Raw genomic sequence first — 57298 nt, 5'->3', positions numbered from 1 at the left:
ACCAGGTGGTCGGCCGCCACCTGGGCGGCGTCGAAGAACGGTCCCGGCATCAGACCGATGACCACCGTGATGGCGGCCAGCGCCAACGCCGGCGTCAGCAGCGCCGCGGTCGCCGCGGCACCGAGCGCGGGCACGGTCCCGGTCGCCGCCGGCGTTCCCGCCGGGGCCTCCTTCCAGAACGCCTCCAGCCAGATCTTGGACATGGAGAAGATGGTCAGCAACCCGACCACCAGCGCGACGGCAGCCACGATGTAGAGTTCGGCCTCCAGGCTGGCCTGGACGATCAGAAGCTTGGCCCAGAACCCGGACAGCGGCGGGATGCCGGCCAGCGACAGCGCCGGGATGAGGAACAGCACCCCCAGCCACGGCCGCGCCGCCCACAGCCCGCCGATTCGGTCCAGGTCCTCGGAGCCGGTGCGGCGCGCGATCAGGCCGCCGATCAGGAACAGGTTCGCCTTCACGACGATATGGTGGAACAGGTAGAAAATACCGCCCACGATCGCCAGAGGCGTGTAGATCGCCAAGCCCACCACCATGTAGCCGATCTGGCTGATGATATGGAATGACAGGATGCGCCGGATGCCGTTCTGCGCCGCCGCCCCCAGCACCCCCACGGCCATGGTCAGGCAGGCCCCGACCAGAAGCACCGCCTGGATCGAGGGGTGGCCGGCATCGAACACCAGCGTGAACACCCGCAGCAGGGCGTAGACGCCGACCTTGGTCAGCAGCGCCGCGAACAGCGCCGAGGTGGTCACCGACGGCGTGTGATAGGCCGCCGGCAGCCAGAAGAACACCGGGAACATGGCCGCCTTGGCCCCGAAGGCGAACAGCAGCAGCGCGGCCGCGCCCAGAATCGCCACCTCGTCCTGGCGGCCGGGCACGATGCCGTGGAGATCGGCCATGTTCAGCGTTCCGGTGGCGCCGTACAGCAGGCCGACGCCGGTCAGGAAGGCCAGGGTGGCGATCAGGTTCAGGCCCACATACTTGACCGCGCCGTCGATCTGCGCCTTGCCGCCGCCGATCACCAGCAGGCCGAAGGAGGCGATCAGCATCACCTCGAACCAGACGTAGAGATTGAACATGTCGCCGGTCAGGAAGGCGCCGCAGACACCGGCCAGCAGGGCCTGGGTCAGGGTGTGGTGACCGCGCCGCTCCTCGTTGCGGGTCACGTCGGCCAGCCCGTAGACCGCCACCGCGACGGCGACGATGCCGGTGATGAGCACCATGGCGGCGGACAGCAGGTCGGCCACCAGGGTGATGCCGAAGGGGGCGGGCCAACCGCCCATCTGGGCGGCGACCGGCCCGCCCTGCAGCACGGTGACCAGCAGCAGCACGCTGGCGATCAGCAGGGCCACCGCGCCGGCGAGCGACACCAGACGGGCCACGGCGGCCCGACGCCGCAGCATCAGGCACAGCACCGCCGTGGCCATCGGGATCAGGATCGCGGCGGCGAGCATCATGCCGGGCGCTCCGTTTCGGCGGCGGCGGTGGGCGTGGGGGCCGGGACCGGCTCGGCATGGCGCATGGCGTTCATCTCGGCGGTTCCCAGGGCGTTATAGGCGCGGAAGGACAGCGCCAGGGCGAAGGCGAACAGCCCGAACCCGATGACGATGGCGGTCAGGATCAGGGCCTGCGGCAGGGCGTTGCCGACCGGCCCGCCCGGGGCCAGGGCGCCCTCGGGGATCAGCGGCGGCGCGGCATAGGTCAGGCGACCGGCGGCGAAGATCGCCAGGTTGGCCGCGTTCGACAGCAGCACCAACCCGAACAGGAACCGGACCAGGTAGCCGGACATCATCAGGTACGCGCCGGCGGCGACCAGAAGCCCCACCAGCGCGGCGAGGATCAGTTCCATGTCAGCGGTCTCCTCCGTCCACGGTCCGGTCGATCGTCCGGTCCATCGTCTGGTCGATCGTCTTCGGGGCACCGCCCCCGCGGCCCGCGCCGCCCTCGTCGGGCTCGCACTCGAGCGCGGTGGCGGCTTCCTCCAGCGCGAACAGCACGCCGCACACGGCGCCCACCACCACCAGATAGACCCCGACGTCGAACAGCAGCACCGAACCGACCGGCAGGCCCGACTTGCCGCCGTCGGCGGTCTTTTCGATCAGCGGCCACACCCCGGCCAGGACGTGCCCCTTTGCCACCGCTCCCCACAGGCCCGCGAGCAGGGCTGCGCCCAGGCCCAGCGCCGCCACCGTCAGCGGGCGCAGCCGCAGCAGGCGGCGGGCGCGCGCGACACCCTCGGCCTTCTCCAGCAGCGCGAAGGCGGTGGCGGCGACCAGACCGCCGATGAAGCCGCCGCCCGGCTCGTTGTGGCCGCGCAGCAGGATGTAGACCGAAAACACCAGCAGCAGCGGCGCCAACGCCCGCGTCGCCGTGGTCAGGATCAGCGAGTTCACGGGCGCCTCCCCTTGGTGCGGCGGGCCGTCAGGGCGGCGATGGCGGCAACCGCGGCGATCACCACCACCGCGATTTCGCCCAGCGTGTCCAGCGCCCGGAAGTCCACCAGGATGACGTTGACGATGTTGCGGCCCAGGGCCTCGGGCGCGCTGTTGGCCTCGAAGTAGGCGGTCAGCTCGCGGCCGAGGTCGCCACCCAGCACCGCCACCAGGGCCACCGCGACGCCCAGCCCCAGGGCTGCGGCGAGGGCAGCGTCGCCCCAGCGTCGCGGCAGGCCGGCCGGGATCCGCGGCAGACGCAGCAGGGCGATGGCGATGAACACCACCACCAGGATCTCGATCAGCAACTGGGTCATGGCCACGTCGATGGCCCCGTACAGCACGAACAGGATCGCCACCCCGGCGCCCACCGCCCCCAGGGCGCAGATCGCCGCCAGTCGCGAGCGGGTGAGCACGATGGCCACGGCCGACACCGCGATCAGGCCGACAATCGCCCAGTGCAGCAGCGGCACGTCGATGTCGAACGCGGGCCACGGCCCGGTCCCGGTCAGCACCGCGCCCCAGATCAGCAGCGCCAACAGCGCGAAGGTCACCCGCAGGTAGACCGTGATGCGCCCACCCTGAATCACCCGGGTCTGCCAGGCCGCGACGCCCTTGGTGGCCGACAGGGCGGCGTCATAGCCGCCCTCCGCCGCCGGCAAGCCACCGGCTTCGGCGCCGGCCAGGGCCCGTCGAACACGGGGCGCCAACAGGTACAGCGTGAGACCCAGGGCGAAGGTCAGCAGGCTCAGCAGCAGCGGCAGGTTGATACCATGCCAGAGCTTGAGGGTGAGCGCGAACGGCTCGCCCAGGATGGCGGTGGCGATCGGCTCGATCAGGGTGCGCCCCAGCAGCAGGTCCGGGAACACGCCGAAGGCCAGCCCCAGCACCGCCAGCACGGCCGGCGGCAGCCACATCCCCACCGGCGGGTCGGCGGGGCGATCCTTTGGGGCGCGGCGCGTGCGGCCGACGAAGGGGCGCACCGCCACCAGGCCGGCGCAGGCGACCATCAGGGCGTTGGCGAGCACGGCGGCGCCGGCCACGAACACCGGTTCCGAGGCCACGGCAAGGGCCCCCTCGTACTTCAACTCCTTGCCGATAAAACCCAGGAACGGCGGGAAACCGGCCATCGACAGGGCCGCCAGGGCGGTCAGCGTGGCGGTCAGCGGCATGGCGCCGGCGAGTCCGCGCAGCGCGTCCACCTCGCGCGAGCCGGCCTTCTTGTCCAGCACCCCGACCAGCAGGAACAGGCTGGCCTTGTACAGGGCATGGACGATCAGGAACGTGGCCGCCGCCTTCACGGCCGCCGGATGGCCGCCGCCCAGGAACATGACCAGGGCACCCAGGGCCATGACGGTGGTGTAGGCCAGCATCAGCTTGAGGTCGGTCTGGCGCAGCGCCCAGACCGAAGCCAGCAGCATGGTCACGGCGCCGACCAGGGTCAGGGTCCAGATCCACACCTCGGTCCCGCCCAGGGCTGGCGACAGCCGCGCCAGCAGGTAGACGCCGGCCTTCACCATAGTGGCCGAGTGCAGGTAGGCGCTGACCGGCGTCGGCGCCGCCATCGCGTTGGGCAGCCAGAAGTGGAACGGGAACTGGGCCGACTTGGTGAAGGCGCCCAGCAGGACCAGAACCAGAATGCCGAGGTAGAGGTCGCTGGCGCGCAGCACATCGCCCATCAGGGCCATCTCGGACAGGCGGAAGGTGCCGGTCTCCAGCCCCAGCAGCAACAGTCCGGCCAGCAGCGCCAATCCTCCCAGGCCGGTCACCAGCAGCGCCTGCAACGCCTTGTCCCGGGCCTCCTTCTTGGCATGGTCGAAGCCGATCAACAGGAACGAGGTGACCGTCGTGCCTTCCCAGAACACGAACAGCGTGATCGCGTCATCGGCCAGGACCAGCCCCAGCATGGAGACCGCGAACAGCATGAGCAGCGCCTGAAGCCGTGTCAGCCGCGGATCGCCCTTGAAGTAGCTGGCGGTGTACAGGAACACGCCCGCGCCGATCCCGGTGATCATGAGCGCGAAGGCCAGCGCCAGACCGTCGATCAGGACCGCCAGTTCGATGCCCAGACCGGGCACCCACGGCACCGCCCAGGTCAGCACCTCGCCGCGTGCCACCGCCGGCACGAACCCCAGGAACCACGCCGCGGCCAGCGCCGCCACCAGGGCCGGGAGGAAACGCAGGCCGGGAATGCCCGGCGGGGCGGAGCGCGCCTGGTGTGCGGCGGGAGAGGGGTCGGTCATGGGTCCTCCGGACGCGTGGGTCCAGGCGTTGAGGGTCGACAACACAAGCCCGTGTCCCGGGTGAGGGGCACGGGGCGAACGCCGCGAAATCGGATGAGGGACGCGAGCGGCCCACGGATCGACCGGACCGCGCCCGGGGGGACGCGTGCCCACGCCGACGCGGGGCCTGCCCTGACCGCAGGCGGGACGCCGGTCGTCTCACGCGCCTACTGAGATAAGGGAAACGGCGGCTGTCTCAAGACCGATGGCGCCGAAAAAAACGCAACTGAACCGGCCTTTTTGCAGCGCACAGGCGGCGGGACACGCGATCCGGATCCGTCCGCTGACCCGGAGAACGAGTGACCTCGGTCCACATGGTGCGCTCGCCGGCCGCGTCAGTCCCCGGCATGAGTCCCCGGCATGAGTCCCTGGCATGGACTCAGACGGCCCGTCTGAGTGAACCGCTCGGCCCCCATACCCCCATGATCCACAGCAACAGCCCGGTCGAAGGCCGCCATCCTGGGACCTTCAGGACGGCCGCGATGGCGGCGTCGGAGTCGCACCGGGCAGCCTCCGGAAAAAACCAGGGCGGTTCAGGCGATCTCCCGCCCACGCTCTCACGGCCGGCGCTCAGGCGGGGTGCGGATCAGACCGCCAGGTACTCGTGCCGCAGCTCGGCGTTGTCCAGCACCTCGCGGGCGCTGCCGTCGAACACCACTTCGCCCATGTCCAGGATCACCGCCCGATCGGCCATGTTGAGCGCGGCGATGGCGTTCTGCTCCACGATCACCGTGGTCATGCCCAGGTCGCGGACGCGTTCGAGGGTCTTCTCGATCTCGCGCACGATCACCGGCGCCAGCCCCTCGTAGGGCTCGTCGAGCAGCAACAGCTTGACGTCGCGCGACAGCGCGCGCGCGATCGCCAGCATCTGCTGTTCGCCCCCGGACAGGGTGGTGCCCTCCTGGTTCTTGCGCTCGCCCAGGCGCGGGAACAGCTCGTAGACCTGCTCCAGGGTCCAGCCGCGCGGGGGGGCGATCTGGGCCAATTGCAGGTTCTGCTGCACCGTCAGGCCGGAGATGATGCGCCGGTCCTCGGGCACCAGGCCGACACCCAGGCGGGACGCCTGATGTGCCTTCATGGTGTGCAGCGGATGGCCGTCCAGCCACACCTCGCCGGCTGCCAGATGCGGCGCGTCGAGGCGGGCGATGGTCCGCAGCGTCGACGTCTTGCCGGCGCCGTTGCGGCCCAGAAGCGCCAGGATCTCGCCCTCGCGCATCTCGAACCCGACCCCCTGCACGACGTAGCTCTCGCCGTAGTAGGCTTGCAGCCCCTTGGTCGAGACGTAGGCGGGGGCCCGGTCGGAACTCTGGTTGGAGGCGACGGCGTGGGCCTGCGCGCCCCCGGGGTGGGCTTTCGTCAGGGTCTGGTTCATACGTGCGCTCCTCCCAGATAGGCCTCCTGGACCCGCGAATCCCCGCGGATCTCCTCGGGCGTGCCTTCCACGATGGGGGTGCCCTGGGCCATCACCGTGACCCGCCGGGCCAGCGAGAACACGACGTGCATGTCGTGTTCAATGATGATCTTCGTGACCCCGTGTTCCTCGGTCATGCGGGCCAACAGGTCGATGGTGGCGTTGGTGTCGGCGCGCGACATGCCGGCCGTCGGCTCGTCGAGCAGCACCAGTTTGGGGTCCTGGACCAGGCACATCGCCAGCTCCAGTCGCCGCTTGTCGCCGCGCGACAGGTTGCCCGCGTGCTGGTTGCGCTTGTCGGCGAGGCCGACACTCTCAAGCATCGCCTCGGCCTGCGCGCGGGCGTCGGCCTGGGCGTCGACCCGACTCCAGGCGTTGATGCGGAAGGCGCCGTCGCGCACCGCCAGGGCGGGGATGGTCACGTTCTCCAGCAGCGACAGATCGGTAAAGATCTCGGGTGTCTGGAACACCCGGGCAACCCCGGCCTGGTTGATCTGATGCGGGCTGAGGCCGAGCAGCGAGCGGCCCTGGAACTTGACGGTCCCGGTGTCGGGGCGCAGGCGGCCGACGAAGCAGTTCAGCAGGGTCGACTTGCCGGCGCCGTTGGGCCCGATGATGGCGTGGACGGCGCCTTCCTCGATGTCGAGGTTGACGTTGTTGAGCGCCTTCAGGCCGCCGAAGCTCTTGTTGACGTTCTGGACTTGCAGGATGCCCATTGCGGCTGTCCTCCCCCTTACTCGGCTGCCTGGGGCGCGGCATCGCCGGCGCGGCCGCCGCCGCCCCCGCGCGGGCCGCGCCCGGTCATGTCGACCAGCCGCTTGCCGCCTTCGATCAGGCCGCCCGGCAGGAAGATCACGATGATCATGAACAGCAGGCCGAGGGTGAGGTGCCAGCCCTCGCCGACGAACAGGCCGGCCACGGACACCACGGCGCCCTCGATGCCGTCCGGGAGGAAGGCGAAGATGCCGTGCAGGGTCTGCTCGTTGAAGGCCGAGAAGATGTTCTCCGAGTACTTGATGAGGCCCGCCCCGATGATCGGGCCGACCAGGGTGCCGGCGCCGCCCAGGATCGTCATCAGCACCACCTCACCGGAGGCGGTCCACTGCATGCGCTCGGCGCCCGCCAGCGGGTCGGTGACGCACAGGAGACCGCCGGCGAGCCCGGCGTACATGCCGGAGATGACGAAGGCCGTCAGCGCATAGGGCCGGGTGCTGACACCGGTGTAATTGAGGCGGTTCTGGTTGGTCTTGATGGCCCGCAGCATCAGGCCGAAGGGTGAGCGGAAGATGCGGATCGAGATGTACATGCCGATGATCAGGAAGGCGGCACAGAAGTAGAATCCGGGCATGCCGTTCATCTCGACGCCGAACAGCGTCGCCACCAGGGAGCCGTCGGCCTCCCCGCGGCCGACCATGTGGTCGAGGATGCGCGGATCGTCGTTCAGAACGCGCAGGCCGGTCTCACCGTTGGTGATCGGCGTCAGCACCGAGTAGGCGAGGTTGTAGGACATCTGCGCGAACGCCAGGGTCAGGATGGAGAAGTAGATCCCGGTGCGGCGCAGGCTGATGTAGCCGATGACCCAGGCGAACACGCCGGTCGTCACCACGGCGAGGGCGATGGCCGGGAGCGGGTTCATGCCCAGCAGCTTGAACGACCACACCGCGGTGTAGGAGCCCACGCCGAGGAACGCGGCGTGGCCGAAGGACAGGTAGCCGGTCAGCCCGAACAGGATGTTGAAGCCCATCGCGAACAGGCCGTAGATGGCGAACTTCTGCATCAGGTCCGGGTAGCCGGCGCCCAGCGGCGCCAGCCAGATCGGCATGGCGAGCACGACCACGGCGAAGACGACGAACAGCAGGTGGTCGTTGCGGGCGGTGGCTTTGACGGGTTTCATCGCGGTTAGCCCTCCATCACACCCTTGCGGCCCATCAGGCCGCGGGGCCGGACCAGCAGGATCACGACCGCGACCAGATAGATGATGATCTGGTCGATGCCGGGGAAAATGCTCTTGACCTCGGTCATGGACGCGAACGACTGCAGGATGCCGAGCAGGAAGCCTGCGGCCACCGCGCCCGGCAGGCTGCCCATGCCCCCCACGACGACGACGACGAAGGACAGCACCAGGAAGTCCATGCCCATGTGGTAGTCCGGCGGCAGGATGGGCGTGTACATGACACCCGCGAGGCCGGCCACCACGGCCGCCAGGCCGAAGACGACGGTGAAGCGCTTCTGAATGTCGATGCCGAACAGGCCCACGGTCTCGCGGTCGGCCATGCCGGCACGCACGACCATGCCGAAGGTGGTCAACTGCAGGAAGGCGAAGACACTACCGATGACCAGCGCGGCGAACAGGAAGTAGACCAGGCGCCACCAGGGATAGACGATCTGGCCGGGCTCGAAACCGAACATCACGCCCACGTCGGCGGCGGTGCGCAGGGCATCCGGCGGGGTCTGCGGCAGCGGGTTGGCGCCGAACAGCGTTTTGATGATCTCCTGCAGCACGATGGCGAGGCCGAAGGTGACCAGGATCTGCTCGGCGTGCGGCCGCTTGTAGAAGAACTGGATCAGGCCCCGCTCCATGACCAGCCCGATGACGATCATCACGGGAATGGCCGCCAGAATGGAGACCGGGACCGAATACTCCAGGATGAGCAGCCCGGTGTCGCCCAGCCAAGAAACGATATAGGGCTCGCGGATCTCGACCGGCGTGCCCCACGGGGTCAGCTGGGTGGGATCCTGGGTGACCTGCTCCAGTCCGATCAACTGGTTGACCGTCACGGCACAGAACGCCCCCAGCATGAACAGGGCGCCATGGGCGAAGTTGACGACGCCCAGGGTGCCGAACACCAGCGTCAATCCGAGCGCGATCAGGGCGTAGGCGCCGCCCTTGTCGAGCCCGTTCAGGATCTGGAGAAGGATCGCGTCCATCCCGTCAGACTCCTTCTAGCGTCAGGAAATTCTTGCATCCGGAGCCGGCCGGCCGCGCGCGCGGCGATGCCCCGGATAGAACGGGGGCGGCCGCCCCGGCCCGACCGGGGCGACCGCCATCCTTTCGGGTCACAGGAGAGGGCGGCTTACGCCCCGTTGTTGCACTCGCCGAGGTCGCCGCCGAAGATCGCCGGATCGTAGGTGACCTGCTCGACCGGCACTTCCTGCACCACTTCGAGGATGTCGAACTGCGAGGTCGGGTTCTCGTTGCCCTTCACCACCAGGACCTTCTTGAAGCACTGGTGGTCCGCAGCGCGGTACAGGGTCGGGCCGTTGCCCATGCCGTCGAACTCGTGGCCCTCCAGGGCGCCGACCACGGCGCAGGGCATGAAGGTGCCGGCGCGCTCGCAGGCGTCGGCGTACAGCAGCGCCTGGACGTAGCAGGTGTGGGCGGCCTGGGACGGCGGGAAGCCGTACTCTTCGCCGAAGGACTTCACGAACGCCTTCGAGCCCTCGTCCTGAAGCGACCAGTGCCAGTTGGTGGAGCCGAAGATGCCCTTCACGTTCTCACCCGCACCCTGCGCCATCAGGCGCGAGTACAGGGGCACCACAATGGTGAAGTCCTTGCCGTTGACCTGCTTGTCGCGCAGGCCGAACTGCACCGCCTGGGTCAGGCTGTTCACCATGTCCTTGCCGTAGTGGTTCAGGATCAGCACGTCGGCGCCGGAGTTCAGCACCGGCGTGATGTACTGCGAGAAGTCGCCGGCGCCCAGCGGGGTGCGCACCGCCTCGAGGGTCTCCCAGCCCAGCGCCTCGGTGGCGTTCTTGATCGACTCCTCCTGGCTCCAGCCCCAGGTGTAGTCGGCGGTCAGGTGGTAGGCCTTGCGGTCCGTGCCGTAGGCGTTCTTCAGCACCGGCGCCAGCGCCGCACCCGACATGTAGGCGTTGAAGAAGTGACGGAAGCCGTTGCGGCGCTTGTCCTTGCCGGTGGTGTCGTTGGAGTGCGTCAGGCCGGACATGAAGATGACGCCCGCCTCCTGGCACAGCGACTGCACGGCGATGGCCACACCGGAGGACGAGCCGCCGGTGATCATGATGGCGCCGTCCTTCTCGATCATGCGCTTGGCGCTGGCGCGAGCGGCGTCGGACTTGGTCTGGGTGTCACCGGTGACGAAGGCCACCTTCTTGCCCAGCACGCCGTTGCCGGTGAGCGCCAGCGGCTTCATGGTGTTCAGCATGCCGCCGTCGCCCTCACCGTTGAGGTGCTTCACGGCGAGCTCGTAGGCGCGCAACTCGTCGGCGCCCTCGTCGGCGTAGGCGCCGGTCTGCGGCACGTTGAAGCCGAAGGTGACGGTGTCGCCCATCGGCTTGTTCAGATAGTCGGCCGCCCACACGCGGGAGCTGAAGATGGTGGGCGCGGCCAGGCCGGCCCCCAGGGCGGCCCCGCCCTTCAGGACGCCGCGACGGCTCGGCGTGAAAAACTCAACCATAACGTTTCTCCCTGTCGATCGTTCGAAGTGGCGCGGCCAGAGGAACGTCCGGCCCTGGCTACCGTGTTGCCGGCGGCCACGCGATCGAAGCCCGATCGGCGCACTGGGAGCGCGAGACCGGCGAGCTTCTGCCTTCAGCGATACGGGGAGGTTGTCAAAAGGACAATAATATATTGATTTGAAAAGGGCTTTTTGTAATAATTTGATTTGAATGGGCTGTCGAGTTGTCAATTATTCCACCTTGCGCCGCAAAAAGCCCTGTCATTCCGGGAGGCTGGCATGGAAACGGGGTTCGGCCTCAAGATACGCGAAAAGCGCAAAGCCCTGGGCCTGACACAAGCAGAGCTGGCGAAGCAGGTCGGAATCTCCACGTCCTATTTCAATCTCATCGAACGCGGGAAGCGGAGCATCGGCGGCGCGCTTCTGATTCGCATCGCCCGCGCCCTCGATCTGGACCCCGCGACGCTCGACGACGCCGCCGACCGGCGCCTCATGAACGAGGTGACCGAACTGGCGGGCGAGCCGCTGCTGGCCGCCCTGGGGTTGCAGGCGGCGACCGTGCCGGCCCTGGTGGGCCGTCATCCGGGCTGGGCGCAGGCCCTGGCGCTGCTGCACCGGGAGTGCCGCGACCGCGGCGAGGTGATCGCCGCCCTGTCGGACCGCCTGCGCCAGGATCCGTTCCTGTCCGACATCGTGCACCGCATGCTGACCACCATCGCTGGCATCCGCTCCACCGCCGAGATCCTGGAAAGCGTGGACGACCTCGACGCCGGCCACTCGCGGCGCTTCCGCTCCACGCTGGTCTCGGAGAGCACGCGCCTGTCCGACGCCGCCCAGGCGCTGGCGGACTTCCTGGACCGGGCCGAGGCGCCCAAGCAGGCGATCACGCCGGCCGAGGAGGTGGACGACTTCATCCTGGCCAGCAACGCGCACTTCCCGACCCTGGAGGAGGGCGCGGATCGCCTGCGCCGCCGCATCGGGGCCGATCAGGCTGGCGGGGCGGTCAAGCTGACCACCGTGCTGGAGAGCGGCGACGTGGCGGCGGCGCCCCGGCAACGGCGCGGGCGCGGTGCACCGCAGCCGGCGCCGGAGGATGTGACCGATCCCGCCCTGGAGGAGGGCGCGCCGGCCCCCAGCCGGCGCTTCGCCCTGGCCTGCCGGGTGGTTGCGCGCGAGCTGGCGGAGCCGATCCGGGCGCTCATTGACGCCGCCCCGAGCCTGGCCTCGCCGGCCGCGCGGACCCGGGCCGAGGGGGTGCTCGCGTCCTATGCCGCCGCCGCGCTGCTGTTTCCGTACGAGCCGTTCCGGGAGGACGCGGAGCGGCTGCGTTACGACATCGGCCTGATGCGGCGCAAGTACCTGGCTAGCGTGGAACAGATCTGCCAGCGCTACGTGAGCCTGCGCCGGCCCGGTGCCGAGGGGGTGCCGTTCGGCATGCTGCGCGCCGACCCGGCCGGCAACCTCAGCAAGCCGTTCCCGTTGCCGCGACTGCCCATGCCGCGCCACGGCTCGGCCTGTTCGCTGTGGGCGGTCTACCGCGCGTTCCAGACCCCCGGGGCGATCGTGCGCCAGCTCGCCGAGACCCCGTCAGGCGACCGGGTGCTGTTCGTCGCCCAGACCGTGGGCAAGGGCGTGGACAGCTTCGCGGTCCCCCCGCGCCACCTGTCGATCGCCCTGGTCTGCGACGTCCAGTTCGCCGACCGGGTGGTTTACGGCGACGGTCTCGACCTGTCGCCCCGGGCGCGCGCCGATGCCGTCGGCGTGTCGTGTCGCGTGTGCCCGCGCGAGCGGTGCCCGCATCGGGTCGCGGACCCGATCGTGCCGGCGTGACACCGGGGCGGGCGGGGAGCGCCGCACCTGCGGCTTTGTCATCGACACCCGGCACGAGTACGATGGTGGACCAAACGCCATAATAAGGCCGACAGGGACAGGGAGGACGCGCGTGGCCACGCGCCTATTGATCGCCGAGGACGAGCCGAGCATCCTGGAATCGCTGGTCTTCATCCTGGGCCGCGAGGGCTACGACATCGCCACCGCGCGGGACGGCGACGATGCCCTGTCGCAGTTGCGGACGGCGCCGGCGACCGATCTCCTGATCCTCGACATCATGCTGCCGCGCCGCAACGGCTTCGAGGTGCTCAAGGCCGTACGGGCGGAGCCGGCCCTGTCCGGGCTGCCGGTCCTGATGCTGACCGCCAAGGGGCAGGCGCGCGACCGCCAGATGGCCGAGCAGATGGGGGCCGACGCCTTCATCGCCAAGCCGTTCTCGAACCAGGACGTGGTGCGGGCGGTGCGCGGCCTGGCGGCGCCGTGAGGGACGCGGACGACGCCGGTGTGCCGGCGGCGGCGGAGGATGCGCCGCGCCGGCGCTGGCGCGATCTGGCCATCCTGGTCCCGGTGTTCGGCACCTTTGCCCTCATGCCGCCGCTGATCGCCATCCCGCTGGGGTGGGGCGCGCTCGGCGGGGTGCCGGCGATCGTGCTCTACGTGTTCGGGGTCTGGGCCGCGCTGATCCTGGTGGCGGCGCGTCTGGCCGGCGCCCTCACGCCGCGCAGCGGTGCCGAACGATGACGCCGGCGGTCGAGTTCGCCCTGGTGGCGGCCCTCGGCTACGTGGCCTTGCTGTTCGCGGTCGCGTACTGGGGCGATCGCCGGGCGCGGATCGGGCGGACGGGATGGCTGCGCTCGCCGCTGGTCTACACGCTGTCGATCTCGATCTACTGCACCTCCTGGACATTCTACGGCGCGGTCGGCTCGGCGGCGCGCAGCGGCCTGGAGTTCGCCACCATCTACCTCGGCCCGACGCTGGTGTTCGTGGGCTGGTGGGTGCTGCTGCGCAAGCTGGTGCGCATCGGCCGCACCCAGCGCATCACCTCGATCGCCGACCTGATCTCGTCGCGGTTCGGCAAGAGCGAGGCCCTGGGCGCGCTGGTGACCCTGATCGCGGTGGCGGCGGCGACCCCCTACATCGCGCTGCAGCTCAAGGCCGTGACCATCAGCTACCAGGTCATCGCCGGCGTGCCGCTGGATCACGCCGATTTCCGGGCCGGGTTCTGGGTGGCGGTGGCGATGGCCGCGTTCACCATCCTGTTCGGCACCCGCAACGTGGACGCCAACGAGCGCCACCACGGCGTCGTGGCGGCCATCGCCCTGGAAGCCCTGGTCAAACTGTTCGCGTTGCTGGCGGTGGGGGCGTTCGTCGTCTTCGGCCTGTTCGACGGGCCGGGGGCGCTGTTCGCCACCGCGCCACCGGGGTTCCTGCAGGCGGAGGAGGTGTTCGGGCCGCGCTGGGTTACCCTGGTCGGGCTGTCGGCGGCCGCCATCCTGTGCCTGCCGCGGCAGTTCCAGGTCATCGTGGTGGAGAACGAGGACGAGCGCCACGTCGCCACGGCGTCCTGGTTGTTCCCGGCCTACCTGTTCCTCAGCTCGCTGTTCACGCTGCCGATCGCGGTCGCCGGCATGACGCTATTGCCGTCGGGTGCCGATCCGGACATGTACGTGCTGACCCTGCCGCTGATGGCGGATGCCGAGGCGCTGGCGCTGTTCGTGTTCCTGGGCGGGTTCTCGTCCGCGACCTCGATGATCATCGTCTCGTCGATCGCGCTGTCGACGATGGTGTCGAACCACATCGTGGCGCCGCTGGCGTTGCGACTGGCGCGCGAGCGCGCCCGCACCAGCGGCGATGTGCGCCGGCTGCTGCTGACCAGCCGCCGTATCGCCATCGCCACCCTGATCCTGCTCGGGTTCCTGTACTTCCGCGTCAGCGGGGCGTCGGACGCCCTGGCGGCCATCGGCCTGATCGCCTTCGTCGGCGTGGCGCAGTTCCTGCCCAGCCTGCTTGGCGGCCTGTACTGGCCCCAGGCCAACCGGCGCGGCGCCCTGTGGGGCCTGACCGCCGGCTTTCTGATGTGGATGTACACCCTCGGCCTGCCCAGCCTGGAGGACGGCGGTCCGCTGGGGGCGGATACGCTGCTGCATGGCCCGTTCGGGATCGCCCTGCTGCGGCCGCAGGCGCTGTTCGGGCTGGACGGCCTGGATCCGCTGGTGCATGCCACCTTCTGGAGCCTGGCGGCGAACGCGCTGCTGTTCATCGCCGGCTCGCTGAGCCGCGAGCCGCATCCGCTGGAGTGGCTGCAGGCGCGCCAGTTCGTCGACGTCTTCCGCGGCGGGGCCGATGTCGGGGCGCGCGAGCGGACCCGGGTGCAGCGCATCGCCACCAGCGAGGAACTGTTCATCCTGGCCCAGCGCATCCTGGGCGCCGAGCCGGCGCAGGACCTGTTCGATGCCTTCGCCCGCCGCCAGGGCATCAGCGCCGGCCTGCCCATGCCCACCGAGGACCTGATCGGGGACCTGGAGCGCCGGCTGGCGGGCAGCGTCGGCGCCGCCTCGGCCCGGGCGATGATGGCCCAGGTGGCCGGTGGTGAGGAGGTCAGCTTTGACGAACTGGTCAGCATCGCCGACGAGACCGCCCGCATCATGCGTTACAGCCAGGCGCTCGAACGCAAGTCCGACGAACTGGAGACCGCGGCCCGCCAGTTGCGCGAGGCCAACGCGCAGCTCCGCGAGATCGACCGCCAGAAGGATGATTTCCTCAGCCAGGTCAGCCACGAGGTGCGCACGCCCATGACCGCGATCCGGTCGTTCTCGGAGATCCTGCGCACCTCTCCGGACCTCGACAGCACGCAGGCGCGCCGCTTCGTCAACATCATCCACGACGAGAGCATCCGCCTGACCCGGCTCCTGGACGTGATTCTGGACCTGCGGGTGGTGGAACGCGGCGAGATTCCGATCACCCTGGAGCCGGTGGACCCGGACGCGGTGCTGGACGTGGCCCTGGAGACCTGCGAGGGGCTGCGCGGCGAGGCGCCGGTGCGGGTGGTGTGCGGGACGCGCGCCGGAGGGGCACGGGTGGAGGCGGATCCGGACCGGCTCAGGCAGGTGTTCATCAACCTGCTGTCCAACGCCGTGCGCCACAACGACAAGGACGCCGTCGAGATCACGGTGAAAAGCCGGGTGCGCGACGGTCGCTACGAAGCCGTGATCGGCGATAACGGCCCGGGTGTGCCCGCCGAGCACCGGGACCGCGTGTTCTCCATCTTCTCGGCCACCTGGACCAAGGGCGGCCACAAGGGCGCCGGTTTGGGGCTCGCCATCAGCCGGGGGATCATGCGCCGCATGGGCGGCGACCTGACGCTGGACGCGGGCCGGCCTGGGCAGGGGGCGCGCTTCCGCGTCACTTTGCCGACGACAACCGAGGAGCCGCCGCCGTAGCGGGCCGGCCCGTGCGGGCGCCCACGCGGGCGCGTAGGCGCGAGAAACCCTCTCTCGGTCCCACGCTCCGGCGTGGGACCGCGTGCCTGTGGGGCGCCCACGCGGGAGCGTGGGCGCGAGAAACCCTTTCTCGGTCCCACGCTCCCGCGTGGGACCGCGTACCTGTGGGGCGCCCACGCGGGAGCGTGGGCGCGAGAAACCCTTCTCGGTCCCACGCTCCCGCGTGGGACCGCGTACCTGTGGGGCGCCCAAGCGGGCGCGTGGGCGCGAGAAACCTTCTCTCGGTCCCACGCTCCGGCGTGGGACCGCGTGCCTGTGGGGCGCCCAAGCGGGCGCGTAGGCGGAAGATCAGGGGTTCTCGGTCCCGCGCTCCGGCGTGGGACCGCGTGCCTGTGGGGCGCCCAAGCGGGCGCGTAGGCGCGAGAAACCCTCTCTCGGTCCCACGCTCCGGCGTGGGACCGGATGCGAAGCGCAGGCCCGCCCACGCGGGAGCGTGGGCGGAAGATCAGGGGTTCCCTTCTCGGTCCCACGCTCCCGCGTGGGACCGCGTGCCTGTGGGGCGCCCACGCGGGAGCGTGGGTGGAAGATCAGGGGTTCTCGGTCCCACGCTCCGGCGTGGGACCGCCTGCCTGTGGGGCGCCCGTGTCCCCCTATCCCACCGGCGCGAACAACGCCGCGTTCTGTTCGCGCAACTGCGCCTTTTGCACCTTGCCCATGGTGTTGCGCGGCAACGCGGGCACGAAGAACACCCGCTTGGGCGTTTTGTAGTTCGCCAGGTGGGCCTTGCAGTGCGCGATGACGGCCGCCTCATCGGGCGCGCCCTCGGCGGCGGGCACCACCACGGCCACGACGGCCTCGCCGAAATCCGGATGCGGCACGCCGATAACCGCGCTCTCCACCACGCCAGGCAGCTCGTCGATGACGCTTTCGACCTCCTTCGGATAGACGTTGTAGCCGCCCGAGATCACGAGATCCTTGGCCCGCCCGACGATGAACAGGTAGCCGCGGTCGTCGATGCGGCCGACGTCGCCGGTGCGGAACCAGCCGTCGGCGGTGAACTCCTCGGCCGTCTTCTCGGGCAGGCGCCAATAGCCTTTCATGACGTTGGGGCCACGCACCTGGATGCCGCCGATCTCGGTCCGGCCCAGCGGCCGGTCCTGATCGTCGGCGATACGCACCTCGACCCGCGGGAAGGGAACGCCGACAGAGCCGGGCCGGCGGTCCCCGTCGTAGGGGTTGCCGGTCAGCATGCCGGTTTCGGTCATGCCGTAGCGTTCCAGGATGGCGTGACCGGTGCGGGCCTCGAACGCCTCGTGCGTCTCGGCCAGCAGCGGCGCCGAGCCGGCGGTGAACAGCCGCATGCCGGCACAGACGTCTCGGTCGAAGTCGTCCCCGTCCAGCAGCCGGGTATAGAACGTGGGCACACCCATGAACGTGGTGGCGCGGGGCAGCAGGCGGATCACGCTGGCGCGGTCGAACCCGGGCAGCCACAGCATCGACGCGCCGGCCAACAGCACGCAGTGGCAGGCCACGAACAGGCCGTGCGCGTGGAAGATCGGCAGCGCGTGCAGCAGCACGTCGTCCGCCGTGAAGCGCCAGCTCTCCACCAGATCCAGGCCGTTGGCGGCCAGGTTGCGCTGGGTCAGCATGGCCCCCTTGGGCTTGCCGGTGGTCCCGCTGGTGTAGAGCATGGCGGCGAGGTCGTCGGCCGCGCACGCCGCCACCGGGAAATCGGCCGGGGCCTCGGCGGCGGCGTCGGCGAGGCTGCCCGCGCCGTCCGCGTCCAGGGTCAGCACCAGCGGGGTGCCGTGCCGATCCGCGATGCCGCGCACGATCTCCTCATCGGCCGGGCGGCAGATCACGGCGGCCGGCTCGGCGTTGCCAACCAGATAGTCCACCTCGTCCGGGCGATAGGCCGTGTTCATGGGCAGGAACACGAAGCCGGCGCGCAGGCAGGCCAGGTACAGGAACAGGGCCGCCGGCGACTTGTCGACCTGCACCGCCACCCGGTCGCCCGCCTTCACCCCGCGATCCGCGAGCGCCCGCGCCATGCGGGTTGCGGCCGCCTCGGCCTCGCCATACGTGAAGCGGGTCCCCGCGTCGGTCTCCAACAGGACCTTGGTGCGGTCGGCGGGAAAGCGAGACTCCAATAGGGTGTAAAGGGACTCGGTCATGGGCGGGCCTTTCGCGGCGGCATCGGGCGGGAGGGACTGCGGACCGGGTTATACACAGCCTCTTTCCCTGAGGCAAAAGGGGGCATACGGTGCCGCCGACACCGTCCCACGTCACAGAGCGGAATCCGTCGATGCATCTCAGTCAGCCCTACCTTCTGTTCCTCGGCGACGCCGCCGATGACCTCGCCGCCAAGACCGCGCGCGGCATCCACCACTGGCGCCCGGACATCTGCCTGGGGCAGCTCCGCCTTGAAGGCTGCAAGACGACCCTGGGCCTGCGCGACATGACGGTCGCCGAGGCCGCCGCGCGCGGCGCGGCCACGCTGGTGGTGGGGGTCGCCAACCGCGGCGGCATCATCGGGGAGAGTTGGCGCGCGGTGTTCCTGGAGGCGATGGCCGCCGGCCTGGACATCGCCGCCGGTCTGCACCAGCGGCTCAACGATATCCCGGAGCTGGTCGCGGCGGCGCAGGAGCATGGGCGCAAGCTCTACGATGTGCGCCATCCGACCGAGACCTTCCCGGTTGCCCATGGCGTGCCGCGTGCGGGCAAGCGCGTGCTGGCGGTGGGCACCGACTGCTCGGTCGGCAAGATGTACGCCATGCTGGCCATGGAACGGGCCCTCAAGGCGCGCGGCTGCAAGGCCGACTTCCGCGCCACCGGACAGACTGGAATCCTGATCGCGGGTGAGGGGGTGAGTGTCGACGCCGTGGTGGCAGATTTCATCTCCGGTGCCACCGAGACGCTATGCCCGGCCCACGACGAGGACCACTACGATCTGGTCGAGGGACAGGGCAGCCTGTTCCATGCCTCCTACGCCGGCGTCTCGCTGGGCCTGCTGCACGGCGCCCAGCCCCACGCCCTTGTCCTGTGCCACGAGCCCGGCCGGCCGCACATGCGCGGCCTGCCCGGCTTTCCTCTGCCGTCGCTGGAGGACTGCGTGGACCTGAACCTGCGCTGTGCCCGCCTGGTGAACCCGAAGGCCCGCTTCATCGGCGCCTGCTTCAACACCTCGTCCCTGGACGACGATGCGGCGCGGCGTGTCATGCACGAGGCGGCCGAGCAACTCGGCATGCCGGTCGTCGACCCGGTGCGCGGCGGCGTGGAGCCCCTGGTGGACCGGCTGCTGTCCGATGCCTGAGTTGACCGTCGCCATTGAACGCTGGCCGATCGCAGGCGGCTTCACCATCGCGCGCGGCACCCGCACCGAGGCGGTGGTGGTCGTGGCCACGCTGACGGATGGGGCCATCGTGGGGCGGGGCGAGGCGGTGCCCTATGCCCGCTACGGCGAGACCGTCGACGGCGTGGTCGCCGACATCGAGGGTCTGCGTGCCCACCTGGCGGCGGGTCTGGACCGACGGGCGGTGCATGACCGCATGCCCGCCGGGGCCGCCCGCAACGCCCTGGACGCCGCGCTGTGGGACCTGGAGGCCAAGCGCACCGGCCGTCGGGTCTGGGACCTCGCCGGGGTGGCACCGCCGCCGGCCGCCCTGGTGACGGCCGAGACGCTCAGCATCGCCGCCCCGGAGGCCATGGCCGAGAAGGCGAGGGCGCTGGCCGACCGGCCCCTGCTCAAGGTCAAGGTGGGAGCCGAGGACCCCCTGGCCCGCATCGCCGCCGTGCGGGCCGGGGCGCCGGAGTCCGCCCTGATCGTGGATGCCAACGAGGCCTGGACCCCGGACCAGCTCCGCGCTCTGCTGCCGGAGCTGGCGCGCCTGCGGGTGGACCTGCTGGAGCAGCCGCTGCCGGCGGACCGGGACGGGGCCCTCGCGGGCCTGGAGTCACCGGTGACCCTGTGCGCCGACGAGAGCGCACACGTCAGCGCGGATGTGCCGCGGCTGGCGGCGCTCTATGGGGCGGTCAACGTCAAGCTGGACAAGACCGGCGGCCTGACCGAGGCGCTGGACATGGTGGCGGCGGCGCGAGCCCATGGCCTGCGCGTGATGGTCGGCTGCATGGTCGGGACCTCGCTGGCGATGGCGCCGGCGACCGTGGTCGCCGGGGCGGCGGATTTCGTCGACCTGGACGGGCCGGTGCTGCTGGCGCGCGATCGTGACCCGGGCATCGCCTACCATCGCGGCCGCATGGAGCCGCCGCCGGCGGCGTTGTGGGGGTAACGCGTGGGGGCACCGGAGTCGTGACCAAGGCCGAGCCGACAACCGTGATCGCCTGCGTCAAGGACCGGCCGCCGGGCTCGCCCTCCTGCGGTGGCCGCGACTCGCGGGCGGTGATCGCGGCCCTTGAGGCCGAGGCGGCGCGTCGCGGCCTGCCCCTGCGGGTGCAGGAGATCCGGTGTCTGGGGCGCTGCACGCTCGGCCCGAACCTGCGCATCAAGGCGGGCGCGTTTTTTGTCGGCATGACGGCGGCACGGGTGGCGGAGGTCTGCGACGCGGTGGCGGCCCACCGGGCCGGCGCGGGCGCACCCGCCGATCCCGCCGCCGTGCCGCCGGCGGCGCGGGGCTGAGGCGCTGGCGCCGCCCGGGCCGCTCGCATCGGTGTCACACCGCGTGCGGTCGTCCTGCGGTATCCTGTCTCTTCCAAGACGGGAGGACAGGCCATGCGAGGTTCAGCGTTTCTTGCCCTGGTCCTGGCGATCACGGCGCCCCTATCGGTGGCCCGGGCGATGGAGGACGCGCCCGGCACCGCCGACCATCCGATGGTGCCGCGCTTCGAGGGGGCGGCCATCATCGGTCACGAGGCGGTGTCGTTCGACGCCTTCGACCTGCCGCTCGGCCCGGCCGTGCGCGGCCCCGGCGATGCGTGGGTGCCGGAGACCGTGCGCCCCGTCGAAGGCCGGCGCACGCGGCTGATCTACGTCGCGCCCCCGGATGCGTCGCCGCTTGAGATCGTGCGCAACTACCAGCAGGCCCTGGGTGCCGAAGGGTTCGAGACCCTGTGGCAGTGCGGCGGTTCGGCCTGTGGGCCGGGCGGCGGCAGCTTTCTGGTCTCCTACGTCCTGTACCCGCTGGACCGTAAGCTCAGCACCCTGGGGCGACTGACCGAGCACGCCTTTTCGCTGCCGCGCGATCCGCGCTACGCGGCGCTGGCCCGCGAGACCGCCGAGGGGACGGTGGTCGTCTCCGTGTTCGCCGCGGTCGAGGGCTTCGACCACCATCCGGAGACCCGCGAGCATCCCCTGGTGCTGGTGGACGTGGTCGAGTCGGCGCCGATGGACGACCGCATGGTGTTCGTCGACGCCGAGGCGATGGCGGGTGACCTGGACGAGGAGGGGCGGGTCGCCCTCTATGGCATCCATTTCGCGTTTGATCGCGATGAGGTGCAGCCGGAGAGCGATCCGACGCTGGCGGAGATCGCCGCCTTGCTGGCCGGCGATCCGGCGCTGACCCTGTACGTGGTCGGCCACACCGACATGACCGGCGGCCACGCCTACAACATGGACCTGTCGCGCCGGCGCGCCGCCGCGGTGGTGGCGGCCCTGACCGGTCGGTTCGGCGTTGCGCCGGATCGGCTGGTGCCCGCCGGCGTGGGGCCGCTGGCCCCGGTGGCGCGCAACGACACCGAAGCGGGCCGGGCCCTGAACCGCCGGGTGGAGCTGGTGCGGCGGTGATCGCCGGCCGCGTGCTTGAAGGGTGTGGTGACGGGTCCTATTCTAGTCTTGTCGAAGTGTTTGAGTCGGGCGTGTCGCCATGCTCTCGCCTGTCAGCGTGTTCCAGATGCCGGCCAGCGTGTCGCGGCCATCGGGCCCGCCCGCCGTCGAGGGGGCATCGGGCAGCGCGGCCCGGGACGGGGCGCCCCGCCAGGGCGCGGCCGCGGCCCGGCGTGCCCCTTCCGGCGCCGTGGCGGGCCGGTCCGGCGTCCCCGTCCAGATCGCCGGTCGGACCCCATCGCTGTCCACCGATGTGCTCGGGACGCTGGGCCGCCTCGACGGCGCGGTGCAGACCCGCCTGGATCCCCTGACCGGCGAGCCTGTCGAGATTGACCCCCTGACCGGGGAGCCGATGACGGCGGTCGCCGCCTCGCTTGGCAGCGGTGGCGGAGGCGCGGCCGGGGGCACGTCAGGGGTCAACGGGGACGTCGGCCCGGACGGCCTGACCCCGGAGGAGCGGGCCGAGGTCCGTCGCCTGCAGGCCATCGACCGCCGGGTGCGTCAGCACGAGGCGGCGCACAAGGCCGCCGGCGTCGGGGTGACCGGCCCGGCCACCTTCACCTATGTGACCGGTCCCGACGGCCGCCAGTATGCGGTGGGCGGTGAGGTCAGCATCACGCTCAATGCCTCCGGCAGCACCGACCCCGAGCAGGCGATCCGCCAACTCGAACAGGTCAAGCGCGCCGCGCTGGCGCCGGCCGATCCGTCGCCGGCCGACCGTGCCGCCGCCGCGGCGGCGGAGGCGGCGCTTGCCCAGGCCGAGGCGGCCCAGCGCGAGCAGGAGCGCGAGGAGGAACGGGAGGATGCGGCCGAGACGGAGGAGGGTGTGGCGGCGGGGAGCCCGGACCGGCGGGCCGCCTTCTTCGGAGCCGCCGCCGCGGCCTATGGCAGCGCCGGCGCCCTGGCCCCCGGCCCGGCCGCTCCCGGATCGGCGGACGCGGCGCCCGCCCTGACACCGCCGCGGACCGTGTTCAGCCTGATCGCCTAGCGCGGATCGCGATCAATCGGAACCACGATGTGGTTCGGATTGATTGCGTGACTCCGCGCGACCTATATGAGTCTCAGCCGATTTGTGCGGCAAACCGAAATCGCGCCGCGAGTCCGGTTTGTCGCGGTCGGCTGTAACAGGCGCGCCCCCCTGTCTGAGCCTGACAGGGGCACGCGTCGGCGCCTTGGGCGGGGCTCCTTGGAAAGAGTCCGGACTTGCGCGTACAGTCTCGGGCGAGCCGAGTCATGCGTGCCTGGATCCCGACGTGAACCGGTTCAAGAGACGGCCATTCGGAGCGGACCCACGCCCCGGATCGCGACCATGCGGTGGTCGCGACCGGGGCGCTCTGCTCCGGGCGGGATGCCGCACCGAGGCTTGGTAGCATGCTGGATGGGTTCACACTTTTCCTGGTCGCGACGGTGGTCAGCGGGGTCGCGACCGGGGTGGTCGGCTTCATCTGGCGGCTTCAGCCGTCGGTGCCCGGCGTGCGCGACTGGGCCTTCGGTCTGGGCGCCCTGACCGTCGCCATGCTGGCGACGTGGCTGCGCCATCTCGGGATGCCGCTGGCGCCGTCGGTGGTCCTCACAAATCTCGCCGTCCTGTTGGGCTACGCCCTGATCTATCGTGGCAGTCGTTTGTTCATGGCCCGGCGGGTGCCGCGTCACCAGAGCCCCTTCATTCTGTTCTGTGTCGTCGTCCTGATCCTGCTGTACTACTTCTCCGCTGTGGACCGCGTCGACCTGATCCGGTTCGTGATCATGGCCCTGGTGATCGCCGCTTTCGACGGCCTGATCGTGGCCACCTTCTGGCCGCGCAAGCGGGCCGGCCATCTGGCCTCCGGCTATATCCTGGTGGTGGGTGTGGGCCTGCACGGGCTGGTCTTCCTCGGCCGCGGGCTGTGGGGGATGGTGGTCCTGGCCGGAGGACCGGTGGGCGGGACCGACCTGGTGGTGGGGCTTGGCGACCTGACGTCGGTGGTGGCGTTCATGACGCTGGCGATGGGCTTTCTGGCGCTGACGGCCGAGCACCTGCTACGCCAGCTCGAAGCCCTGGCCGCGCAGGATCCCCTGACCGGCGTCTTTAACCGGCGCGCGTTCTTCGCGGTCGCGGAACACGTCATCGTCCATCGGTCACGCACGGGCCAGGCGGTTTCGGTGCTTGTCTTCGACCTCGACAACTTCAAGGCGGTCAATGACACGCACGGCCACGCGGCGGGGGACGACGCGCTGCGGCATGTGGTGACGACCGCGCGGGGTGCGCTGCGGGGCGAGGACCTGCTGGCGCGCCTGGGGGGCGAGGAGTTCGTCGTCCTGCTGCCGGAGACCAACGCCGGGGCCGCGCTGCGGGTGGCCGAACGGCTGCGCGCCGCCATCGCGACGGCGCCGGCGGTGCTGACGGACGGTACACGGCTGACCCTGACCGCCAGCGTTGGCGTGTCGACCGCCGGGCCCCAGGATCGCGGCGAGACCGTCGCCAGCCTGATCGCCCGCGCCGACCGCGCCCTCTATGCGGCCAAGGCGGCCGGCCGCGACCGGGTGCGGGCCGAAGGGGCCGCCCCCCCCCGTGACGTGACGCCGTGACGTGACGCCGTGGCCTGACGCCGTGGCCGGACCCGGGCGGCGCGGCACGGTTTGCTACAGCCGATTGCGACAAACCGGAATCGCGGCACGACTTCGGTTTGTCGCGATAATCGGCTGTAAACTCAATAATGTAGAGCCGATTCATGTTCGAAATCGGACCGCATCTGCGGTTCCGATTTCGAGCGATCGGCGCTAAGCGTAGCTCGGGTCCAGGTCCGCCCCGTGCTCGCCCAGCCAGGCCATCGCCGCCTGGATGTCCGCTTCCGCCGGATCGTACAGGTCGAGCATCATGGCGATACGATCATGGCGGAACACCCAGGTACCGTGAGCCGCGAAGGTCAGGTCGGGGGCACCGGCCCGCGTGTAGCGGCCGAGGGCGCGCGCGGTGACGGTGCCCGGCTCCCACAGCCGGACGCCGACGCCGGTCCAGGTGCGGCGCTCGAAGTGCTGGTCGAAACCGCGGACGGAGCGCTGGAACCCGGCGATCACGGCCTTACGCCCGCGCAGCTCGCAGGCGAACGGCACGCCCGCGACGATGTACACCACATCGTCGGTGAGGAACGGGTCCAGCGCGCTCCAGGCGTCGGCCTCGCAGGCTTGGTTGAACGCGGCGATCCAGCGGTGCCAGGTGTCCAGCATCGGGGTGCTCCTCTGTGGTCGGGTGTCGACAGGGTGAGCGCCCGCCGTTATCGTTTCAATTACCTGCCGATCATATTCGCGCTAGGGTGGAGACTGCGGCATGCGGTTCGGAAGTATGCTCGCGACGCTGCGGCGCCGGCGCCGGTTGTCCCAGATGGCGCTGGCGGATATCGCCGGGGTCTCGCAACGCCACATCAGTTTCCTGGAGAGCGGCCGTGCCCAGCCGGGACGGACCGCGCTGACCAAGCTCGGGGCCGTGCTGGCGCCGGACTACGCCGCGCGCAACGCGCTGTTCGCGGCCGCCGGGTTCGGGCCGCCGTGCCCCGCCTTCGACTGGGATGGCCCTGCGTTCGCCTCGGCGCGGGCGGTGATCGCGCGGGCGCTGGCGCGGCACGCGCCGTATCCCGGGCTGGTGATGGACCGGGCGGGAGTCGTGCTGAGCACCAATCCGGGCGTCGACCGGGCGCTGACCTGGGCGTTCGAGGGCGGGCCGGGCGCAGCGGACCCGTGGGCCGCCGTCGCCGGGCCGGACGGGCGGCCGAACCTCTACGACCTGACGCTGCACGATGGCGGGCTGTGGCGGTGCCTGGTCAACCCGGAGGCCGTCATACCCCATTGCCTGCGGCGGCTGCGCACGGCCGCCGACCTGGACCCGGCCGCCGCGGCCGTGCTGCGCCGGCTGCGGGGGACGGAGGCGGCGCGCCGCTTCGGCGACGCGCCGGAACCGCCGACCTCGGCGCTGGCGAGCGTCGTGCCCGAAGTCTACCGCGTGCGCGGCGAGACCCTGCGCCTGGTCTCGATGGTGGCCGGCTTCGGCAGCCCGGAGGACGTCACGGCCCAGACCCTCCAGATCGAGCTGTTCTATCCCGAGGACGCCGCCTCCCGGGCGCTGCTGGAGCGGCTGGCGGCGGAGACCGCCGGCACCCCGGACCACGACCATCCTGCGGGGTGACCGCCTGGGGTGGGGTGGACTCGGCCCGCATTGCGTCCCGTCAAGTCGTGGCACCGGCCTGGCCGCTACACTGCGACCATCCTGGTTCATCCGACGGAGCGCGCCGCCGGGCGCTTGGGTGTGCCCATGCGGGCGGGCCCCGGCCCTCGGCGCGTGCGCCGTCTTGAACATTAGACAGTGTTAATTTAGACCCCGAAGGGACGGGGGTGGCGAGAGGATGGTTCATCATGAGTGAGACCGGTGCGACCGTGCCCAACGGTCAGACGCAGCCGGAGCATGCCCAGAAAGTCGGCTCCAACTGGCTGATGCATGTTCCGATTCCCCTGTTCGCCCTGGTGATGGGGACGGCGGGCCTGGGCATCACCTGGCGCAAGGCCCACCTCGTCCTGGGTGTACCGCCGGTCATCGGCGAGGCGATTCTCGCCCTGGCGGCCGCCTGCTTCGTGGCGATCGCGATCCTGTACGCGGTGAAGTGGGCGGTCCATCCCGCCGAGGTGGCGGCCGAGTTCAATCACCCGGTGCGCTCCAGCTTTTTTCCCGCCTTCTCGATCAGCCTGCTGTTGCTGTCGATCGGCACCGGGCCGTACTCCGAAGCCTGGACGTTGGGCCTGTGGGCGACCGGCACCGTGCTGCATCTGCTGTTCACGCTGCGACTGCTTGGGCGATGGATCGTGCATAACCACCAGATCAACCACTCGAACCCGGCCTGGTTCATTCCGGTGGTCGGCAACGTCCTGGTGCCGTTGAGCGGTGTGCGCCTGGGCTATGACGAAGTCTCCTGGTTCTTCTTCTCGATCGGCATGGTGTTCTGGGTGGTGCTGTTCACGATCGTGTTCTATCGCATCGTGTTCCACGATCAGTTGCCGGCCAAGTTCATGCCAACGCTGTTTATCCTGATTGCGCCGCCGGCCATCGGATTCCTGTCGTATGTCCTGCTCAACGGCGGGGTGGTCGACGGGTTCGCACGTGTGCTGCTGTATGTCGCGCTGTTCATTACGCTGCTGAACTTCACCCTGGCGGGGCAGTACCTGCGGGTGCCGTTCTTCGTCTCCTGGTGGGCCTACACCTTCCCGATGGCGGCGGTGTCCATCGCGGCCATGGAGTTCCACCACCTCAACGGCTATGACGAGATGTGGATGATCTGCGCCACGCTGGTGACGGTGACCACGCTCGTTATCGTGACGGTGTTCCTGCGCACCCTGGTGGCGCTGGTGCAGGGCAAGCTGTTCGTGCCGGACTGACGCCGCCCCCAGCCCGAGCCGGATGCACCCCGCGACACCGGGCCGCGAGGGTCCGATGGTTTCTCGGGCGCGCGGCCAGTTCGCCTTGAAGCCGCCTGCAAAAGGCGTACCCTCGACAGCGGTCACAGCTTAGCGCGGATCGCGATCAATCGGACCCACGACGTGGTTCGGATTGATCGCGTGAATCCGCGCTAAATTTAAGAATCGCAGCCGATTATCGCGACAAACTGAAATCGCGCCGCGATTCCGGTTTGTCGCAATCGGCTGTATGTAACCAGTGGTCGGGGGAAGTCATGAGTACACGTAATTTGGATCGCCTCTTCGCGCCGACCTCGGTCGCCGTCGTCGGGGCGTCCAACCGGCCGCACACCGTCGGGGCGCTCGTGATGCGGAACCTGCTGCAGGGCGGGTTCGAGGGGCCCATCATGCCCGTGCATCCGCGCAACCAGGCGGTCGCCGGCGTGCTGGCCTACCCGACCGTGGAGGCGCTGCCGCTGACCCCCGACTTGGCGGTGGTGTGCGTGCCGCCAAGCGCCGTGCCCGGTGTCATCGAGAGCCTGGGCGCGCGCGGCGGCCGCGCCGCCGTCGTCATCACCGCCGGCCTGGGCCAGGTTCGCGACGACGACGGACGCACCGCGCAGGAGCTTATGCTGGAGGCGGCGGGGCGCTACGGGGTGCGGCTGCTCGGGCCGAACTGCGTCGGGCTGCTGGTGCCGGGCCTGAATCTGAACGCCAGCTTCCTGCACGAGCCGGCCAAGCCCGGCAAGGTGGCCTTCGTCAGCCAGTCGGGCGCCCTGTGCACGGCGGTGCTGGACTGGGCGTCGCCGCGCGGCATCGGCTTTTCCCATTTCGTCTCGCTCGGCGACAACCTCGACGTCGACTTCGGCGATACCATCGACTATCTGGGCACGCACCCCGACGTGCGCGCCATCCTGCTGTACATCGAGGCCATCCGCGACGCCCGCAAGTTCATCTCGGCGGCCCGTGCGGCCTCGCGCAACAAGCCCGTGCTGGCCATCAAGGCCGGCCGGGTGGCCGAGGGGGCGAAGGCCGCCGCCTCCCACACCGGCGCCCTGGCCGGGGCAGACCACATCTACGATGCCGCCTTCCGCCGCGCTGGTATCCTGCGGGTGTACAACCTCGAAGAGCTGTTCGAGGCGGTGGAGACGGTCGCCCACCAGCGCCGCCTGAACGGCGAGCGCCTGGCGATCCTGACCAACGGCGGCGGCATCGGGGTCATGGCCGTCGACGACCTGATCGACATGGGCGGCACGCTGGCGCCGCTGTCGGAGGAGACCATCGGCAAGCTGGACGCGGTGCTGCCGCCGACCTGGTCGCACGCCAACCCGATCGACATCATCGGCGACGCCCCCGGCAAGCGCTACACCGACGCGATGGAAATCCTGTTCCGGGCCCCCGAGGTCGACTCGGTTCTGGTGATGCATGCCCCCACGGCCATCAGCAGCCCGGACGAGATCGCCGAAAAGGTCATCGCTGCCGCCAACAAGAACAAGCGCGCCCATGTCACCACCTGCTTCGTGGGCGAGGGCGCGGTGGCCAACGCGCGGCGCATGTTCACCCAGGCATCGATACCGACCTACGAGACCCCGGACCAGGCGGTGCGCGCCTTCATGCACACCGTCACCTTCGCCCGCAACCGCAAGATCCTGATGGAGACGCCGCCGTCCCTCCCGGTCGAGTTCACGCCGGCCTCGACCACGGCGCGGCTGATCATCGAGGCGTCGATGGCGGGTGACCGGCTCATCATGAGCGAGCCCGACGCCAAGGCCGTGTTCGCCGCCTACGGCATCCCCACCGTTGAAACCCACATCGCCCGCGGTCCCGACGAGGCGCGCGAGGTCGCGGACCGCATGGGCTGCCCGGTGGTGGTCAAGATCCTGTCGCCCGACATTACCCACAAGTCGGACGTCGGCGGCGTGGTGCTGGACCTGAACACGCCCGAGGAAACGGAACTCGCGGCCCAGAACATCCTGGAGCGCGTGGGCCGCACCTATCCCGAAGCCCGCATCGAGGGCTTCACGGTGCAGAAGATGATGCGCCGTCCCGGCGCCCACGAACTCATCATCGGGGTGACCACCGATCCGGTGTTCGGCGTGGTCATCCTGTTCGGCGAGGGTGGCACCGCGGTCGAGGTGATCGCCGACCGCGCGGTGACGCTGCCGCCCCTGAACATGAACCTGGCCCGCAACCTGATCGAGAGCACGCGGATCTACAAGCGCCTTCAGGGCTATCGCGACCGCCCGCCGGCGGACCTGGACGCCATCTGCCTGACCCTGATCAAGGTGTCGCAGCTGGTCAGCGACGTGCCGGAGATCGTCGAACTCGACATCAACCCGCTGTTCGCCGACAGTCGCGGCGTCCTGGCCGTCGACGCCCGCATCCGCCTTGATCCGACGCAGACGCGCGGGCCGCACCGCATGGCCATCCGGGCCTACCCCAAGGACCTGGAGGAGTGGTTCACCATGACCAACGGCGAGCGGGTGCTGCTGCGCCCGATTCGCCCGGAGGACGAGCCCAAGCACTACGAGTTCGTCTCACGGCTGACGCCGGAGGACATCCGCTTCCGCTTCTTCGGCCTGGTCAAGGAACTGCCGCACGACCAGATGGCCCGCCTGACCCAGATCGACTACTCCCGGGAGATGGCGTTCATTGCCCGCGCCGATCACGACAAGGACGGCGAGGAGGAGACCCTCGGCGTGGTGCGCACGGTCACCGATGCCGAGAACGAACGCGCCGAGTTCTCCATCGTGGTCCGCTCCGATCTCAAGGGCTCCGGACTCGGGGTGGCGCTGCTGGAGAAGATGATCCGCTACTGCCGCGGGCGCGGCACGCGCCAGATGGTCGGCCAGGTGCTGAAGGACAACACGCGCATGCTGCACTTCTGCGAGAACCTGGGCTTCCGCCGCGATCGCATGGTCGAGGAAGACGTGGTCGAACTGGTGCTGGACCTGCAGGAGGTGCCGGAACGCTCGGCCCATGACGGCCGTCCCGCCGGATCCTGACCGGGCGCAGCCATCGCAGGCAACGCGGGCGTTACCGCGACGTCGTCGGACCGGGTGACGGGGGTGACGGGCTTGGAGCGGCCCTGGCCGCGGCCCCATTCGATGCCTCCTGGGCCCGAACCACGGCGGGTCGCCACAGCGTTCCGCCGTCCCAGCGCCGCGCCAACAGGAGGCCGGCCCCGAGGGCGCCGGCGCTCAGGGCGGTGCCGAGCAGGAACGCCGCGCCGTCGGCACGGGCATAGAGCCATCCGGCGGCCATCATCGCGACCCCCAGCAGCGCGCCCATCGCCAGCGCCGAGTACAGGCCCTGGGCCCGCACGGCGTGGCTCTGCGGCACCGCGCGGGCCACGAAGTGCATGGCCCCCAGATGGGCCGCGGCGAAGGTGAGGGCGTGCAGGCCCTGGACCGCGAACAGCGCCCCCGGATGCGTCGTCGCCGCGGTGACCGTCCAGCGCAGCAGCCCGCCGCCGGCGGCGACCAGCAGCAGGCCCATGGGGCCGAGACGGGCCAGCGCCCGGTTGCTGACCGCGAACAGGCCGATCTCGGCCACCACGCCAACGGCCCACAGCAGGCCGATGGTGGTCTCGGACAGGCCGGCGGCGCGCCAGTGCAGGGTGGAGAAGCCGTAGTAGGGGGCATGGCTGGCCTGGGCCAGGCCGGCACAGGCCAGGAACAGGACGAACCGGGGCTCGCGCAGCAGTCGGCCGAGGCCGCCGCCGGACTCCGGACCGGGGGCGCGTGGGTCGCGGTGGCCGTCGCCGGGCAGCAGCAGCGTGGCCGCCAGGGTCAGCACCAGGGCGCCCAGGATGCCGGCCGGGACGATGGCCACCGAAATGACGTCCAGCGCCGCGCCGGCGCCGATGGCGGCGACCATGAACGTCAGCGACCCCCACAGCCGCATACGGCCGTAGTCCGCCCCGGTCGTGCGGACGAGTCCCAGTGCGATGGTCTCGGCCAGCGGCATCAGCGCGGCGAGGCAGGCCGTCGCCGGCACCGCCAGCAGCAGCAGGGGCCAGAACCCCGTTTGCGGCGTCAGGGCCAGGAAGCACACCAGACTCGCGACCGCCAGCGCCACCATGGTCGGTTTGCGTCGGCCGGTGGCGTCGACCCAGTGCCCGACGACCGGGTTGACGAGCACCTTCGACCACTGGCTGGCGGCCATGACAACGCCGATCTCGACCGCGCCCAGGCCCCGGCTCTCCAGCCACGGCGGCCAGAACGGCATCAGGATGCCGATCACGGTGAACATGGCCCCGTACTGGAGGCCGACACGCACGGCGGGAGTCGGGCTCCGGACGGGCATCACGGGCACGCGCATGCGGGCGGCGGCATCCTCACCCGAGCGTGAGGGGCAGGCGGCGCAGGCGCGTGCCGGTGGCGGCGAAGACGGCGTTGGCGACCGCCGGTGCCACCGTCGGCACCCCTGGCTCTCCGACACCGGTCGGCGGCTCGGTCGACGGCACGATATGGACCTCGACCTCGGGCATCGCGGCCAGCCGCAGGACCTCGTAGTCGTGGAAGTTCGACTGTTCCACCACGCCCTTGTCGTCCAGCGTCAGCCGGCTGCGCAGGGCGGCAGACAGGCCGAAGGCGCTGCCGCCCGCGATCTGGGCGCGGATAATGTCGGGATTGACCGGCACCCCGCAGTCCACCGCGCAGACCAGCCGGTCGACCGTGAAGCCCCCGTCGGTGGCGGTCACCTCGGCGACGTGCGCGACGTAGCTGTTGAACGACTTGTGCACGGCCACGCCGTGGCCGCGGCCCGGCTCCATCGGCAGGCCCCAGCCGGCCTTCTCCGCCGCCAGCGCCAGCACCCGCAGCAGACGCGGCTGGTCGCGCAGCAGGTCCATGCGCAGGATCAGCGGATCGGCGCCGGCGGCATGGGCCAGTTCGTCCACGAAGCTTTCGACCGCGAACGCAGTGTGGGAATGCCCGACCGACCGCCACCACAGCACCGGAACCGGGGACGTCGGCGAATGCAGGTCGCCCATGACATTGGGGACGGCGTAGGCCAGGTCGGACACACCCTCGACCGAGGTGCCGTCGATACCGTCCTTCACGAACACGGACTCGAACGGCGTGCCGGCCATGATGGACTGACACACCACGCGGTGGCGCCACGCCACCGGCCGGCCGGTGGCGTCGAGCGCCCCGGTGACGGCGTGGAGCGCCATGGGCCGGTAGAAGCCGCCGCGGATGTCGTCCTCGCGGGTCCAGATCAGCTTGACCGGGGCTTCGATCCCCTGGTTGGTCAGGCCGCGGGCGATGCCGGCGACCTCGCGCAGGTAGTCGCTGCCCACGGAGGCCCGCCGCCCGAAGCTGCCGCCGGCGAACACCGTGTGCAGGGTCACCTGATCGGGGCGCAGACCGGCCGCCTCGGCGATGTTGAGGACGTCGAAAGTCTGGGTCTGGGAGCCGGCCCACACCTCGATGCCCGAGTCGGTCAGGCGGGCCACCGCGCTCAGCGGCTCCATCGGGGCGTGGGCCAGGAACGGCACCGTGTAGCGCGCCTCGACGACGCGCGCCTGGGGCTCGGTCAGCGCGGCCAGGGCGTCGCCGTCGTTGCGGAAAACGGTGCCCGGCGTCTGCGCCAGCGACTCGTAGTCCTCCAGCATGGCCTCGGATCCGGTCGTGACGGCGGCGCTGTCGTCCCAGGCGATCTTCAGCGCCTCGCGCGCCTTCTGGGCCTGCCAGAACGACTCGGCCACCACCGCGACACCGTTCGGCAGCCGGACCACGGCGCGCACGCCGGGCATGGCGCGGGCGGCCTCGGCGTCGAGGGTCCGAAGCGTGGCGCCGAAGCGGGGCGGGCGCCGCACCAGCGCGGTCAGCATCCCTTTCAGGCGGACGTCGATGGCATAGACCGCCCGCCCGTCGGTCTTCTCCGCCGTGTCCGGGCGGGGCAGGGCGGTCTGGCCGATCAGCCGGAAGCGGTCCGGAGCTTTTAGGTCCACCGTCTGCGGATCGGGCGGCGTCAGCCGGCCGGCCGCGTCGGCCATGGCGCCGAAGGACGCCTCGCGCCCGCTGCCGGCGTGGCGCAGCACACCCGCTTCCACGGTGACGGCGGCGGCCTCGACGCCCCACGCCTCGGACGCCGTGTGCACCAGCATGGCGCGCGCCACGGCGCCGGCGCGGCGCATCTGCTCGAAGGCGTTCGCCAGCGAGGTGCTGCCGCCGGTGCCCTGCACCGGTCCCCAGAACAGGTTATTGTATCGGGTGGCGTCGGCCGGCGCGTGCTCCGGCCGGATCTGGTCCCAGGCGGCATCCATTTCCTCCGCCACCAGGGTGGCCAGGCCGGTGAACACGCCCTGGCCCATCTCCAGATGCTTGATGACGACGGTGACGGTGTTGTCGGGGGTGACCCGGATGAAGGCGTTGGGGGCGAAGGGGGCATCCCCCGCGTCCTTGGCGGCGGCCACGTCCTGGGCGGGCGCCGCGCCGCCGGGCAGCATGAGGGCGAGGGTCAGCCCCGCCCCCACGCCAGCGGTGACGCGCAGCAGGTCGCGGCGGCTGGGACGAAGGCCGGCGGTGGCGGTGCCCGGGGTGGGCCGGTCGAGACGGTGCACCATGGCGCTACCCCTTCTCTGCGGGCGCGGTGTCTGCGGCTGCGGTGCCCAGGGCGCCGGCGGCGGCGTGGATGGCGGCCCGGATGCGGTCGTAGGTGCCGCAGCGACACAGGTTGCCGTTCATCGCCGTGGTGATGGCGTCGTCGTCGGGGGCCGGCTCGCGTGCCAGCAGCGCGACCGCCTGCATCACCTGGCCCGGCTGGCAGTAGCCGCATTGGGCGACGTCCGCCGCGATCCAGGCGGTTTTGACGGCGTCGGCCACGGGACCGGACAGGCCCTCGATGGTGGTGATCTCGGCGTCGACCAGGTCGCCGACGTAGGTCTGGCAGGCCCGCACCGCCTGGCCGTCCACATGAACGGTGCAGGCGCCGCACTGGGTGATGCCGCAACCGTACTTGGTGCCGACGAGCCCGAGCGTGTCGCGCAGCGCCCACAGCAGCGGGGTGTCCGACGGAATGTCCAACTCCTGCACGGAGCCGTTGATCTTCAGGCGCACCATGGCGGCTCCTTGGGAACGAACCACGACAAGGGAACAGGGACCGAAGCGATCATCCCCCACAGATAGACCACCCGACCGCTCGGACAAAGGGGGGCGTGCGACCGGGCCGTGCGTGCGGCGGCTGCCCCTTTTGCGGCCGCGCGCTTTCGACTATCAGGGGGGCATCACTCTATCACCGGGAGGACGGACAATCCCATGGCGAACACCCCGCGCAAGTACGAGGAGCACCTGGACAAGACGCCCGCGAACTACGTGCCGCTGACGCCGTTGCAGTTCCTGGACCGGGCCACGCTGGCCTATCCGGACAAGACCGCGGTGATCCACGGGGCGCGGCGCTACACCTGGCGGCAGACGGCCGAGCGGGCGCGCCGGTTGGCCTCGGCGCTGGCCAAGCGCGGTATCGGCAAGGGCTCGACGGTGGCCGTGATGGGCTCCAACACGCCGGAGTTGTACGAGGCCCACTTTGGCGTACCGATGATCGGGGCGGTGCTGAACGCGCTGAACGTGCGCCTGAACGCCGAGGAGATCGCGTTCATCCTGGAGCACGGCGAGGCGGAGATCCTGATCACCGACCGCGAGTTCTCGCCCACCGTCAAGCGGGCGCTGGCGCGGCTGAAGGACCCGATCCCGGTGATCGACATCGACGACCCGGAGGCCGGCGGCGTCGGCGAACTGCTGGGCGAGACCACCTACGAGGCGCTGCTGGCGGAGGGGGACCCGGACTTCGCCTGGAGCGGCCCGGCCGACGAGTGGGACGCCATCTCGCTGAACTACACGTCCGGCACGACCGGGAACCCGAAGGGCGTCGTCTACCACCACCGCGGCGCCTATCTGAACGCGCTCGGCAACATCGTCACCTGGACCATGCCGCACGAGTCCGTCTACCTCTGGACCCTGCCCATGTTCCACTGCAATGGCTGGTGCTTCCCGTGGACCATGGCGGCCCTGGCCGGCACCAGCGTGTGCTGCCGCAAGGTAAACGCGCAGACCATCTACGACGCCATCGCCACGCACGGCGTCACGCACTTCTGCGGCGCGCCGGTGGTGCTGGGCTTCCTCATCAACGCCAAGGACTCTGAGAAACGGGCGTTCGACCACACCGTCAAGGTCATGACCGCTGCCGCGCCGCCGCCGGCCAGCGTGTTGGCGCGCATGCAGGCGGACGGCTTCCACGTCACCCATGCCTACGGTCTGACCGAGGTCTATGGTCCGGCCACCGTGTGCGCCTGGCACACCGAGTGGAACGACCTCGACATGGAGGAACAGGCCCGCCTCAAGTCGCGTCAGGGGGTCCGCTACGTGGTTCAGGACGGCATGATGATCGCCGACCCGGAGACCCTGGAGCCGGTGCCGTGGGACGGCGAGACCATGGGCGAGGTGTTCTATCGCGGCAACATCACCATGCGCGGTTACCTGAAGAACCCGGAGGCGACCGAGAAGGCCCTGGCCGGCGGCTGGTTCCACACCGGTGACCTGGGCGTGGTGCATCCGGACGGCTACATCCAGCTCAAGGACCGCTCCAAGGACATCATCATCTCGGGTGGCGAGAACATCTCGTCCATCGAGGTGGAGGACGTGCTCTACCAGCACCCGGACGTCGTGGCCTGCGGGGTCGTGGCCCGGCCGCACGAGAAGTGGGGCGAAACGCCGGTGGCCGTGGTCGAGCTGCGCGACGGCGCGACGCTCACCGAACAGGACCTGGTGGCCTTCTGCCGCGAGCACCTGGCGCACTACAAGTGCCCGCGCGACATCCTGTTCGACGAGTTGCCGAAGACCTCCACCGGCAAGATCCAGAAGTACCGCCTGCGTGAGCACGTGCGACGGCTGATCGCGGCGGGCGAGGCGTGACGGCCCGGCCGGCCGCCGGCGATCCCGGACTCCTGGTCCGCCTGACGCTGCTGGGCGCGGCGTCGCTGACGGTGATGGCGGGGGCGACCATCTCGCCCTCGCTGCCGGCCCTGTACGATCACTACGGCGACGAGCCGGGCGTGGCCTTCCTCGCCCGGCTCGTCCTCACCCTGCCGGCTCTGTTCATCGCGGTCTGCTCGCCCCTGGCCGGGTTCGTCGTCGACCGCCTCGGGCGCAAGCCCGTCATCACCCTCGGCGCCGTCCTGTACGTGCTGGGCGGGACCACCGGGCTCTACGTGGACAGCCTGACCGCGATTCTGGCGGGTCGGGCCGTCCTCGGGGTGGCGGTCGCCTGCGTCATGACGACCACGATCACCCTCATCGGCGACTACTTCCGGGGCGAACGCCGGGTTCGCATGATGGGGCTCATGTCCGCCTTCATGTCGTGGGGCGGCGTGGTGTTCGTGCTGCTGGGCGGGGCCATGGCGGAGCTACACTGGCGCGGCCCGTTCGGGGTCTACCTGGTGGCGTTGGCGCTGCTGCCGTTCCTGGTCTTTGCGCTGTGGGAGCCGCCCCGCCACGGCGGCCCGCCGCACGGAGGGGGCGCCGATGCAGAGCCCGCGGACGGCCCGGCGCATCCGGACTGGCCGTTGATCGCCCTGGTCTATTTCGCCGCCTTCATGCTGAACGTCACCTTCTACATGGTGCCCACCCAGGGGCCGTTCCTGCTGCGTGACCTGGGGGTGGTGGCGCCGTTCGCGGCCGGCTTCGCCATCGCGGCGATGAATGTGGCGGGCGGGATCGGCTCGCTCCAGTACGGTCGCCTGCGCCACCACGTCGGGCCGTCCGCCGCGTTCGGGGTATCGTTCGGGTTGATCGCCGGCGGCTTCCTCGGGGTGTGGGTGTCTCAGGAGACCGTCAGCTTCATGCTGGCGCTGGTGCTGGTCGGGCTCGGGGTCGGCAGCACGTTTCCCAACATCACCACCTGGCTGATGAGCCTGGCGCCCGCACACCTGCGCGGGCGCCTGGTCGGCGGCTCCACGATGAGCATCTTCCTGGGGCAGTTCCTCTCGCCGGTCTACAGTCAGCCTCTGGTGTCGGCGGTCGGTCCGTTCGCCGCGTTCGGGGTGACGGCCGCGGTGCTGGCGCTGGTCAGCCTGGGGTTCTGGGGGCTGGCGATGCGGGCGCGGCTGCGGGCGGCGCGCGATCCGGTCACGTGACCGGATCGCCGGGGTCTGTGCCGTGCCGCAGCACCGCGTCGAGATTGTCCAGGGCGCGGAAGCCCATGGCGGTGCGCGTCTCCACCGTGGCGCTGCCCAGATGCGGCAGCAGGAAGGTGTTGGGCAGCGCCCGGTAGCCCGGATGCACGTCCGGCTCCCCGGCGTACACGTCCAGGCCGGCGGCGGCGATCTGACCGCTTGCGAGGGCGGCGATCAGGGCGTCGTCGTCGACGATGCCGCCGCGCGCGGTGTTGACGACGATGGCCCCGCGCGGCAGCCGGGCCAGGCGGTCGGCGTTCATCAGGCCGGTGGTTTCGGGTGTCGCCGGGCAGTGCAGGCTGATCATGTCGCAGTGCGGCAACAGGGCCTCGATGGTGTCGTGGAACACCGCGCCCTGCTCCAGGTCCGGCGGTAGCCGGCGCCGGTTCTGGTAGTGGATCGTCATGCCGAAGGCGCGGGCGCGCCGGGCCACGGCGCGGCCGATCCGCCCCATGCCGACGAGCCCCAGGCGCTTGCCGGAGACGTGGGTGCCCATCATGTGGGTGGGTGTCCAGCCGGTCCAGGCGCCGGCGCGCATCAGCGCCTCGCCTTCGCCGGCCCGCCGGGCCGCGCCCAGCAGGCACAGCATGGCGATGTCGGCGGTGGCGTCGGTGAGCACGTCGGGCGTGTTGGTCACCACCACGCCGCGGGCGCGGGCGGCGTCGAGGTCGATGTGCTCGAAGCCGACCGAAAAGGTCGCGATGATCCGCACCGAGGCGGGCAGGGCGGCGATGACGTCGGCGGTGACGGCGTTGCCCGGCGCGACCAGCAGGCCGTCCGCTCCGGCGGCGTGCGCGACCAGGGCGTCGCCCCCCAGCGGCGGCACGTCCACGGGCGCGAGCCGGGCCTCGTAGTCGCGCGCCGCCCGCGCCTCCACCGCCTCCGGCAGCCGGCGGGCCAGCGCCAGTACGGGTCTTGCTGTCATCCTCTCCTCCCTGGACACGATATCGGACGCCGCGCCATCATGGCCGCCCGGCCCGGCGGCGCAAGGCGTCGGGTGGCCCAATGGGAGGGGAGGCAGAACGCATGACGGTGAGCCCGGACAGCACCCACGTGGGGTTCGTCGGAGTCGGGATCATGGGCCGCAGCATGGCCGGGCACATCCAGGCCGCCGGCTACCCGCTGCACGTCACCACGCGCTCGCGCGACAAGGCGGCGCCGCTGATCGAGGCCGGGGCCACCTGGCACGACGATCCGGCCTCGCTGGCCGCCGCCTGCGACGTGGTCATCACCATGGTGGGCTACCCGGCGGACGTCGAGGCGGTGTATTTCGGGGTCGACGGCCGGCCCGAGACCGGTCTCCTGGCCACCCTGAAGCCGGGGGCCGTGGCCATCGACATGACCACGTCGGCGCCCAGCCTGGCCCAGCGCATCGCGGCCGCGGCGGCGGAACGCGGGGCGGCGGCCCTGGACGCGCCGGTGTCGGGGGGCGACGTGGGCGCGCGCAACGCCACCCTGGCGATCATGGTCGGCGGCGACGCGGCGGCCTTCGAGACCGTGCGGCCGCTGTTCGACCTGATGGGCCAGACCGTCGCCCTGCTGGGGCCGGCCGGCGCGGGCCAGCACAGCAAGATGGTCAACCAGACGGTAATCGCGGGCACCATTCTTGGCGTGGCCGAGGGCCTGGCCTACGGCCAACGCGCCGGACTCGACCTGGAGCAGGTGCTTGGCGTCATCGGCGGCGGCGCGGCCGGCGGCTTCCAGCTCAACGTTCTGGGCAAGCGCATGGTCGACGGCGATTTCGCGCCCGGCTTCTACGTCCACCACTTCATCAAGGACATGGGCATTGCGGCCGGCGAGGCCGAGCGCCTGGGGCTGGACCTGGAGGTGCTGGCCCTCGCCAAGACGCTGTTCGAACGGTTCGCCGCCGAGGGCGGGCGCGAGGACGGCACCCAGGGCATTTACAAGATGATCGCGAAGGCGTAGGGGCGCGCCAGACCCTGACCGCGCCGGCCCCGGCGCGGTCCCGCCAACCGGAGATCCCCCATGGAGTTCAGCGGCGAGTACCGCATTCCCGCGTCGCGTCCGGTCGTCTGGGACGCCCTCAATGATCCCGAGGTTCTGAAGGGCTGCATCGACGGCTGCGAGAGCCTGGAGAAGGTCTCGGACACCGAGTTGAAGGCCCGTGTGAAGGCCAAGGTCGGCCCCGTTTCGGCCAGATTCAATGGCATGGTCACGCTGTCCGAGATCCAGGCCCCGGAGAGCTACGTCATTTCCGGTCAGGGGCAGGGCGGGGCGGCTGGCTTCGTCAAGGGCAGCGCCCGCGTCACCCTCACCGAAGCGGACGGCGAGACCGCCACCGTGCTGCGCTACGAGTCGACGGCCACGGTGGGCGGCAAGCTGGCCAGCGTGGGCGGCCGGCTGGTGCAGGGCGTGGCCAACAAGACCGCCGACGACTTCTTCCGCTGCCTCTCCGAGCGGGTCGGCGCGCCGGCGCCCGAGGCCGTGGCGCCGGGGCCGGCACAGCCGGTGGGCGAAGCGGTGCCCGCCACGCTGCCCCCGGCCCGCGTGCCGCCGGCCGAGCCACCGCCGCCGCTTCGGATCCCGCTCGGGCCGCGCACGATCACGGTGGCGGCGGGCTGGAGCCTTCTGCTGCTGGGCGGCCTGCTGGCCCTGCTGGTCGTGTGATCCTGCGGGGCGCACCGCTGCCTCCGGTCGGCCCTTGGCCCTCCCTGTCCTCGCCACAGTCTTCGTTAACGCTCGGTCGGTAAGGTTCACGGGATGGCCGGAGGGCTGGGCGATGCGTTTTCGGACGGGATTTCTCCTGCGTGTGGTTGTGGGGGGCGTCATGACCGCGGCCCTGGCGGGCTGTGTGACGCCCGCCGGGACCAAGAAGGACGACCCGCCGCCGCGGACGGCCCCGCAGCCGCCGCGGGCGGAGGCAGACGGAGGCTGGTCGATGCAGCGCTTCGCGGTGGGCGATTCCATCGCGGCGGTCCGGGCGGCGCTCGGTCCGCCGACCGTCAGCCGTGACCTCGACAACGACTCGCCCTGGACCATGGGGGCCTCGGTCGTGGAGTACGGCTTCGCGGACCCGGTGCTGCGGCTGGAGGGCGAGCCCGGCGGGGCGACGGCGCCGCCGGCGCGCGCGGTGCAGTTCGTGGTCGATCCGGGGGGCCGGGTCCTGCGCCTGCTGCGCAATCCGAACGCGCCCGGACCTGAGTCGCGTCGCACCCTGCGCGGTCCGGCCGGCCCGGCCCATGCCGTGCTGGTGCCGCCCGGCGCCACCCCGCTGCCGCCGTTTCCCGACCAGGAGCGCTGACCATGACCACCTACGTGGGCGCCCAGCACGCCACCTATCCCTACAGCGCGGTGGTCTACGTCAGTGTCACCTACGACAGCGGGCAGAGCTTCTCGGGCACCGGCTTCATGGTCGGCCCCAACGACGTGCTGACCGCCTCGCACGTGGTCTACGACGCCCTGCTGGGCGGTGTGGCGGACGCAATCACCGTCACCCCGGCGCTGGACGCCGGGGTCGCCCCCTTCGGCGCGTACACCGCCGCGCGCGTCGACTACCTGCCGGTGGACGTCGACGGCGATGAACTCTTGAGTCGGGCCGACTCCGAGCAGGACTTCGCCGTGCTCGGCCTGACCAGCCGGGTCGGCGATCAGACCGGCACCTTCGGCCTCGACCCGGGGGCCGGGTCCGGGACCTACACCGTCACCGGATACCCCGGTGTGTACGAGACCAACGGGCAGCCGCGCATGACCGAAGACACCGGCGCCGTGCGCGAGGATGGCCTGACGGGCACGTTCAACTTCGTGTCGATCGAGACCAACCTGGGCAACAGTGGCGGCCCGCTGTGGTACCAGGGCGACGACGGTCCCTATGCGATCGGTCTGGTGTCCACCGGCGGCTGGGCCTCGGATGTCTGGAGCCAGTATGATCGCATCCTCGGGTGGATCGCCGGCAACGACGACCTGATCGCGGCGGCGACGCCTGACCCCACTCCCACCCCCGATCCGACGCCCACGCCGCTGCCGGACGAGCCGACCGCCATCGGCCCGTTCGGCGGACAGGGCGTCGACATCGCCTGGTATCTGGCGGCCAATCCGGACGTGGCGCAGGCGGGGATCGACCCGGTCGCGCATTACGAGTCGTTCGGCTGGCGCGAGGGCCGGGACCCCAACGCCTTCGTCGACAGCGACGGCTACCGCACGGTCTACGCCGACGTCGGCGCCGCCGGTGTCGATCCGCTGGCCCACTACATGACGTTCGGCTGGCGCGAGGATCGTGATCCGTCCGCCCTGTTCGACACCAGCGCGTATCTCGATCTCTACCCGGACGTCGCGGCGTTTCCCTACGGTCCCTTCGGCCACTATCTGCTGTGGGGGTACGATGAGGGGCGCACGGCCCCGCCCTCCGACGAGCCCGCCTGGCAGGCCATCGCCTGAGGCCAGGGGCGGTTGCACAGCCGAGCGGGCTTTTCCCGGACGGGTCCTGTCTCTATGATCCCGCCGCAATCACGATGCCTGCGCCGGCCCGGGGCTGCCCCGGGCCGGACGACGGGCCGCGCCAGGGAGGAGACAGGACCGCATGGATTTCCAGCTGACCGAGGACCAGACCCAGTTCCAGGACGTGGCGCGCGCGTTCGCCGCCGAGGAGATGGCGCCGCACGCGGCGCTGTGGGACGAGGCCAAGATCTTTCCCGAGGAGACGTTGCGTCACGCCGCGGAGCTCGGCTTCGCGGCCATCTACGTCAGGGACGACGTGGGCGGCTCCGGTCTCGGGCGGCTGGATGCGGCCGTGATCTTCGAGGAACTCGCGGCGGCCTGTCCGTCCACGGCGGCCTATATCTCCATCCACAACATGGCCTGCTGGATGATCGACCGCTTCGGCGACGATGCCCAGCGCCACCGGGTTCTGCCGGCGCTGTGCACCATGGAGCGGTTCGCGAGCTACTGCCTGACCGAGCCGGGCGCGGGGTCCGATGCCGGCTCGCTGAAGACCCGGGCGGTGCGCGACGGCGACGACTACGTGCTGACCGGCGAGAAGGCGTTCATCTCCGGCGGCGGCCGCTCCGACGTCTACGTGGTCATGGCCCGCACCGGTGACGACGGTCCCAAGGGGATCTCGGCGTTCGTGGTCGAGGCCGGCACACCCGGCCTGTCCTTCGGCCAGCAGGAACGCAAGATGGGTTGGAACAGCCAGCCCACGGCGGCGGTGATCCTCGACGGCTGCCGCGTGCCAGCGGCCAACCGCCTGGGTGCCGAGGGCGAGGGCTTCCGCATCGCCATGATGGGCCTGGACGGCGGCCGGCTGAACATCGGGGCCTGCTCCCTGGGCGGGGCGCGGGCGGCCATGGAGGCGGCGCTCCAGTACGCGCGCGAACGGCGCCAGTTCGGCCGGCCGATCGCCGACTTCCAGGCCAGCCAGTTCAAGCTGGCCGACATGGCCACCCAGCTTGAGGCGGCGCGCCTGCTGCTGCACAAGGCGGCGGCGGCGCTGGACGCGGGCGATCCGCAGGCGACGATGCTGTGCGCCATGGCCAAGCGGCTCGCCACCGACACGGGGTTCGCCGTGTGCGACGAGGCCTTGCAGATGCATGGCGGCTACGGCTACATCCGCGACTACCCCGTCGAGCGCATCCTGCGCGACCTGCGGGTGCACCGCATCCTTGAAGGCACCAACGAGATCATGCGCGTCATCGTTGGCCGCCGTCTGCTGGCCGGCGGCTGACCGGCGCGCCCCCGCCCCCGATCTGACCCCCGACCCGACCCCCGACCGGAGACCCCCGCATGCAAGAGCCGGAGATCCAGTTCGATATCCTGGACGGCCTGGGACGCATCCTGCTCAACCGCCCGAAGGCGCTCAACGCGCTGACCATCGGCAAGATCCGTGAGATGGACCGGACGCTCAGGTCCTGGGCCGCCGATCCGGGCGTGAAGGCGGTCCTGATCGAGGGGGCCGGCGACCGGGCGTTCTGCGCCGGCGGCGATATCCGCGCCCTGTCCGATGCGGCCAAGGCCGGCGACGATGCCACCATCGGCGCCTTCTTCCGCGAGGAGTACACCCTCAACCGCCTCATCAAGACCTACCCCAAGCCCTATCTCGCTGTCCTCAACGGCATCACCATGGGCGGCGGTGTCGGGATTTCGGTCCATGGCAGCCATCGCATCGCCACCGAGACCACGGTGTTCGCCATGCCGGAAACGGGCATCGGCATGATCCCGGACGTCGGCGGCACCTATGCGCTGCCGCGTTGTCCGGGGGCGATCGGGATGTACCTCGGGCTGACCGGGCACCGGCTGCGGGCCGACGACTGCCTGTACGCGGGTCTTGCGACACACCGCGTGCCGATGGCCCGGCGGGGCGACCTGGAGGACGGTCTGCGGGCGGCGCTGCCCGGCGCCGACACGCCGGACGCGGTGCGGCACCGTATCGACGCGGTGCTGGCGGACCTGGCCGAACCGGCGGGCGCGCCGCCCCTGGCGGCCCACCGGGCCGATATCGACCGTGTGTTCGGCCTCGACGGGGTTGCGGCCATGCTGGCGGCCCTCGACGCCATGGGGCCGGGCTGGGGCGCCGACACCGCGGCGGTGTTGCGCGCCAAGGCCCCGACCGCGCTGGCGGTGGCCGTCCGCCAGCTTCGACAGGGCCGCGACCTGGACTTCGACGCCTGCATGCAGCTCGAATACCGCCTGGTGCGCCGCATCACCCGGGCGCCGGACTTCGTCGAGGGGGTGCGGGCCGTCATCCTGGACAAGGACAATACGCCGCGCTGGACGCCGGACCGCCTGGAGGCCGTCGACCCGGCGGCGGTCGACGCCTACTTCGCCCCCCTGGCGGACGAGGACGACCTGCGCTTCGACTGAGAGCCTGGGCGGCACCACGGACAAACAAGAGACGACGGGAGGAGACCCATCATGGCGACCATCGGATTCATTGGGCTCGGCAACATGGGCGGCCCGATGCTGGCGAACCTCGTGAAGGCCGGGCACACGGTGCGTGCCTTCGACCTCTCGGAGGCGGCGCTGGAGCGGGCCGAGAGCGCCGGGGCCGGTCGCGCCGGGACGATCGCCGAGGCCGCCGCCGGGGCCGAGGTGGTGGTCACCATGCTGCCGGCGGGCCAGCACGTGCGCGGGGTTTACACGGGCGAGGGCGGCGTGATCGGCGCCGCACCGGCCGGCGCGCTGCTGATCGACTGTTCGACCATCGACGTGGACAGTGCGCGCGCGGTGGCGGCGGCGGCGGCCGACGCCGGCCTGCGCATGGTGGACGCCCCGGTGTCCGGCGGGGTCGGCGGCGCCGAGGCCGGGACCCTTACCTTCATGGTGGGTGGTCCCGACGAGGCCGTGACGGCCGCGCGCCCCATCCTGGAGTGCATGGGCAAGGCCGTGGTGCACGCCGGCGGGCCGGGCACCGGTCAGGCCGCCAAGATCTGCAACAACATGATGCTGGGCATTCAGATGCTCTCGGTCTGCGAGGCGTTCGCGCTCGCCAAGCGGCTCGGGCTCGACGCCCAGAAGCTGTTCGACGTCAGCTCCAAGGCGTCCGGGCAGTGCTGGTCCCTGACCACCTACTGCCCGGTGCCGGGACCGGTGCCGACCAGCCCGGCGAACCGCGACTACGCCCCCGGGTTCACCGCGGCGATGATGCTCAAGGACCTCAAGCTGGCGCAGCAGGCGGCGGCGGCCGGTGAGGCGGCGACTCCCCTGGGGGCGGCGGCGGAGGCGCTTTACGCCCTGTTTTGCAACCAGGGTGAGGGCGACCGCGACTTCTCCGGTATCATTCGGATGATCGACGGACAAAGCCAGGGCTAGGGCGGATCACACGGCATTGGACCTGCTCGCAGGCTCCAATGCCGTGCGTGACCCCGCCCTGCCTCAGACGGCGTCGTCTGTCGGCGCGAACACGTGGTCAACGCGCGACGTCGGGGCCGAGACGAGGCTCCGGCTTCGGGCAAAGGTCTGGATCGGGTGTGGACACCGGCCGGGGCATGCGCATGATGAAGGCATCGGGACCCCAGGCGGACCCCGCGACACGGGGGAAAGGTGTGCGCGAAATCCTTTTCGAACTGGTCTACGAAGGGGCCTATGTGCGCGTCTCGGCGATCGACCCGGCCACGAATACGGAGGTGCGTCTGGTCGGGGACGCGCGCCTGCCCGAGTCCACCCTGAAGGCGAACGCGCGCCGCAAGTTGGAATATGTGCTGCGCCGCGATGGGAAGCTGCGGTAGGCGGCGGGAGGTCCCGCCGCGCGCCGGGGAGGCCCGGTGTCCGCCCCGGCGAGGCCGGGAGTCCCGTGTCGCGGCGGCCGGTCCGACGATCCTGCCATCAGGACGTGGATCGCCGGACCGCGTCGGTGCGCCGACGGCCCCGTGAGCAGGCACCCGTGGGGCAGGCACCCGTGGGGCAGGCACACCGGGGGGCGGGCACACCGGGCCCTATCTCAATTCTGCTCGCCTGCACCGGACTTCCGGCCGAGTCCAATCTTCTTGGCAAATTCCGAACGCTGGGCGGCATAGTTCGGCGCCACCATCGGATAGTCGGTGGAGAGGCCCCATTTGGCCCGATACTCGTCCGGGGTCATGTTGTAGTTGGTGCGCAGATGCCGCTTCAGCATCTTCAACTTCTTGCCATCTTCCAGGCAGATGATGTAGTCAGGAAACACTGATTTACGCACCGGAACGGCTGGCTTCTGGGCTTCGGTCTTGACCTCGCTCGGGGCCTGTCCGAGGCCGGTCAGAGAGGTGTAGACGGTCTGGATCAGCTCCGGGATCTGGCCGGCCGGTAGCGGGTTGTTGCCCACATACGCGGTCACGATGTTCACGGCCAGACGCAACATATCTTCGCGCGGCAGCGGTGCGTTGGACTCTTCCGTCATGACTTGCAGCTCTTCCCTCTTGATTGTTTGTCGTGCCATCCCTCCGCAGTGACACCGGCACGCGACCCCTCGCGTTCAAAGGGTTTATGCGGCGGTAACGCCGCGGTCAGGATGGTCGTGAGACGTATTGGCGTCACTCAAATATTCATTACTATACTCTGTCGCGGTAGACAATAATGAATACGCACCATCCTCAGCCGGGAATCGCTCCAGACCGGGCAGGCCCACATCGCGTTTCTCGGGCAACAATCGGCTGACCGCATTGGCATTGCGTCATATCCCGCTTACCGCCGCACGTTGCCTCAGCCCCTTGACGTCGCGTCGACAGGGTATGCGGAGACATGTCGGACATTTGTGTTCAGTGCCGCGGGTTCGAGACCGCGACCTGTATCACGATCGTCGGCCTGCGCCGTGGGGGAGGGCCGGACCGGCGGCGGCTCGGTCGGTGCCAGCGGTACGCATAGTGTTGCATTGGTATTTCCTGCCGAGATGTGGTAGCAACCACGTTCTAGAGGCGGGATGGGCCGGACGGGTCGGTCCCGGTGGGTGGCTGTCGCCCGGTCCGGGCCTGCGGCGCCCCAGGGCCCCCACAAGACAAGGCCCCCATAAGACCAAGCCAAGCGAGGGACGATGTGGCGGACGTGATTGCCCTGGCCTCGGATCATGGGGCGCTGGACCTGCGGGCGCTGGTGAGCGACCACCTGAAGACCCGCGGCATCGCGGTGCTCGACCTGGGCACGCACGGTCCGGAGTCGGTGGACTACCCCGATTTTGCGGCCCGGCTGGCGGACGTCGTGCACAGTGGTCGGGCGGCCCGCGGCATCCTGATGTGCGGAACGGGGATCGGGATCTCGATCGCGGCCAACCGGTATGCGTTCCTGCGCGCGGCCCTGGTGCACGATGTGACGGGCGCCCGTCTGTGCCGCGAGCACAATGACGCTAATGTGCTCGTGCTGGGTGGGCGCACGACCGGCCCAGAGGTGGCGCGCGACTGCGTGGACGTCTTCCTCGACACCGCCTTCGCCGGCGGGCGCCATGCCCGGCGCGTGGAAAAACTGGGCGCGATGCCGCCCCTGTAGAGCGGAGGCGGCGCCGGGCGCGCCGGCATCCCGCGATGGACACTCGGTCCCGCCGGCCCGCCGGGGGGACCCATGGCAACAAGGACGGTGCTTGCGATGGATTCATTCGCCCCTGATCTCGACGCATTCTTCTCCGCCCGTCTGGCCGAGGCCGATCCGGACCTGGCCGGGGCGGTGGGGCGCGAGCTGCACCGCCAGCAGGACCAGATCGAGTTGATCGCCTCCGAGAACATCGTCTCGCGGGCGGTCCTGGAGGCGGCGGGTTCGGTGCTGACCAACAAGTACGCTGAAGGCTACCCAGGTCGGCGCTATTACGGTGGCTGCGAGTTCGTCGACGAGGCCGAGGCGCTGGCCATCGAGCGCGCCAAGGCGCTGTTCGACTGCGGCTTCGCCAACGTCCAGCCGCATTCGGGGGCCCAGGCCAACGGCGCCGTGATGCTGGCCCTGTGCCGCCCCGGCGACACCATCCTGGGCATGTCGCTGGCCGCCGGCGGTCACCTGACACACGGCGCCGCGCCGGCGCTGTCGGGCAAGTGGTTCAACGCGGTTCAGTACGGCGTGCGCAAGCAGGACGGGCGCATCGACTTCGACGAGGTGGCCGCCCTGGCGAAGGAGCACCAGCCGAAGCTCATCATCGCCGGCGGCTCGGCCTATCCGCGTGAGATCGACTTCGCGGCCTTCCGCGAGATTGCCGATTCGGTGGGGGCCTACCTGATGGTCGACATGGCCCACTTCGCCGGACTGGTGGCGGCCAAGGTGCATCCCAGCCCGCTGCCGCACGCCCACGTGGTGACGACGACCACCCACAAGACGCTGCGGGGCCCGCGCGGTGGCATGGTGCTGACCAACGACGAGGCGCTGGCCAAGAAAATCAACTCTGCCGTGTTCCCTGGGCTCCAGGGTGGCCCGCTGATGCACATCATCGCCGCCAAGGCGGTGGCGTTCGGCGAGGCTCTGCGGCCCGGGTTTGTCGCGTACGCCCGACAGGTCCGCGACAACGCCCGCGTGCTGGGCGAGACCCTGATGCAGCATGGCCTCGATCTGGTATCGGGCGGAACCGATACGCATCTGGTGCTGGTCGATCTGCGCCCGAAGGGCCTGACCGGCAACATTGCCGAGACCACGCTGGAGCGGGCCGGCATGACCTGCAACAAGAACGGCATTCCGTTCGATCCCGAGAAGCCGATGGTCACCTCCGGGGTCCGGCTGGGCACACCCGCGGCCACCACGCGCGGCTTCGGCGCCGACGAGTTCCGCCAGGTCGGCGAGATGATCGCCGAGGTGCTGGACGGCCTGGCCGCCAACCGGGATGACAACAGCGCCGTCGAAGGTGCCGTGCGGGCGCGGGTGCGTGATTTGTGTGCGCGGTTCCCGATCTACGCGTCTCAGTAAGGGCAGTGCCCCGCACCGCCGGACGGGCGTGAATAGACACAGGATCCGGGAAGGAGCCGGCCGATGCGGTGCCCGTTCTGCGGCAACATGGACAGTCAGGTGAAGGACTCGCGGCCGACGGAAGACGGCGCCGCCATCCGGCGGCGGCGCTTCTGTCCGGCCTGCCAGTCGCGGTTCACGACGTTCGAGCGGGTGCAACTGCGCGACCTGGTGGTGGTCAAGAAGAACGGCCAGCGCGCGCCTTTCGATCGCGACAAGCTGGCCCGGTCGATCCAGATCGCCTGTCGCAAGCGGCCGATCGACAGCGACCGCATCGAGCGTGTCGTCAACGCCATCCAGCGCCGGCTGGAAAGCTCGGGCGAGACGGAGATCCCGTCCAACACCGTCGGCGAGATGGTGATGGAGGCGCTGGCGACGCTCGATCCGGTGGCCTACGTCCGGTTCGCCTCGGTGTACCGCAACTTCCGCGAGGCCAAGGACTTCGAGAGCTTCGTCGGTAAGCTCGGCGGCGAGGACGCGGGCTGACGCGGGGATCGGCGGCGTCATGGCGGGTCCGTCCTTTTCGGTCCAGGCGGGTTCGGTCGAGGTCGAGGCGGCGACGTTCGGCCCGGACGACCGCGACCACATGGCCGCCGCCCTGGTGCTGGCGCGGCGCGGCCTGGGGCGGGTGTGGCCGAACCCGGCGGTTGGGTGCGTCCTGGTCCGCGACGGCTGCGTCGTCGGGCGCGGCTGGACCCAGCCCGGCGGTCGGCCGCATGCGGAGACCGAGGCGCTGCGCCGCGCCGGCGATCGGGCGCGCGGCGCCACCGCCTACGTCACCCTGGAGCCCTGTTCGCATCACGGCCGGACTCCGCCGTGTGCCGATGCGCTGGTCGCGGCCGGGGTGGCCCGGGTCGTGGCGGCGCTGACGGATCCGGATCCGCGCGTGGCCGGGCGCGGGCTGGCGCGCCTGCGGGATGCCGGCGTACGGGTGGAGACGGGCCTGGGGGCGACGGCGGCGGCGGAGATCAACGCCGGGTTTCTGGACCGGGTGGAGCGGGGCCGCCCGCTGGTGACGGTGAAGGTGGCGGCGACGCTCGACGGTCGCATCGCCACGGCGAGCGGCGAGAGCCGCTGGATCACCGGGCCGGTGGCGCGAACGCACGGCCATCGGCTGCGCGCCGACCACGATGCCATCGCCGTCGGTCTGGGGACGGTGCTGGCCGATGACCCGATGCTGGACTGCCGGCTGCCCGGTCTGGAGGACCGCTCGCCCGTGCGGGTGGTGTTCGACAGCCGCCTGCGGCTGCCGCCGGACGCGCGCCTGGCCACCAGCGCGGCGGTGCGGCCCACCTGGGTTGTGTGCGCGGCGGCGGAGACGGACGACGGGGCGGTCCGGCGGCGGCGGAGCGTTCTGGAGTCGCAGGGTGTGCGCGTGCTGCCCGTCGCGGCGGATCGCGACGGGCGAGTCGAGCCGGCGGCGGCCCTGGAAGCTCTGGGCGCGGCGGGCCTCACCCGTCTGCTGGTCGAGGGCGGTGGCCACCTGATCGGCGCGCTGCTGGCGGCGGACCGGGTGGATCGGCTGGAGTGGTTCGCCGCACCGCGGGTCCTGGGCGACGACGGCCGGCCGGCGGTGGCGGGCTTCGGGGTTGACCGGCTGGCCGATTGCGCCAATTTTGCGCGCCTGGACGCGGCGGCCGCGGGCGACGATCTGATGATGCGGATGATCCGGAGCCGTCTCGAGTCCACCTGACCAGGGCCCCGCCGCGGTGGCGGGACATCGGGCCGTCAGGCCCACAGGCGCAAGGACCCGCTTTCCATGTTCACCGGCATCATCACCGACCTGGGGCGCGTGCGACGCATCGACCGGTCCGGCGAGACCCGTTTTGAGATCGCCACCGGCTACGACACCGCTTCCATCGACCTCGGAGCGTCCATCGCCTGCAACGGCTGCTGCCTGACCGTGGTCGAGACCGGGGCGGACTGGTTCGCGGTCCAGGCGTCGGGGGAAACGTTGTCGAAGACCACCCTGGGCGGCTGGGTCGAGGGCACGCCGGTCAACCTGGAACGCGCCCTGGCACTCGGCGCCGAGCTGGGCGGGCACATCGTCTCCGGCCACGTGGACGGCCTGGCGACGCTGGTCGAGCGGCGCCCGGACGGCGAGTCGCACCGCTTCACGTTCGAGGTGCCCGAGGCGTACAAGGGCTTCATCGCGGGCAAGGGCTCGGTGGCGCTGGACGGCGTCTCGCTGACGGTCAACGAGGTCGATGACCGCCGCTTCGGCGTCAACATCATCCCGCACACGGCGGCGGTGACGACCTTCGGGACGCTGGCGCCCGGCGATCGGGTGAATCTGGAAATCGACATGCTGGCGCGGTACGTCGCGCGCCTGCTGGAAACGCGGGAGTAGAAGGCGTGGACACCAGCGACGGCGTCGAGGCACGGCATGTGAACTTCCGCGACTTTCTGGCTGCGCCGGAGGACATCCTGGAGGATGCCCGCAACGGCCGCATGTTCATTCTGGTCGACGACGAGGACCGCGAGAACGAAGGCGACCTGGTCATCCCGGCGCAGATGGCGACGCCGGACGCCATCAATTTCATGGCCAAGTACGGCCGCGGCCTGATCTGCCTGGCGCTGGAGGGCGAACGCTGCCGGGCGCTCGGCCTGCCGCTGATGCCGCAGCAGAACAGCAGCCGTCACGGCACCGCCTTCACCTACTCCATCGAGGCCAAGGAGGGGGTCACCACCGGAATCTCGGCCTCCGATCGGGCCCATACCATCGCGGTGGCGATCGACCCGTCGAAGGGCAAGGACGATATCGCGACCCCTGGCCATGTGTTCCCGCTGATGGCGCGCGAGGGCGGCGTGCTGGTGCGCGCCGGGCACACCGAGGCGGCCGTGGACGTGGCCCGGCTCGCCGGCCTGATCCCCGCCGGCGTGATCTGCGAGATCATGAACGACGACGGCTCGATGGCCCGCATGCCGGATCTGGTCGCCTTCGCCCAGCATCACGGCCTCAAGGTCGGCACCATCGCCGACCTGATCGCCCACCGCCGCCGCACCGAACGCATCGTGCGCCGCGAGATCGAGACCGAATTCCATTCGCAGTACGGCGGCGACTGGCGCATGGTGGTCTACGTCAACACCGTCTCCTACGGCGAGCATATCGCGTTGGTGAAGGGCCGCCTCGCGCCCGACGAACCGATCATGGTTCGGATGCATGCGCTCAACGTCCTGGACGACCTGTTGCACGACGCCACCAGCGGCAAGGGCGAGATCCTCCACGAGGCCATGGAGACCATCGGCGCCCACGGTCAGGGGGTGATCGTGCTGATTCGCGAGCCCCACCCGACGGCGCTGTCGAGCCGCGTGCGCGCCCGCCTGGAGGGCAAGGGCGACGAGGGCCGGCTGGTGGATTACGGCGTCGGTGCCCACATTCTCCTGGACCTGGGCGTGCGGGACATGATCCTGCTGTCCAACACCCACCGCCACATCATCGCCCTTGACGGCTACGGCCTGCGCGTGGTTGAGCAAAGACCCATTGCCAGCGCGGAGGGCGGATGAGCATGGCCGAGGGCGCCCGGATCCTGATCGTCGAGGCGCGGTTCTACGAGGACATCGCCGACAATCTGGTGCGCGGCTGCGTGCAGGCATTGACCGCGCACGGAGCCGGCTACAAGCGCATCATCGTCCCCGGCATCCTGGAGATTCCGGCCGTCATCCGCTATGCGGTGCGGACCATGGAGTTGCGGGCCGTCGATCATCGCTACGCGGGCTACGTGGTGCTGGGCTGCGCCATCAAGGGCGAGACCGATCACTATGAGCATGTCTGCCATGAGGCGATGAGCGGTGTCAGCCGCATGGTCCTGGACTACTCCCTGGCCCTGGGGAACGGCATCCTGACCTGCCCGACGCGGGAGCTGGCGTTGGAGCGTTCCCGGCCCGAGGGTAAGGACCTGGGCGGCAAGGCGGCCCGGTCGTGCCTGCGCATGATCGAGGTCAAGCGCGAGATGGGGCTCTAGGGCGCATCGCACGGCATTGGACCCGCGCCCGGGTTCCAATGCCATGGGTCGATCCGCCCTTACTCCTTGAGTCAGGGCAGAGTCACGTGATCAATCCGACACACGGCGTGAGTCAGATTGATCACGATCTGCCCTAGGGCACGGACCCCGACAAAAGGTGCAGTCCGTCTTCTTTTGTCCGGATCGAAAGTGCACTACAAAAACAATGTTTTGTGCAGCGACCCTTTCAAGGGAGAGTGCCTTGAAGGTCGCGCTGCACACGGAGCCTTCCGGCCCGCAAGCAAGGACCACACGAAGCGATGAGCACCCGTGCCCGGCGTCGCAGTGCCGCCCGGTTGGCCGCCGTCCAGGCCCTCTACGCCGTCGCCGTCGGCGGCGCGACGATCGGCGATGTCCTGCGCGAGATTCTGGAGGGCCGTCTGGGCGGCGAGGCGCTGGCCGACGTGCCCGACCCCGACGGGCTGTTCGAGCCGCGCGAGGAGGCCACCCCCCTGGCGCCCGCGGACACCCTGGTCCTGACCCAGCTCGGGCGCGGCGCGGCCGCCAACATGGACAGGCTCGACGAGACCATCGACGCCTGCCTGTCCGGGGAGTGGAGCCGGGGCCGCCTGGAGACCCTGCTGCGGGCCATCCTGCGGGTGGCGGTCTACGAGCTGACCGAAATGGCGGACATTCCGCCCCGCGTGACCATCACGGAGTACGTCGACCTGGCCGGGGCGTTCTACGACGGGCCGGAGGTCAAACTGGTCAATGCCGTGCTCGACCGGATCGCACGCGAGGTACACCCCGACGCCTTCGCGGCCCGATGATCCGCACGCGTTGGCCCAGCGGACACAGACTGGGGTAGGACTGGGATAGGCATGCCACGGCGCGGCGAATTCGAACTGATCTCAGCCCTGTACGCCCCGCTCGCGCGGCGCCATCCGGGCGCCCTGGGGCTGACCGACGATGCTGCGGTGCTGGCGCCGCCGCCGGAAGGCCAGAACCTGGTGGTGAGCATGGACACCCTGGTGTCCGGTGTCCATTTCCGGACCGACGATGCGCCCGACCGGGTGGCCCGAAAGGCGCTGCGGGTCAACGTGTCCGACATGGCCGCGATGGGGGCGGCGCCGCTCGGGGTGCTGCTGTCGTCGGCACTCTCCGCGGCCGAGGACGACGCCTGGATGGACCAGTTCACCGCCGGCCTCGACCACGACCTGACCCGCTATGGCGTCGCCCTGCTGGGCGGCGATACGGTGGCGACCCTGGGGCCGGCGACCTTCACGGTCGCGATCCTGGGTGCCGTGCCGCCCGGCCAGCATCTGGCGCGCGCCGGCGGTCGGGCCGGCGACGCGGTGTGGGTCTCCGGCACCCTGGGCGATGCGGCCCTCGGCCTCCGGGTCCTGGATGGGGCGCTGACCCTGCCGGAACCGGCGGCGGCGGCAGCGCTGCGGGAACGGTACTGGCTGCCCGACCCGCCGGTGGCGCTGGGGGTGGCCCTGCGTGGGGTGGCGACGGCGGCCCTGGATGTGTCCGACGGGCTGGTCGCGGACCTGGGTCACCTGTGCACGGCCAGCGGCGTCGCGGCCGAGGTGGAGGCCGCGCGTGTGCCACTGTCGGACGCCGTGGGGACCGCCCTGGCGCAAGACCCTGCCCTGATGACGTCCGTCCTGACCGGGGGTGATGACTACCAGCTCCTGTTCACGGCGCCGCCGGATCGGGACGACGCCGTGCGCGCGGCCGCCGCCGGAGTGGGGGTCGCGGTGGCGCGGATCGGCGGCCTGCGACCGGGAGCCGGGGTGACGGTCCGGGCCGCGGACGGCGCGCCCTTGACGCTGGCCGAGGCGGGGTGGCGCCATCGCTGGTGACGGCGGGAGGCGCGGCCGCTGCCTGTCCCCCATGAGAGAGCGAAGGCAATGAAACGGCTTCTGGTCCTTGTTGTGCTGCTCCTTTTGCTGGTCGCCGGAGCCGGCGGCCTGACCGCCATGGGCGTCGTGCCCGACGTGCTGGGTGTGCGGCCGATGCTGGCCAGCCTGCTGGGCCTGCCGGCCGAGCCGGACGAGGCGGCGGTCGCCGCGCCGCCGCCGCCGGACTATGGCCCCGAGCCCGTCTTCATGCGGCTGCCCCAGCTCGCGGTTCCGGTGATCGCGGACGGAGTGTCGCGCACCCATCTGCTGCTCAGCCTGCGTCTGCATGTGGATCCCGAGGCCCGCGCCGACGTGACCCGGGCCATACCGCGCCTGACGGACGCCTTCCTGACCGGTCTGCTCACGGAACTGCCCGACATCCGCGACCGCACCGGGCGACTCGACCTGGTGTCCGTCAAGGCCGTGCTGAACGCGCTCAGCGCCGCGGTGGTCGGCTCGGACAAGGTGCACGACGTGCTCATCGACGGGGCCTACGCCCGCTGACGCCGGTCCCGCGGCGGTGCGACCGGAAATCCCTAAAACCTGTGCGGATATGCCGGTCTTGCGTTGCCTGGACCCGGGTCTTCTGGCAGGCTCCCATGCCGCGATAAGGACGCAACAACCGGCAAACACCGGGGGTCCAAGGGGATACGGGGCTCGACCCGACGCGGACGGGGTGAGTCGCAGACGCGATTCGATACCCGGACGGACGGTCAAATGCTCTAGCGAAGGATGCAATCCAAGATGCTGTACGTACTATATGTATTCGTCATCGCGTGCGGCCTGGCGGCGCTCGTGTATGGCGTAAAGACCGTACGGGACATCATGAGTGCCGACAGCGGCACCGATGAGATGAGACGGATCGCCGGAGCCGTGCAGGAGGGGGCACAGGCATACTTGCGGCGGCAGTACCTGACCATCGCCGGAGTCGGGATCGTCGTCTTCGTGATCCTCTTGTTCGTCCTTGATCTGTCGGTGGCGATCGGGTTCGCCATCGGCGCCATCTGCTCGGGCGTCGCCGGGTTCGTGGGCATGCTGGTGTCGGTGCGTGCCAACGTCCGCACCGCCGAGGGCGCGCGGCAGGGCCTCGCGCGCGGCCTGGAAATCGCCTTCAAGAGTGGCGCAGTGACCGGCATGCTGGTGGCCGGTCTGGCCCTGCTGGCGGTGGCCGGCTACTACGTCATCCTGCAGATCGCTGGCGCCGAGGGCCGTGGCCTGATCGACCCGCTGGTGGCCCTTGGTTTCGGTGCCTCCCTGATCTCCATCTTCGCCCGGCTCGGCGGCGGCATCTTCACCAAGGGGGCCGACGTGGGGGCCGACCTGGTGGGCAAGGTCGAGGCCGGCATTCCCGAGGACGACCCGCGCAACCCCGCCGTGATCGCCGACAACGTGGGCGACAACGTGGGCGACTGCGCCGGCATGGCCGCCGACCTGTTCGAGACCTACGCCGTGACCGTGGTGGCGACCATGGTGCTGGCGTCCATCTTCTTCTTGGGCACCGACTGGCAGGCCACCATGATGGCCTACCCGCTCGCCATCGGCGCGGTGTGCATCCTGGCCTCGATCGGCGGCACCTACTACGTCAAGCTCAAGGAGGGCTCGACCCGCATCATGGGGGCGCTCTATCGGGGCTTCCTGATGTCTGCGCTGTTTTCGCTCGGCGGCATCCTGGTGATGACCTTCCTGATGCTGGGCTTCACCAATGAATGGACGGTGGGCGGCAGCACCTTCGGGCCCTTCAGTCTGTTCCTGTGCGCGGTCATCGGCCTGGTCGTGACCGGCCTTATCATCTTCGTGACCGAGTACTACACCGCGACCGAGTTTCGCCCGGTGCGGTCGGTGGCAAAGGCGTCGACGACGGGCCACGCCACCAACGTGATCCAGGGTCTCGCCATTTCCATGGAGGCGACCGCGCTGCCGGCCCTCATCATCTGCGCCGCCATCATCAGCGCCTATCTGCTGGCCGGCCTGTTCGGCATCGCCATCGCGGTGACCGCCATGCTGGCGCTGGCGGGCATGGTCGTCGCCCTCGACGCCTACGGCCCGGTCACCGACAACGCCGGCGGCATCGCGGAGATGGCCGATCTGGACGAGAGCGTGCGCAAGACCACCGACCTGCTGGACGCGGTCGGCAACACCACCAAGGCCGTCACCAAGGGCTATGCCATCGGCTCCGCCGGACTCGGCGCCCTGGTGCTGTTCTCGGCCTATACGTCCGACCTGAACTACTTCACGGCCAACCCCGAACTCTACCCGATGTTCTCGGGTATCGCCGTCGACTTCTCGCTGTCCAACCCGTTCGTGGTGGTCGGCCTGTTCGTCGGCGGCCTGCTGCCGTTCCTGTTCGGTGCCTTGGGCATGACCGCGGTCGGCCGCGCCGCCGGCGCGGTGGTCAACGAGGTGCGGCGGCAGTTCAAGGACATCCCGGGCATCATGGACCGCACGGCCAAGCCGGAGTACGGCCGCTGCGTCGATATGCTGACCAAGGCGGCGATCTGGGAGATGATCATTCCCTCGCTGCTGCCGGTGCTGTCGCCGCTCGTGCTGTTCTTCGTGGTTCAGCTCATCGCCGGGCCGTCGGCGGCCTTCTCGGCGCTGGGCGCCATGCTGCTGGGCGTGATCGTCACTGGCCTGTTCGTCGCCATCTCGATGACCTCGGGCGGCGGCGCCTGGGACAACGCCAAGAAGTACATTGAGGATGGCAACTTCGGCGGCAAGGGCTCAGAGGCCCACAAGGCCGCGGTCACGGGGGACACCGTGGGCGATCCGTACAAGGACACCGCCGGTCCGGCCGTCAACCCGATGATCAAGATCACCAACATCGTCGCCCTGCTGCTGCTCGCGGTCATGGCGCACACCGTCTGAGGACCGGCCGGCGCGCCTCTGGCATCGCTCTGCGATGCCAGCTTGACCAGAAGAC

Annotated in this window: 50 protein-coding genes (1 of these 50 running past the window's edge); 34 read left to right on the top strand and 16 right to left on the bottom strand. The window is 70.5% G+C overall.

What is annotated here, in order from left to right; all coding sequences use genetic code 11:
- The 9 genes from GGD88_RS03975 to GGD88_RS03935 all read right to left on the bottom strand — a co-directional run.
- On the bottom strand, positions 1-1460 hold the 5' portion of the coding sequence (locus tag GGD88_RS03975) for a Na+/H+ antiporter subunit D (RefSeq protein ID WP_184431942.1). Its footprint begins 49 nt before the window's first position; the window shows 1460 of its 1509 coding nt (coding positions 1-1460); its start codon is at positions 1458-1460; the stop codon falls past the left edge of the window.
- Positions 1457-1852: a Na+/H+ antiporter subunit C gene (locus tag GGD88_RS03970; RefSeq protein WP_184431940.1), complete on the bottom strand. Its 396-nt coding sequence runs from the start codon at positions 1850-1852 to the stop codon at positions 1457-1459. Before GGD88_RS03970 ends, GGD88_RS03975 begins: the two co-directional genes overlap by 4 nt.
- 1 nt (position 1853) lies before the next feature.
- A complete protein-coding gene (locus tag GGD88_RS03965; RefSeq protein WP_184431938.1) occupies positions 1854-2396 on the bottom strand; it encodes an MnhB domain-containing protein in 543 nt (180 codons plus the stop codon).
- Complete coding sequence (mbhE, locus tag GGD88_RS03960) at positions 2393-4678, bottom strand: hydrogen gas-evolving membrane-bound hydrogenase subunit E (protein WP_184431936.1); 2286 nt, start codon at positions 4676-4678, stop codon at positions 2393-2395. The genes GGD88_RS03965 and mbhE overlap by 4 nt, the downstream gene beginning before the upstream one ends.
- Positions 4679-5303: 625 nt before the next feature.
- Complete coding sequence (locus GGD88_RS03955; RefSeq protein ID WP_184431934.1) at positions 5304-6089, bottom strand: ABC transporter ATP-binding protein; 786 nt, start codon at positions 6087-6089, stop codon at positions 5304-5306.
- Positions 6086-6844, bottom strand: coding sequence for an ABC transporter ATP-binding protein (locus tag GGD88_RS03950; protein WP_184431932.1), 759 nt, complete (start codon positions 6842-6844; stop codon positions 6086-6088). Before GGD88_RS03950 ends, GGD88_RS03955 begins: the two co-directional genes overlap by 4 nt.
- Before the next feature lie 17 nt (positions 6845-6861).
- Positions 6862-8022, bottom strand: a complete 1161-nt coding sequence (locus tag GGD88_RS03945) for a branched-chain amino acid ABC transporter permease (RefSeq protein ID WP_184431930.1) — start codon at positions 8020-8022, stop codon at positions 6862-6864.
- A 5-nt stretch (positions 8023-8027) separates the two neighbouring features.
- Entirely contained in the window at positions 8028-9056 is a 1029-nt protein-coding gene (locus GGD88_RS03940) for a branched-chain amino acid ABC transporter permease (RefSeq protein WP_184431928.1), read from the bottom strand.
- Between the two features lie 146 nt (positions 9057-9202).
- A complete protein-coding gene (locus tag GGD88_RS03935) occupies positions 9203-10546 on the bottom strand; it encodes a substrate-binding protein (RefSeq protein ID WP_184431926.1) in 1344 nt (447 codons plus the stop codon).
- Positions 10547-10825: 279 nt separating this feature from the next.
- Between GGD88_RS03935 and GGD88_RS03930 the strand changes: the two genes are divergently transcribed.
- The 4 genes from GGD88_RS03930 (at position 10826) to GGD88_RS03915 (ending at position 15816) form a co-directional block, all read left to right on the top strand.
- Positions 10826-12376 (top strand): helix-turn-helix domain-containing protein, encoded by a 1551-nt coding sequence (locus GGD88_RS03930; RefSeq protein WP_184431924.1) that lies wholly within the window; start codon positions 10826-10828, stop codon positions 12374-12376.
- Positions 12377-12488: 112 nt separating this feature from the next.
- Positions 12489-12860, top strand: coding sequence for a response regulator (locus GGD88_RS18665; RefSeq protein WP_184431922.1), 372 nt, complete (start codon positions 12489-12491; stop codon positions 12858-12860).
- Positions 12857-13117 (top strand): hypothetical protein, encoded by a 261-nt coding sequence (locus GGD88_RS03920; protein WP_184431920.1) that lies wholly within the window; start codon positions 12857-12859, stop codon positions 13115-13117. Before GGD88_RS18665 ends, GGD88_RS03920 begins: the two co-directional genes overlap by 4 nt.
- A complete protein-coding gene (locus GGD88_RS03915; protein WP_184431918.1) occupies positions 13114-15816 on the top strand; it encodes a sensor histidine kinase in 2703 nt (900 codons plus the stop codon). Before GGD88_RS03920 ends, GGD88_RS03915 begins: the two co-directional genes overlap by 4 nt.
- A gap of 650 nt (positions 15817-16466) precedes the next feature.
- On the opposite strand, the gene GGD88_RS03910 is transcribed toward GGD88_RS03915, so the two are convergent.
- Positions 16467-17990, bottom strand: a complete 1524-nt coding sequence (locus GGD88_RS03910; RefSeq protein ID WP_184431917.1) for a malonate--CoA ligase — start codon at positions 17988-17990, stop codon at positions 16467-16469.
- 131 nt (positions 17991-18121) lie between these two features.
- Here GGD88_RS03910 and dgcN point away from each other — a divergent pair, with 131 nt between their 5' ends.
- The 6 genes from dgcN to GGD88_RS03880 all read left to right on the top strand — a co-directional run bounded on the left by dgcN (position 18122) and on the right by GGD88_RS03880 (position 24163).
- The gene (dgcN, locus tag GGD88_RS03905; protein ID WP_184431915.1) at positions 18122-19129 is read left to right on the top strand and encodes an N-acetyltransferase DgcN; all 1008 of its coding nucleotides are present in this window, start codon (positions 18122-18124) and stop codon (positions 19127-19129) included.
- Complete coding sequence (gene dgcA, locus GGD88_RS03900; RefSeq protein ID WP_184431913.1) at positions 19122-20105, top strand: N-acetyl-D-Glu racemase DgcA; 984 nt, start codon at positions 19122-19124, stop codon at positions 20103-20105. The genes dgcN and dgcA overlap by 8 nt, the downstream gene beginning before the upstream one ends.
- Positions 20106-20125: 20 nt before the next feature.
- The gene (locus GGD88_RS03895) at positions 20126-20452 is read left to right on the top strand and encodes an NADH-quinone oxidoreductase subunit NuoE family protein (RefSeq protein WP_184431910.1); all 327 of its coding nucleotides are present in this window, start codon (positions 20126-20128) and stop codon (positions 20450-20452) included.
- Between the two features lie 93 nt (positions 20453-20545).
- Complete coding sequence (locus tag GGD88_RS03890; RefSeq protein WP_184431908.1) at positions 20546-21556, top strand: OmpA family protein; 1011 nt, start codon at positions 20546-20548, stop codon at positions 21554-21556.
- Positions 21557-21635: 79 nt separating this feature from the next.
- Positions 21636-22583: a putative metalloprotease CJM1_0395 family protein gene (locus GGD88_RS03885; protein WP_184431906.1), complete on the top strand. Its 948-nt coding sequence runs from the start codon at positions 21636-21638 to the stop codon at positions 22581-22583.
- A 383-nt stretch (positions 22584-22966) separates the two neighbouring features.
- Positions 22967-24163: a GGDEF domain-containing protein gene (locus tag GGD88_RS03880; RefSeq protein ID WP_184431904.1), complete on the top strand. Its 1197-nt coding sequence runs from the start codon at positions 22967-22969 to the stop codon at positions 24161-24163.
- Positions 24164-24355: 192 nt separating this feature from the next.
- On the opposite strand, the gene GGD88_RS03875 is transcribed toward GGD88_RS03880, so the two are convergent.
- Complete coding sequence (locus tag GGD88_RS03875; protein ID WP_184431902.1) at positions 24356-24802, bottom strand: nuclear transport factor 2 family protein; 447 nt, start codon at positions 24800-24802, stop codon at positions 24356-24358.
- A gap of 100 nt (positions 24803-24902) precedes the next feature.
- On the opposite strand from GGD88_RS03875, the gene GGD88_RS03870 reads away from it, so the two are divergent.
- The 3 genes from GGD88_RS03870 (at position 24903) to GGD88_RS03860 (ending at position 30018) form a co-directional block, all read left to right on the top strand.
- Positions 24903-25754, top strand: a complete 852-nt coding sequence (locus GGD88_RS03870; RefSeq protein ID WP_184431900.1) for a helix-turn-helix domain-containing protein — start codon at positions 24903-24905, stop codon at positions 25752-25754.
- Between the two features lie 227 nt (positions 25755-25981).
- Positions 25982-26995: an SLAC1 anion channel family protein gene (locus GGD88_RS03865; RefSeq protein ID WP_184431898.1), complete on the top strand. Its 1014-nt coding sequence runs from the start codon at positions 25982-25984 to the stop codon at positions 26993-26995.
- A gap of 293 nt (positions 26996-27288) precedes the next feature.
- Entirely contained in the window at positions 27289-30018 is a 2730-nt protein-coding gene (locus GGD88_RS03860; RefSeq protein WP_184431895.1) for a bifunctional acetate--CoA ligase family protein/GNAT family N-acetyltransferase, read from the top strand.
- Positions 30019-30049: 31 nt separating this feature from the next.
- Here the strand turns inward: GGD88_RS03860 and GGD88_RS03855 are convergent, their stop codons facing one another.
- The 3 genes from GGD88_RS03855 to GGD88_RS03845 are packed head-to-tail and all read right to left on the bottom strand — an operon-like array spanning position 30050 to position 34083.
- Positions 30050-31336, bottom strand: coding sequence for an MFS transporter (locus tag GGD88_RS03855; RefSeq protein WP_184431893.1), 1287 nt, complete (start codon positions 31334-31336; stop codon positions 30050-30052).
- A gap of 16 nt (positions 31337-31352) precedes the next feature.
- The gene (locus GGD88_RS03850; RefSeq protein WP_184431891.1) at positions 31353-33587 is read right to left on the bottom strand and encodes a xanthine dehydrogenase family protein molybdopterin-binding subunit; all 2235 of its coding nucleotides are present in this window, start codon (positions 33585-33587) and stop codon (positions 31353-31355) included.
- 4 nt (positions 33588-33591) lie between these two features.
- Positions 33592-34083: a (2Fe-2S)-binding protein gene (locus tag GGD88_RS03845; protein WP_184431889.1), complete on the bottom strand. Its 492-nt coding sequence runs from the start codon at positions 34081-34083 to the stop codon at positions 33592-33594.
- Positions 34084-34278: 195 nt separating this feature from the next.
- Here GGD88_RS03845 and GGD88_RS03840 point away from each other — a divergent pair, with 195 nt between their 5' ends.
- Both GGD88_RS03840 and GGD88_RS03835 read left to right on the top strand, forming a co-directional pair.
- Positions 34279-35931 carry an acyl-CoA synthetase gene (locus GGD88_RS03840; RefSeq protein WP_184431887.1) on the top strand — a complete coding sequence of 551 codons (1653 nt, stop codon included), beginning with the start codon at positions 34279-34281 and terminating at the stop codon, positions 35929-35931.
- Positions 35928-37151 carry an MFS transporter gene (locus GGD88_RS03835; protein ID WP_184431885.1) on the top strand — a complete coding sequence of 408 codons (1224 nt, stop codon included), beginning with the start codon at positions 35928-35930 and terminating at the stop codon, positions 37149-37151. Before GGD88_RS03840 ends, GGD88_RS03835 begins: the two co-directional genes overlap by 4 nt.
- Here the strand turns inward: GGD88_RS03835 and GGD88_RS03830 are convergent.
- The gene (locus tag GGD88_RS03830; RefSeq protein WP_184431883.1) at positions 37144-38115 is read right to left on the bottom strand and encodes a 2-hydroxyacid dehydrogenase; all 972 of its coding nucleotides are present in this window, start codon (positions 38113-38115) and stop codon (positions 37144-37146) included. The genes GGD88_RS03835 and GGD88_RS03830 overlap by 8 nt on opposite strands.
- Before the next feature lie 101 nt (positions 38116-38216).
- Here GGD88_RS03830 and GGD88_RS03825 point away from each other — a divergent pair, with 101 nt between their 5' ends.
- The 8 genes from GGD88_RS03825 to GGD88_RS03790 all read left to right on the top strand — a co-directional run bounded on the left by GGD88_RS03825 (position 38217) and on the right by GGD88_RS03790 (position 45370).
- Positions 38217-39116: an NAD(P)-dependent oxidoreductase gene (locus GGD88_RS03825; RefSeq protein WP_184431881.1), complete on the top strand. Its 900-nt coding sequence runs from the start codon at positions 38217-38219 to the stop codon at positions 39114-39116.
- Between the two features lie 60 nt (positions 39117-39176).
- On the top strand, positions 39177-39818 hold the full coding sequence (locus GGD88_RS03820; protein WP_184431879.1) for an SRPBCC family protein: 642 nt from the start codon (positions 39177-39179) through the stop codon (positions 39816-39818).
- A gap of 271 nt (positions 39819-40089) precedes the next feature.
- Complete coding sequence (locus GGD88_RS03815) at positions 40090-40452, top strand: hypothetical protein (protein ID WP_184431877.1); 363 nt, start codon at positions 40090-40092, stop codon at positions 40450-40452.
- Between the two features lie 2 nt (positions 40453-40454).
- Positions 40455-41585, top strand: coding sequence for a trypsin-like serine peptidase (locus GGD88_RS03810; RefSeq protein WP_184431875.1), 1131 nt, complete (start codon positions 40455-40457; stop codon positions 41583-41585).
- 142 nt (positions 41586-41727) lie between these two features.
- Positions 41728-42870: an acyl-CoA dehydrogenase family protein gene (locus GGD88_RS03805; protein ID WP_184431873.1), complete on the top strand. Its 1143-nt coding sequence runs from the start codon at positions 41728-41730 to the stop codon at positions 42868-42870.
- 59 nt (positions 42871-42929) lie between these two features.
- Positions 42930-44006 (top strand): enoyl-CoA hydratase/isomerase family protein, encoded by a 1077-nt coding sequence (locus GGD88_RS03800; RefSeq protein WP_184431871.1) that lies wholly within the window; start codon positions 42930-42932, stop codon positions 44004-44006.
- Between the two features lie 51 nt (positions 44007-44057).
- Positions 44058-44954, top strand: coding sequence for a 3-hydroxyisobutyrate dehydrogenase (mmsB, locus tag GGD88_RS03795; RefSeq protein WP_184431869.1), 897 nt, complete (start codon positions 44058-44060; stop codon positions 44952-44954).
- 233 nt (positions 44955-45187) lie between these two features.
- A complete protein-coding gene (locus GGD88_RS03790; RefSeq protein WP_221237000.1) occupies positions 45188-45370 on the top strand; it encodes a DUF6898 family protein in 183 nt (60 codons plus the stop codon).
- A gap of 212 nt (positions 45371-45582) precedes the next feature.
- Here GGD88_RS03790 and GGD88_RS03785 read toward each other — a convergent pair whose 3' ends face one another.
- Positions 45583-46017 carry a Ros/MucR family transcriptional regulator gene (locus GGD88_RS03785; RefSeq protein WP_184431867.1) on the bottom strand — a complete coding sequence of 145 codons (435 nt, stop codon included), beginning with the start codon at positions 46015-46017 and terminating at the stop codon, positions 45583-45585.
- Positions 46018-46649: 632 nt separating this feature from the next.
- Between GGD88_RS03785 and rpiB the strand changes: the two genes are divergently transcribed.
- The 11 genes from rpiB to GGD88_RS03730 all read left to right on the top strand — a co-directional run bounded on the left by rpiB (position 46650) and on the right by GGD88_RS03730 (position 57243).
- Positions 46650-47096 carry a ribose 5-phosphate isomerase B gene (gene rpiB, locus GGD88_RS03780; RefSeq protein WP_184431865.1) on the top strand — a complete coding sequence of 149 codons (447 nt, stop codon included), beginning with the start codon at positions 46650-46652 and terminating at the stop codon, positions 47094-47096.
- A 96-nt stretch (positions 47097-47192) separates the two neighbouring features.
- Entirely contained in the window at positions 47193-48488 is a 1296-nt protein-coding gene (glyA, locus tag GGD88_RS03775; protein ID WP_184431863.1) for a serine hydroxymethyltransferase, read from the top strand.
- A gap of 63 nt (positions 48489-48551) precedes the next feature.
- Positions 48552-49013 (top strand): transcriptional regulator NrdR, encoded by a 462-nt coding sequence (nrdR, locus tag GGD88_RS03770; RefSeq protein WP_184431861.1) that lies wholly within the window; start codon positions 48552-48554, stop codon positions 49011-49013.
- A 100-nt stretch (positions 49014-49113) separates the two neighbouring features.
- Positions 49114-50220 (top strand): bifunctional diaminohydroxyphosphoribosylaminopyrimidine deaminase/5-amino-6-(5-phosphoribosylamino)uracil reductase RibD, encoded by a 1107-nt coding sequence (gene ribD / locus GGD88_RS03765; RefSeq protein WP_184431978.1) that lies wholly within the window; start codon positions 49114-49116, stop codon positions 50218-50220.
- A 66-nt stretch (positions 50221-50286) separates the two neighbouring features.
- Positions 50287-50877, top strand: coding sequence for a riboflavin synthase (locus GGD88_RS03760; protein ID WP_184431859.1), 591 nt, complete (start codon positions 50287-50289; stop codon positions 50875-50877).
- A gap of 5 nt (positions 50878-50882) precedes the next feature.
- On the top strand, positions 50883-52034 hold the full coding sequence (gene ribB / locus GGD88_RS03755; protein ID WP_425502567.1) for a 3,4-dihydroxy-2-butanone-4-phosphate synthase: 1152 nt from the start codon (positions 50883-50885) through the stop codon (positions 52032-52034).
- Positions 52031-52492 carry a 6,7-dimethyl-8-ribityllumazine synthase gene (gene ribH, locus GGD88_RS03750; RefSeq protein ID WP_343056242.1) on the top strand — a complete coding sequence of 154 codons (462 nt, stop codon included), beginning with the start codon at positions 52031-52033 and terminating at the stop codon, positions 52490-52492. The genes ribB and ribH overlap by 4 nt, the downstream gene beginning before the upstream one ends.
- A gap of 299 nt (positions 52493-52791) precedes the next feature.
- Positions 52792-53301 carry a transcription antitermination factor NusB gene (nusB, locus tag GGD88_RS03745; RefSeq protein ID WP_184431856.1) on the top strand — a complete coding sequence of 170 codons (510 nt, stop codon included), beginning with the start codon at positions 52792-52794 and terminating at the stop codon, positions 53299-53301.
- Between the two features lie 51 nt (positions 53302-53352).
- Positions 53353-54339, top strand: coding sequence for a thiamine-phosphate kinase (thiL, locus tag GGD88_RS03740; RefSeq protein WP_184431853.1), 987 nt, complete (start codon positions 53353-53355; stop codon positions 54337-54339).
- A 48-nt stretch (positions 54340-54387) separates the two neighbouring features.
- Positions 54388-54882, top strand: coding sequence for a hypothetical protein (locus GGD88_RS03735; RefSeq protein WP_184431851.1), 495 nt, complete (start codon positions 54388-54390; stop codon positions 54880-54882).
- 240 nt (positions 54883-55122) lie between these two features.
- A complete protein-coding gene (locus GGD88_RS03730; protein WP_184431849.1) occupies positions 55123-57243 on the top strand; it encodes a sodium-translocating pyrophosphatase in 2121 nt (706 codons plus the stop codon).
- The last annotated feature ends 55 nt before the right edge of the window (positions 57244-57298 follow it).

It is taken from the genome of Roseospira goensis (assembly GCF_014197795.1).
GTDB classification, from domain to species: domain Bacteria; phylum Pseudomonadota; class Alphaproteobacteria; order Rhodospirillales; family Rhodospirillaceae; genus Rhodospira; species Rhodospira goensis.
This window is presented reverse-complemented; position numbering and strand designations above follow the sequence as displayed.

Coding starts and splice junctions, on each gene's coding strand:
- GGD88_RS03970 (WP_184431940.1), bottom strand. CDS start 1,852: ATGGAACTGATCCTCGCCGCGCTGGTGGGGCTTCTGGTCGCCGCCGGC.
- mbhE (WP_184431936.1), bottom strand. CDS start 4,678: ATGACCGACCCCTCTCCCGCCGCACACCAGGCGCGCTCCGCCCCGCCG.
- GGD88_RS03955 (WP_184431934.1), bottom strand. CDS start 6,089: ATGAACCAGACCCTGACGAAAGCCCACCCCGGGGGCGCGCAGGCCCAC.
- GGD88_RS03950 (WP_184431932.1), bottom strand. CDS start 6,844: ATGGGCATCCTGCAAGTCCAGAACGTCAACAAGAGCTTCGGCGGCCTG.
- GGD88_RS03945 (WP_184431930.1), bottom strand. CDS start 8,022: ATGAAACCCGTCAAAGCCACCGCCCGCAACGACCACCTGCTGTTCGTC.
- GGD88_RS03940 (WP_184431928.1), bottom strand. CDS start 9,056: ATGGACGCGATCCTTCTCCAGATCCTGAACGGGCTCGACAAGGGCGGC.
- GGD88_RS03935 (WP_184431926.1), bottom strand. CDS start 10,546: ATGGTTGAGTTTTTCACGCCGAGCCGTCGCGGCGTCCTGAAGGGCGGG.
- GGD88_RS03930 (WP_184431924.1), top strand. CDS start 10,826: ATGGAAACGGGGTTCGGCCTCAAGATACGCGAAAAGCGCAAAGCCCTG.
- GGD88_RS03915 (WP_184431918.1), top strand. CDS start 13,114: ATGACGCCGGCGGTCGAGTTCGCCCTGGTGGCGGCCCTCGGCTACGTG.
- GGD88_RS03910 (WP_184431917.1), bottom strand. CDS start 17,990: ATGACCGAGTCCCTTTACACCCTATTGGAGTCTCGCTTTCCCGCCGAC.
- dgcN (WP_184431915.1), top strand. CDS start 18,122: ATGCATCTCAGTCAGCCCTACCTTCTGTTCCTCGGCGACGCCGCCGAT.
- dgcA (WP_184431913.1), top strand. CDS start 19,122: ATGCCTGAGTTGACCGTCGCCATTGAACGCTGGCCGATCGCAGGCGGC.
- GGD88_RS03890 (WP_184431908.1), top strand. CDS start 20,546: ATGCGAGGTTCAGCGTTTCTTGCCCTGGTCCTGGCGATCACGGCGCCC.
- GGD88_RS03885 (WP_184431906.1), top strand. CDS start 21,636: ATGCTCTCGCCTGTCAGCGTGTTCCAGATGCCGGCCAGCGTGTCGCGG.
- GGD88_RS03880 (WP_184431904.1), top strand. CDS start 22,967: ATGCTGGATGGGTTCACACTTTTCCTGGTCGCGACGGTGGTCAGCGGG.
- GGD88_RS03875 (WP_184431902.1), bottom strand. CDS start 24,802: ATGCTGGACACCTGGCACCGCTGGATCGCCGCGTTCAACCAAGCCTGC.
- GGD88_RS03870 (WP_184431900.1), top strand. CDS start 24,903: ATGCGGTTCGGAAGTATGCTCGCGACGCTGCGGCGCCGGCGCCGGTTG.
- GGD88_RS03865 (WP_184431898.1), top strand. CDS start 25,982: ATGAGTGAGACCGGTGCGACCGTGCCCAACGGTCAGACGCAGCCGGAG.
- GGD88_RS03860 (WP_184431895.1), top strand. CDS start 27,289: ATGAGTACACGTAATTTGGATCGCCTCTTCGCGCCGACCTCGGTCGCC.
- GGD88_RS03855 (WP_184431893.1), bottom strand. CDS start 31,336: ATGCGCGTGCCCGTGATGCCCGTCCGGAGCCCGACTCCCGCCGTGCGT.
- GGD88_RS03850 (WP_184431891.1), bottom strand. CDS start 33,587: ATGGTGCACCGTCTCGACCGGCCCACCCCGGGCACCGCCACCGCCGGC.
- GGD88_RS03845 (WP_184431889.1), bottom strand. CDS start 34,083: ATGGTGCGCCTGAAGATCAACGGCTCCGTGCAGGAGTTGGACATTCCG.
- GGD88_RS03840 (WP_184431887.1), top strand. CDS start 34,279: ATGGCGAACACCCCGCGCAAGTACGAGGAGCACCTGGACAAGACGCCC.
- GGD88_RS03830 (WP_184431883.1), bottom strand. CDS start 38,115: ATGACAGCAAGACCCGTACTGGCGCTGGCCCGCCGGCTGCCGGAGGCG.
- GGD88_RS03825 (WP_184431881.1), top strand. CDS start 38,217: ATGACGGTGAGCCCGGACAGCACCCACGTGGGGTTCGTCGGAGTCGGG.
- GGD88_RS03820 (WP_184431879.1), top strand. CDS start 39,177: ATGGAGTTCAGCGGCGAGTACCGCATTCCCGCGTCGCGTCCGGTCGTC.
- GGD88_RS03815 (WP_184431877.1), top strand. CDS start 40,090: ATGCAGCGCTTCGCGGTGGGCGATTCCATCGCGGCGGTCCGGGCGGCG.
- GGD88_RS03810 (WP_184431875.1), top strand. CDS start 40,455: ATGACCACCTACGTGGGCGCCCAGCACGCCACCTATCCCTACAGCGCG.
- GGD88_RS03805 (WP_184431873.1), top strand. CDS start 41,728: ATGGATTTCCAGCTGACCGAGGACCAGACCCAGTTCCAGGACGTGGCG.
- GGD88_RS03800 (WP_184431871.1), top strand. CDS start 42,930: ATGCAAGAGCCGGAGATCCAGTTCGATATCCTGGACGGCCTGGGACGC.
- mmsB (WP_184431869.1), top strand. CDS start 44,058: ATGGCGACCATCGGATTCATTGGGCTCGGCAACATGGGCGGCCCGATG.
- GGD88_RS03785 (WP_184431867.1), bottom strand. CDS start 46,017: ATGACGGAAGAGTCCAACGCACCGCTGCCGCGCGAAGATATGTTGCGT.
- glyA (WP_184431863.1), top strand. CDS start 47,193: ATGGATTCATTCGCCCCTGATCTCGACGCATTCTTCTCCGCCCGTCTG.
- nrdR (WP_184431861.1), top strand. CDS start 48,552: ATGCGGTGCCCGTTCTGCGGCAACATGGACAGTCAGGTGAAGGACTCG.
- ribD (WP_184431978.1), top strand. CDS start 49,114: ATGGCCGCCGCCCTGGTGCTGGCGCGGCGCGGCCTGGGGCGGGTGTGG.
- GGD88_RS03760 (WP_184431859.1), top strand. CDS start 50,287: ATGTTCACCGGCATCATCACCGACCTGGGGCGCGTGCGACGCATCGAC.
- ribH (WP_343056242.1), top strand. CDS start 52,031: ATGAGCATGGCCGAGGGCGCCCGGATCCTGATCGTCGAGGCGCGGTTC.
- nusB (WP_184431856.1), top strand. CDS start 52,792: ATGAGCACCCGTGCCCGGCGTCGCAGTGCCGCCCGGTTGGCCGCCGTC.
- thiL (WP_184431853.1), top strand. CDS start 53,353: ATGCCACGGCGCGGCGAATTCGAACTGATCTCAGCCCTGTACGCCCCG.
- GGD88_RS03735 (WP_184431851.1), top strand. CDS start 54,388: ATGAAACGGCTTCTGGTCCTTGTTGTGCTGCTCCTTTTGCTGGTCGCC.
- GGD88_RS03730 (WP_184431849.1), top strand. CDS start 55,123: ATGCTGTACGTACTATATGTATTCGTCATCGCGTGCGGCCTGGCGGCG.